Source organism: Pseudochelatococcus sp. (genome assembly GCF_050946405.1).
GTDB lineage: Bacteria > Pseudomonadota > Alphaproteobacteria > Rhizobiales > Beijerinckiaceae > Pseudochelatococcus.
On record NZ_JBMNUS010000009.1, the window covers coordinates 1 to 55,772 of the forward strand.

52 protein-coding genes and 9 pseudogenes (1 of these 61 running past the window's edge) are annotated in these 55,772 nt (G+C 62.0%); 43 read left to right on the forward strand and 18 right to left on the reverse strand.

Translation table 11 applies throughout. From position 1 onward, the window contains the following. Positions 1-363, reverse strand: a pseudogene (locus ACOYJQ_RS13700) (DDE-type integrase/transposase/recombinase); the annotation flags it as partial. 56 nt (positions 364-419) lie between these two features. Here ACOYJQ_RS13700 and ACOYJQ_RS13705 point away from each other — a divergent pair. From ACOYJQ_RS13705 to ACOYJQ_RS13740, 8 genes are all read left to right on the forward strand, one after another. Next, on the forward strand, positions 420-2,540 hold the full coding sequence (locus ACOYJQ_RS13705) for a S8 family peptidase (protein ID WP_433459153.1): 2,121 nt from the start codon (positions 420-422) through the stop codon (positions 2,538-2,540). Between the two features lie 23 nt (positions 2,541-2,563). Further along, positions 2,564-2,782, forward strand: a complete 219-nt coding sequence (locus ACOYJQ_RS13710) for a hypothetical protein (protein ID WP_433459155.1) — start codon at positions 2,564-2,566, stop codon at positions 2,780-2,782. Positions 2,783-2,888: 106 nt separating this feature from the next. Next, a protein-coding gene (locus ACOYJQ_RS13715) for an IS3 family transposase (protein WP_433459156.1) occupies positions 2,889-4,057 on the forward strand; the annotation gives its coding sequence in 2 pieces (ribosomal slippage) (positions 2,889-3,153 and positions 3,153-4,057; 1,170 coding nt in all). Positions 4,058-4,656: 599 nt separating this feature from the next. Then, a complete protein-coding gene (locus ACOYJQ_RS13720) occupies positions 4,657-5,340 on the forward strand; it encodes an ABC transporter ATP-binding protein (protein ID WP_433459157.1) in 684 nt (227 codons plus the stop codon). Then, positions 5,337-7,640 (forward strand): FtsX-like permease family protein, encoded by a 2,304-nt coding sequence (locus tag ACOYJQ_RS13725; RefSeq protein WP_433459159.1) that lies wholly within the window; start codon positions 5,337-5,339, stop codon positions 7,638-7,640. Before ACOYJQ_RS13720 ends, ACOYJQ_RS13725 begins: the two co-directional genes overlap by 4 nt. Positions 7,641-7,644: 4 nt before the next feature. Next, a complete protein-coding gene (locus ACOYJQ_RS13730; RefSeq protein ID WP_433459367.1) occupies positions 7,645-8,694 on the forward strand; it encodes a lipocalin-like domain-containing protein in 1,050 nt (349 codons plus the stop codon). 198 nt (positions 8,695-8,892) lie between these two features. After that, positions 8,893-9,531 carry a DUF433 domain-containing protein gene (locus tag ACOYJQ_RS13735; protein WP_433459161.1) on the forward strand — a complete coding sequence of 213 codons (639 nt, stop codon included), beginning with the start codon at positions 8,893-8,895 and terminating at the stop codon, positions 9,529-9,531. A gap of 156 nt (positions 9,532-9,687) precedes the next feature. Beyond that, positions 9,688-9,957, forward strand: a complete 270-nt coding sequence (locus ACOYJQ_RS13740; RefSeq protein ID WP_433459163.1) for a hypothetical protein — start codon at positions 9,688-9,690, stop codon at positions 9,955-9,957. Between the two features lie 920 nt (positions 9,958-10,877). On the opposite strand, the gene ACOYJQ_RS13745 is transcribed toward ACOYJQ_RS13740, so the two are convergent. Beyond that, on the reverse strand, positions 10,878-11,816 hold the full coding sequence (locus tag ACOYJQ_RS13745; RefSeq protein WP_433459368.1) for an AraC family transcriptional regulator N-terminal domain-containing protein: 939 nt from the start codon (positions 11,814-11,816) through the stop codon (positions 10,878-10,880). A gap of 143 nt (positions 11,817-11,959) precedes the next feature. On the opposite strand from ACOYJQ_RS13745, the gene ACOYJQ_RS13750 reads away from it, so the two are divergent. Together ACOYJQ_RS13750 and ACOYJQ_RS13755 are read left to right on the forward strand one after the other, a co-directional pair. Further along, positions 11,960-12,715, forward strand: coding sequence for an SDR family NAD(P)-dependent oxidoreductase (locus ACOYJQ_RS13750; RefSeq protein WP_433459164.1), 756 nt, complete (start codon positions 11,960-11,962; stop codon positions 12,713-12,715). A 38-nt stretch (positions 12,716-12,753) separates the two neighbouring features. Next, positions 12,754-12,957 (forward strand): annotated as a pseudogene (locus ACOYJQ_RS13755) (Rid family hydrolase); the annotation flags it as partial. A gap of 14 nt (positions 12,958-12,971) precedes the next feature. Here ACOYJQ_RS13755 and ACOYJQ_RS13760 read toward each other — a convergent pair. Beyond that, positions 12,972-13,886, reverse strand: coding sequence for a LysR substrate-binding domain-containing protein (locus ACOYJQ_RS13760; protein WP_433459166.1), 915 nt, complete (start codon positions 13,884-13,886; stop codon positions 12,972-12,974). A gap of 91 nt (positions 13,887-13,977) precedes the next feature. On the opposite strand from ACOYJQ_RS13760, the gene ACOYJQ_RS13765 reads away from it, so the two are divergent. Then, positions 13,978-14,979 (forward strand): aldo/keto reductase, encoded by a 1,002-nt coding sequence (locus tag ACOYJQ_RS13765; protein WP_433459168.1) that lies wholly within the window; start codon positions 13,978-13,980, stop codon positions 14,977-14,979. 82 nt (positions 14,980-15,061) lie between these two features. Next, positions 15,062-15,478 carry a nuclear transport factor 2 family protein gene (locus ACOYJQ_RS13770; protein ID WP_433459170.1) on the forward strand — a complete coding sequence of 139 codons (417 nt, stop codon included), beginning with the start codon at positions 15,062-15,064 and terminating at the stop codon, positions 15,476-15,478. A gap of 206 nt (positions 15,479-15,684) precedes the next feature. Here the strand turns inward: ACOYJQ_RS13770 and ACOYJQ_RS13775 are convergent, their stop codons facing one another. Together ACOYJQ_RS13775 and ACOYJQ_RS13780 are read right to left on the reverse strand one after the other, a co-directional pair. Continuing rightward, positions 15,685-16,041, reverse strand: coding sequence for an SDR family oxidoreductase (locus ACOYJQ_RS13775; RefSeq protein WP_433459171.1), 357 nt, complete (start codon positions 16,039-16,041; stop codon positions 15,685-15,687). Positions 16,042-16,227: 186 nt separating this feature from the next. Continuing rightward, on the reverse strand, positions 16,228-16,785 hold the full coding sequence (locus ACOYJQ_RS13780) for a TetR family transcriptional regulator (RefSeq protein WP_433459172.1): 558 nt from the start codon (positions 16,783-16,785) through the stop codon (positions 16,228-16,230). 73 nt (positions 16,786-16,858) lie between these two features. Between ACOYJQ_RS13780 and ACOYJQ_RS13785 the strand changes: the two genes are divergently transcribed. From ACOYJQ_RS13785 to ACOYJQ_RS13795, 3 genes and pseudogenes are all read left to right on the forward strand, one after another. Further along, the gene (locus tag ACOYJQ_RS13785) at positions 16,859-17,002 is read left to right on the forward strand and encodes a hypothetical protein (protein ID WP_433459174.1); all 144 of its coding nucleotides are present in this window, start codon (positions 16,859-16,861) and stop codon (positions 17,000-17,002) included. 243 nt (positions 17,003-17,245) lie between these two features. After that, a complete protein-coding gene (locus tag ACOYJQ_RS13790; RefSeq protein ID WP_433459175.1) occupies positions 17,246-17,644 on the forward strand; it encodes a VOC family protein in 399 nt (132 codons plus the stop codon). 10 nt (positions 17,645-17,654) lie between these two features. Next, positions 17,655-17,915: pseudogene (locus tag ACOYJQ_RS13795) on the forward strand (FMN reductase); the annotation flags it as partial. A gap of 169 nt (positions 17,916-18,084) precedes the next feature. On the opposite strand, the gene ACOYJQ_RS13800 reads toward ACOYJQ_RS13795, so the two are convergent. The 5 genes from ACOYJQ_RS13800 to ACOYJQ_RS13820 all read right to left on the reverse strand — a co-directional run bounded on the left by ACOYJQ_RS13800 (position 18,085) and on the right by ACOYJQ_RS13820 (position 22,113). Beyond that, positions 18,085-18,459 carry a YciI family protein gene (locus ACOYJQ_RS13800; protein ID WP_433459177.1) on the reverse strand — a complete coding sequence of 125 codons (375 nt, stop codon included), beginning with the start codon at positions 18,457-18,459 and terminating at the stop codon, positions 18,085-18,087. 48 nt (positions 18,460-18,507) lie between these two features. Next, entirely contained in the window at positions 18,508-19,383 is an 876-nt protein-coding gene (locus ACOYJQ_RS13805) for an SDR family oxidoreductase (protein WP_433459179.1), read from the reverse strand. Between the two features lie 148 nt (positions 19,384-19,531). After that, positions 19,532-20,368: a dienelactone hydrolase family protein gene (locus tag ACOYJQ_RS13810; RefSeq protein WP_433459180.1), complete on the reverse strand. Its 837-nt coding sequence runs from the start codon at positions 20,366-20,368 to the stop codon at positions 19,532-19,534. Positions 20,369-20,441: 73 nt separating this feature from the next. Then, on the reverse strand, positions 20,442-21,431 hold the full coding sequence (locus ACOYJQ_RS13815) for a LysR family transcriptional regulator (protein ID WP_433459182.1): 990 nt from the start codon (positions 21,429-21,431) through the stop codon (positions 20,442-20,444). After that, on the reverse strand, positions 21,391-22,113 hold the full coding sequence (locus ACOYJQ_RS13820) for a TetR family transcriptional regulator (RefSeq protein ID WP_433459183.1): 723 nt from the start codon (positions 22,111-22,113) through the stop codon (positions 21,391-21,393). Before ACOYJQ_RS13820 ends, ACOYJQ_RS13815 begins: the two co-directional genes overlap by 41 nt. Here ACOYJQ_RS13820 and ACOYJQ_RS13825 point away from each other — a divergent pair. From ACOYJQ_RS13825 to ACOYJQ_RS13840, 4 genes and pseudogenes are all read left to right on the forward strand, one after another. Further along, positions 22,107-22,274, forward strand: a complete 168-nt coding sequence (locus ACOYJQ_RS13825) for a zinc-binding dehydrogenase (protein WP_433459369.1) — start codon at positions 22,107-22,109, stop codon at positions 22,272-22,274. The two genes, ACOYJQ_RS13820 and ACOYJQ_RS13825, sit on opposite strands and share 7 nt — an antisense overlap. Before the next feature lie 43 nt (positions 22,275-22,317). After that, a pseudogene (locus tag ACOYJQ_RS13830) lies at positions 22,318-22,428 on the forward strand (oxidoreductase); the annotation flags it as partial. 154 nt (positions 22,429-22,582) lie between these two features. Beyond that, the gene (locus ACOYJQ_RS13835; protein WP_433459185.1) at positions 22,583-23,470 is read left to right on the forward strand and encodes an MBL fold metallo-hydrolase; all 888 of its coding nucleotides are present in this window, start codon (positions 22,583-22,585) and stop codon (positions 23,468-23,470) included. Then, positions 23,467-24,435: an alpha/beta hydrolase gene (locus ACOYJQ_RS13840; protein ID WP_433459186.1), complete on the forward strand. Its 969-nt coding sequence runs from the start codon at positions 23,467-23,469 to the stop codon at positions 24,433-24,435. Before ACOYJQ_RS13835 ends, ACOYJQ_RS13840 begins: the two co-directional genes overlap by 4 nt. Before the next feature lie 195 nt (positions 24,436-24,630). On the opposite strand, the gene ACOYJQ_RS13845 is transcribed toward ACOYJQ_RS13840, so the two are convergent. After that, positions 24,631-25,227: a TetR/AcrR family transcriptional regulator gene (locus tag ACOYJQ_RS13845; RefSeq protein WP_433459187.1), complete on the reverse strand. Its 597-nt coding sequence runs from the start codon at positions 25,225-25,227 to the stop codon at positions 24,631-24,633. Between the two features lie 188 nt (positions 25,228-25,415). Between ACOYJQ_RS13845 and ACOYJQ_RS13850 the strand changes: the two genes are divergently transcribed. The 11 genes and pseudogenes from ACOYJQ_RS13850 (at position 25,416) to ACOYJQ_RS13900 (ending at position 36,961) form a co-directional block, all read left to right on the forward strand. Further along, complete coding sequence (locus tag ACOYJQ_RS13850) at positions 25,416-26,858, forward strand: amidase (protein WP_433459189.1); 1,443 nt, start codon at positions 25,416-25,418, stop codon at positions 26,856-26,858. A 195-nt stretch (positions 26,859-27,053) separates the two neighbouring features. Continuing rightward, entirely contained in the window at positions 27,054-28,184 is a 1,131-nt protein-coding gene (locus tag ACOYJQ_RS13855; protein WP_433459190.1) for a transporter substrate-binding domain-containing protein, read from the forward strand. A 3-nt stretch (positions 28,185-28,187) separates the two neighbouring features. Then, entirely contained in the window at positions 28,188-28,793 is a 606-nt protein-coding gene (locus ACOYJQ_RS13860) for an ANTAR domain-containing response regulator (RefSeq protein ID WP_433459192.1), read from the forward strand. Positions 28,794-28,928: 135 nt separating this feature from the next. Beyond that, a pseudogene (locus ACOYJQ_RS13865) lies at positions 28,929-29,972 on the forward strand (transporter substrate-binding protein); the annotation flags it as partial. Further along, positions 29,971-30,666, forward strand: a pseudogene (locus ACOYJQ_RS13870) (ABC transporter ATP-binding protein); the annotation flags it as partial. The pseudogenes ACOYJQ_RS13865 and ACOYJQ_RS13870, both read left to right, overlap by 2 nt. After that, positions 30,666-31,361, forward strand: coding sequence for an ATP-binding cassette domain-containing protein (locus ACOYJQ_RS13875; protein ID WP_433459194.1), 696 nt, complete (start codon positions 30,666-30,668; stop codon positions 31,359-31,361). The pseudogene ACOYJQ_RS13870 and the gene ACOYJQ_RS13875, both read left to right, overlap by 1 nt. A gap of 40 nt (positions 31,362-31,401) precedes the next feature. Then, a complete protein-coding gene (locus ACOYJQ_RS13880; RefSeq protein WP_433459195.1) occupies positions 31,402-32,439 on the forward strand; it encodes an aliphatic amidase in 1,038 nt (345 codons plus the stop codon). A 54-nt stretch (positions 32,440-32,493) separates the two neighbouring features. After that, entirely contained in the window at positions 32,494-33,300 is an 807-nt protein-coding gene (locus ACOYJQ_RS13885) for a CbbQ/NirQ/NorQ/GpvN family protein (RefSeq protein ID WP_433459196.1), read from the forward strand. A gap of 2 nt (positions 33,301-33,302) precedes the next feature. Next, on the forward strand, positions 33,303-34,874 hold the full coding sequence (locus ACOYJQ_RS13890) for a hypothetical protein (RefSeq protein WP_433459197.1): 1,572 nt from the start codon (positions 33,303-33,305) through the stop codon (positions 34,872-34,874). Positions 34,875-34,907: 33 nt separating this feature from the next. After that, positions 34,908-36,122: a CaiB/BaiF CoA transferase family protein gene (locus ACOYJQ_RS13895; RefSeq protein ID WP_433459198.1), complete on the forward strand. Its 1,215-nt coding sequence runs from the start codon at positions 34,908-34,910 to the stop codon at positions 36,120-36,122. Positions 36,123-36,124: 2 nt separating this feature from the next. Beyond that, positions 36,125-36,961: an enoyl-CoA hydratase-related protein gene (locus ACOYJQ_RS13900; protein WP_433459370.1), complete on the forward strand. Its 837-nt coding sequence runs from the start codon at positions 36,125-36,127 to the stop codon at positions 36,959-36,961. A 251-nt stretch (positions 36,962-37,212) separates the two neighbouring features. On the opposite strand, the gene ACOYJQ_RS13905 is transcribed toward ACOYJQ_RS13900, so the two are convergent. Then, positions 37,213-38,433: a multidrug effflux MFS transporter gene (locus ACOYJQ_RS13905; RefSeq protein ID WP_433459199.1), complete on the reverse strand. Its 1,221-nt coding sequence runs from the start codon at positions 38,431-38,433 to the stop codon at positions 37,213-37,215. A 140-nt stretch (positions 38,434-38,573) separates the two neighbouring features. Here ACOYJQ_RS13905 and ACOYJQ_RS13910 point away from each other — a divergent pair, with 140 nt between their 5' ends. Both ACOYJQ_RS13910 and ACOYJQ_RS13915 read left to right on the forward strand, forming a co-directional pair. Next, positions 38,574-39,131 (forward strand): TetR/AcrR family transcriptional regulator, encoded by a 558-nt coding sequence (locus ACOYJQ_RS13910; RefSeq protein WP_433459200.1) that lies wholly within the window; start codon positions 38,574-38,576, stop codon positions 39,129-39,131. 345 nt (positions 39,132-39,476) lie between these two features. Continuing rightward, positions 39,477-40,052: a TetR/AcrR family transcriptional regulator gene (locus ACOYJQ_RS13915; RefSeq protein WP_433459371.1), complete on the forward strand. Its 576-nt coding sequence runs from the start codon at positions 39,477-39,479 to the stop codon at positions 40,050-40,052. A 633-nt stretch (positions 40,053-40,685) separates the two neighbouring features. Here the strand turns inward: ACOYJQ_RS13915 and ACOYJQ_RS13920 are convergent. The 4 genes and pseudogenes from ACOYJQ_RS13920 to gstA form a co-directional block, all read right to left on the reverse strand. After that, positions 40,686-40,841, reverse strand: a pseudogene (locus ACOYJQ_RS13920) (TonB-dependent receptor plug domain-containing protein); the annotation flags it as partial. A 59-nt stretch (positions 40,842-40,900) separates the two neighbouring features. Then, positions 40,901-41,566, reverse strand: coding sequence for a TetR/AcrR family transcriptional regulator (locus tag ACOYJQ_RS13925; RefSeq protein ID WP_433459201.1), 666 nt, complete (start codon positions 41,564-41,566; stop codon positions 40,901-40,903). 288 nt (positions 41,567-41,854) lie between these two features. Then, a complete protein-coding gene (locus tag ACOYJQ_RS13930; RefSeq protein ID WP_433459202.1) occupies positions 41,855-42,448 on the reverse strand; it encodes an NAD(P)H-dependent oxidoreductase in 594 nt (197 codons plus the stop codon). 49 nt (positions 42,449-42,497) lie between these two features. Beyond that, positions 42,498-43,106 (reverse strand): glutathione transferase GstA, encoded by a 609-nt coding sequence (gstA, locus tag ACOYJQ_RS13935; RefSeq protein ID WP_433459203.1) that lies wholly within the window; start codon positions 43,104-43,106, stop codon positions 42,498-42,500. A 290-nt stretch (positions 43,107-43,396) separates the two neighbouring features. On the opposite strand from gstA, the gene ACOYJQ_RS13940 reads away from it, so the two are divergent. The 7 genes and pseudogenes from ACOYJQ_RS13940 to ACOYJQ_RS13970 all read left to right on the forward strand — a co-directional run. Beyond that, on the forward strand, positions 43,397-44,125 hold the full coding sequence (locus tag ACOYJQ_RS13940) for a GntR family transcriptional regulator (RefSeq protein WP_433459205.1): 729 nt from the start codon (positions 43,397-43,399) through the stop codon (positions 44,123-44,125). Positions 44,126-44,231: 106 nt separating this feature from the next. Further along, entirely contained in the window at positions 44,232-45,542 is a 1,311-nt protein-coding gene (locus ACOYJQ_RS13945; RefSeq protein ID WP_433459206.1) for an NAD(P)/FAD-dependent oxidoreductase, read from the forward strand. 114 nt (positions 45,543-45,656) lie between these two features. Further along, positions 45,657-46,994 (forward strand): MFS transporter, encoded by a 1,338-nt coding sequence (locus tag ACOYJQ_RS13950; RefSeq protein ID WP_433459208.1) that lies wholly within the window; start codon positions 45,657-45,659, stop codon positions 46,992-46,994. A gap of 77 nt (positions 46,995-47,071) precedes the next feature. Then, on the forward strand, positions 47,072-47,980 hold the full coding sequence (locus ACOYJQ_RS13955) for a dihydrodipicolinate synthase family protein (protein WP_433459209.1): 909 nt from the start codon (positions 47,072-47,074) through the stop codon (positions 47,978-47,980). Next, on the forward strand, positions 47,980-49,488 hold the full coding sequence (locus ACOYJQ_RS13960; protein ID WP_433459210.1) for an aldehyde dehydrogenase: 1,509 nt from the start codon (positions 47,980-47,982) through the stop codon (positions 49,486-49,488). The genes ACOYJQ_RS13955 and ACOYJQ_RS13960 overlap by 1 nt, the downstream gene beginning before the upstream one ends. Before the next feature lie 189 nt (positions 49,489-49,677). Beyond that, positions 49,678-50,583, forward strand: coding sequence for an aromatic amino acid DMT transporter YddG (gene yddG, locus ACOYJQ_RS13965; protein WP_433459211.1), 906 nt, complete (start codon positions 49,678-49,680; stop codon positions 50,581-50,583). Between the two features lie 43 nt (positions 50,584-50,626). Further along, a pseudogene (locus ACOYJQ_RS13970) lies at positions 50,627-50,740 on the forward strand (IS5 family transposase); the annotation flags it as partial. 13 nt (positions 50,741-50,753) lie between these two features. Here the strand turns inward: ACOYJQ_RS13970 and ACOYJQ_RS13975 are convergent. Together ACOYJQ_RS13975 and ACOYJQ_RS13980 are read right to left on the reverse strand one after the other, a co-directional pair. Further along, entirely contained in the window at positions 50,754-51,458 is a 705-nt protein-coding gene (locus tag ACOYJQ_RS13975) for an SDR family oxidoreductase (RefSeq protein ID WP_433459212.1), read from the reverse strand. A 315-nt stretch (positions 51,459-51,773) separates the two neighbouring features. Continuing rightward, positions 51,774-52,466, reverse strand: a pseudogene (locus ACOYJQ_RS13980) (GntR family transcriptional regulator); the annotation flags it as partial. A 202-nt stretch (positions 52,467-52,668) separates the two neighbouring features. On the opposite strand from ACOYJQ_RS13980, the gene ACOYJQ_RS13985 reads away from it, so the two are divergent. The 4 genes from ACOYJQ_RS13985 to ACOYJQ_RS14000 all read left to right on the forward strand — a co-directional run. Then, positions 52,669-53,502, forward strand: a complete 834-nt coding sequence (locus ACOYJQ_RS13985) for a substrate-binding periplasmic protein (RefSeq protein ID WP_433459373.1) — start codon at positions 52,669-52,671, stop codon at positions 53,500-53,502. A gap of 166 nt (positions 53,503-53,668) precedes the next feature. Beyond that, the gene (locus tag ACOYJQ_RS13990; RefSeq protein ID WP_433459214.1) at positions 53,669-54,469 is read left to right on the forward strand and encodes an amino acid ABC transporter ATP-binding protein; all 801 of its coding nucleotides are present in this window, start codon (positions 53,669-53,671) and stop codon (positions 54,467-54,469) included. 11 nt (positions 54,470-54,480) lie between these two features. After that, positions 54,481-55,143, forward strand: a complete 663-nt coding sequence (locus ACOYJQ_RS13995) for an amino acid ABC transporter permease (protein WP_433459216.1) — start codon at positions 54,481-54,483, stop codon at positions 55,141-55,143. Between the two features lie 11 nt (positions 55,144-55,154). Then, positions 55,155-55,772, forward strand: the 5' portion of a protein-coding gene (locus ACOYJQ_RS14000; protein ID WP_433459218.1) for an amino acid ABC transporter permease. Its footprint extends 48 nt past the window's final position; only the first 618 of its 666 coding nucleotides appear in the window; the start codon lies at positions 55,155-55,157; its stop codon lies off the right edge, out of view.

The window sequence follows — 55,772 nt, forward strand, 5'->3', positions numbered from 1 at the left end:
GGCAATGAACTCCGGGCTGTTGTCGGAACGAACATGGCCAGGAACCCCGCGCAGAATGAACAGGTCCGACAGGACGTCGATGACGTCGGTGGAGTTGAGCTTGCGGTCGATCCTGATCGCCAGGCACTCTCGGGTGAACTCGTCGATGATGTTGAGCATGCGGAACTTCCGGCCATTGTGGGTCCTGCCTTCGACGAAGTCATAGGACCAGACATGGTTTGGGTGCTCGGGCCGAAGCCGGATGCACGATCCGTCGTTCAGCCAGAGACGCCCTTTCTTCGGTTGCTTCTGGGGAACTTTCAGCCCCTCCCGCCGCCAGATGCGCTCGACACGTTTGGCGTTCACCGTCCACCCCTCCGACCGCATCCTCGCTTGCAAGAGTCAAGGAGGAGATCGCGAAAGCGGAAACCCTCACGCGCATGAAGTTTGATGAAAACAGGGGTAAGGAAGTCCCCAACCCTTCCGCTCAAAAAAGCGAAGCCGGGGCCATTGAACGGATCGAGCTCTACGGAGCATCCGACAAACGCAAGTTCTCCGCTGAGGAAGCTGTCGCCTGGCTTTCAAACCCCATGACTGGCAGTGGGTATGAGGTCGAGTTGTTCGACGTGGTGCCGCCGCGATCTGAGTGGGATCGTCTTGACAATTCCCATCGCCGTCTCGTCGAATCCTTCGTAAACGGGTTTAACCGCCTTGGTTACAGCATGTCGGTCGAGCGCCTTCCCATCGGACGAGACAAATTGCCGATGCTGGTGGTGCGCCTTGATCAAGCTGGTGACGGTGCAGTTTTGCGCTTGACAGGAACATCGGCCAAAGAGCGCCGTGATCTGGCTCCTTTCGATCCAGATACTCAGCACCACGGCAGGCTGCTGGACTTTCTCGACAAGCATCCGCTGGTGAAGCGCATTGAACTGCCTGGCATTGTTGTGCGTTCGGCCCGCCCCCCGGCACCTGCCCGTGTGCGCCCGGACAATGCCAATATGCCCGTTCGCGACAGTCGGCGCTCCCATCCGAAGCTCGGAATTATTGACGGAGGTCTGAGCCAGGCGTTGGCGGATTGGGTAATCGATCGATGGGATGTTCTTGCCGATGAAGACATTGACCTGTCTCATGGCACGTTTATTGGCGGCCTTGCGGTCGCGGGCTCCAATCTAAATGGTGCCGCCATATGCCCGGAGGCAGATGGGGCGGAACTTGTCGACCTCGCTATTTTTCCCAATGAGCGGAAGGCGGGCGCTTTCGCTTCCTATTATTCGGGCGGACTTCCACATTTCTTCGATGAAATGGATGCTGCTGTCGCAGATGCTCGTGCACGACACGGAGTGCGAGTATTTAATATGAGCTTGAACATTCTTCAGCCGGCTGCGCCCGACAGATATAGTCCGCACGCCGTCCGTCTGGATCGCCTCGCGGAAGAAAACAACGCCGTGGTGTTCGTATCGGCAGGCAACATACAGCCCCAGGATCTCCGAGCGGAATGGCCTGTTGATGCGGCGGCGGCTCTGGCCAACCTAGCGTTGTCCCGTAATGATGGACTTCTGACGCCGGCCGAAAGCGCTCGGAACGTTGCCGTTGCGGCCGTTAATCCACCTGATCATACAGGCTGCCTGCCATTTGCCCCCACGCGCTTTAGTCGAAGAGGGCCTGGCCTTCGCTCTGGCGTCAAGCCTGATCTTGCTCATGTTGGTGGTGCTGGCACGCTCCATCCGACACTGGGGCACGGCTTATTCTCCATTTTGCCAGATGGCACGGTCACTGATGGTTGTGGAACCAGTTATGCCTCGCCGCTGGTGGCGAAAACCGCAGCGGCCCTCGATCACGCGATCGAAGGGGAGGTATCACGAGAGACATTGATCGGTTTGCTCGTTCACCATGCACAGATACCCGAGATCCTGCATTCCAAGGAACTGGGAGCTGTTGCCCGACATTTGGTCGGTTTCGGAATACCGCCCTCTGCGGAGCGAATTTTGGAAACAGGCGATCACTCCATCACCTTGGTGTTCGCATCTCGTATTCAGCACGGCCAACAGATAAATTTCAGATTCCCTTGGCCTGCTTCGCTCGTTGGTCCGGGGGGAAAGTGCCGTGGACGCGCCAAGCTAACGCTCGTCACTACGCCTCCGCTGGATGCAAGATTCGGTTCAGAATTCGTCAGAATCAATATCGATGCAGCCCTTCAACAGGAGCAAGCCAAAGGTTGGAAGGGGCGACTAGATCCATTGTACCTTCCTTCTTCGCGTGGTGCCCATGCTGTCGAGGCTGAGCGTATCGAGCATGATCTCAAATGGAGTCCTGTCAAAGTCTTTGGCAAGACATTCCCGCAGGGCGTGGGGCCATCGTCGAACTGGCGTCTGTTCATTGAATACCTGACGCGATCCGGTGAAGTTATGCCAGATGAAGGCATTCCTTTCACAACAATCTTGACGATTAGTGACCCTGATGCGGAAAAGCCGGTTTTCAACGACATGCGCCAAAGCCTTCAGGCGATTGGTACGCAGATCGCGGACATTCGCACAGCGGCACGTATTACGCCGCGCATCTAGCGACCTATTATGGGAGAAATTACTTGGCTCGTTCGAAGGAGAAGCGAATTGGCTATCTGAATGGAAAAACGTTCGATGGAACTGATGCTGTAATCAGCGTTTCAAAAATTGGTCGCGACTACAGGATTGGATGTGGATCCAAAGATCATCTCTGCCATCCGTCCGTCCGAGATTTAGAAGGCGTCAGGCGCGAGGCACTGCTCGTCTTCGGCGTGCGCGATGCAATTTATCAGTCAATTTGAGTGGACCATAAAGCACATAAATATGATCCGCGAGTTGGCGGTGGTCTGCCCCCTGAAAAGTGGTCCTCATTGAAGTAGGCTATTGAGCCTTTGAGAGGACTTTGGAATGCCCCAGAAGAAGCACAAGCCGGAAGAGATCGTTGCGAAGCTGCGCCAGGTCGACGTTCTGTTGTCACAAGGCCGCTCGGTTGGCGAAGCGGTTCGTTCGATCGGCGTGACCCCGTTCACGTACTATCGGTGGCGCAAGGAGTTCGGCGGCCTGAAGGGTGATCAGGTGAAGCGCCTGAAGGAGCTTGAGAAAGAGAACGACCGGCTACGCAAGGCGGTGTCGGATCTGACGCTGGAGAAGCTGATCCTCAAAGAGGCTGCCTCGGGAAACTTCTGAGCCCTTCCCGCCGCCGTCGCTGCGTCGACCATGTCGTGGCGAAGTTCTCCGTCTCGGAGCGGTTTGCCTGCAAGGTTCTCGGCCAGCACCGTTCGACCCAGCGCAAGCGGCCGAGAGGTCGACCTGATGACGAGCTTCTCACTGCCGACATCATCCGGCTTGCCTCACGCTACGGTCGCTATGGCTATCGCCGGATCACGGCGATGCTGCGGTCGGAGGGGTGGACGGTGAACGCCAAACGTGTCGAGCGCATCTGGCGGCGGGAGGGGCTGAAAGTTCCCCAGAAGCAACCGAAGAAAGGGCGTCTCTGGCTGAACGACGGATCGTGCATCCGGCTTCGGCCCGAGCACCCAAACCATGTCTGGTCCTATGACTTCGTCGAAGGCAGGACCCACAATGGCCGGAAGTTCCGCATGCTCAACATCATCGACGAGTTCATCCGAGAGTGCCTGACGATCAGGATCGACCGCAAGCTCAACTCCACCGACGTCATCGACGTCCTGTCGGACCTGTTCATTCTGCGCGGGGTTCCTGGCCATGTTCGTTCCGACAACAGCCCGGAGTTCATTGCCAAGGCCGTGCGGGACTGGATCGTGGCCGTCGGCGCCATGACCGCGTTCATCGAACCGGGAAGCCCTTGGGAGAACGGCTATTGCGAGAGCTTCAACTCGAAGCTGCGCGATGAACTGCTCAACGGTGAGATCTTCTACAGCCTCGCCGAGGCCAAGGTCATCATCGAGGCATGGCGGTGCTACTACAACACCGAGCGGCCGCACTCATCGCTCGGATATAAACCACCCGCACCAGAGGCCATTGTCTGGCCGCCGTCGCCACCTGGCGCACCTCCATCAGCGGTACAGGCGATGGCCGAAAAGCCGATCATGCATTAAGACTGAAGACGGACCACCTGATGGGAGCAGGCCATCATCGTGGGAGTAAGATGTAAAGACACGTGGAATATTTTGCATGGTGTTATAATCATTTAGTTGATGGTGGTTATCGAGGGCATTCCTTGTCTCGCAGAGACCCGATTGGAAGCCGACAGAATCTTACATACCTCAAATAGCATATATATCGCTGGGTCGCATCGTCGAACGTCTGCGTTGTCCCGCATCATCAACATTCCCGTGCGGATTTCGCTGTAGCAAGCATGAATGACGGATTCCGCACGGCAACCAGCGCTGTCTGAAAGACGGGAATGGGCCGAGTAGTACAGCAAAGCAGGACAACGCTTCTTGCTGGGTTCCCGGTCTCCTCCGCATCCGGCACCGGCGATTCGTTGCTGGCGCCAGCCTTCGAGCGTTGTGCAGCCACTCGCTTGGCTGTATTCCGGCGCCATGGAGGATACAGGCAAGTCCGGTTCGGGCGGCGTATGGCGGCGGTTCCGGCGCAACGCGTCCGCCTGCCGATTTGCCCCGGCCGGCCACTTCCGTTAGAACCATGCAGCGGAAATCGCGTTCCATGGCTATGGTTTGGCGTGTGCCCCGCGATGCCGATCACCTTGCGCCGCAGAGGAGCCGACATGCTGTCGCTGACCGCCATCAGCAAGGGCTATGCCAGTTCTGAGGGCCGGATCACCGTTCTGGACGGCGTCAGCCTCACGTTGGCGGCGGGCGAGACCCTGGCGCTGACCGGCGAGTCCGGCAGCGGGAAGAGCACGCTTCTGTATCTGTGCGCCGGGCTGGACGCGCCCGATGCCGGCCGGATCGAGATCAATGGGCGCCCCATGGGCCGCGGCGATGCCGAGCGGGCTGCGTTGCGGCGCGGCACGGTGGGGTTGGTGTTTCAGCAGTTCAACCTCATCCCCTCGTTCGACGTGGCGGCGAACCTCGCCTTCCAGGCGCGGCTGGCCGGGCGGCACGATCCGCGCTGGCAGGCGGAACTCGCTGCCGCGCTCGATCTCGGTCCGCTCCTGTCGCGCTATCCCGAAGAGCTGTCCGGTGGGCAACAGCAGCGCGTCGCCATCGGCCGTACCCTCGCGGCGCGGCCCTCGCTCGTGCTGGCGGACGAGCCGACCGGAAACCTCGACGAGGCCTCTGGCGACAGGGTGATGGCGCTGATGCTGCGGCTGGTGGCCGAGACCGGCGCGGCGCTGCTGATGGTGACGCATTCGCCGCGCCTTGCCGCCCGGCTCGACCGGCGCCTGCACCTGCGTGGCGGGCGGCTGACATGACGGGGCAGATGACGGGACTTGCCGCGCTGCTGTCGCACTGGACGCGGCACAAGGTGCAGGCGGCGATGCTGCTCCTGGGGCTGGCGCTGGCGACGGCGCTCTGGACCGGCGTGCAGGCGATTAATGCCGAGGCGCGGGCCAGCTACGATTTCGCCGCCTCGTCCATGGCGCAGGACCGGCTGCCGCGGCTCGTCGCGGACCGGATCACGTTGGCGGACTACGTCGCGCTGCGCCGCGCCGGCTGGCCGGTTTCCCCGGTGATCGAGGGCGAGACGGTGATCGGCGGCCACACACTGCGCCTCATCGGCATCGAGCCGCTGACCCTGCCGCCCGGAGAGCGCCTCGACGTCGGCATAGCCGATTTCCTGGCCGGCAGCGGGGTGATCCTGTCGGCCGCGCCGCTGGACGACGCCCGCGCGCGCCGCGCCGAACTGCCGCCGGGCATCGCCGTGACCGACATCGGCGTCGCGGCGCAGATGCTCGGTCTGGACATCTCCTATCTGCTGCTGACCCAGGACGACCCCATGCAGGACCGCCCCGCGCCGGCGGGTTATGCGCGGATCCTTCCCCATACCACCGATCTGTCGCAGTTGACCGAGAGCTTCCACCTGAACCTCGCCGCCTTCGGTTATCTGGCCTTCGGCGTCGGGCTGTTCATCGTGCATTCCGCCATCGGCCTCGCCTTCGAGCAACGCCGCGCCATATTCTGCACCTTGCGGGCGCTCGGCCTCTCGGCGCGGGCGCTGACCGGGCTGCTGCTGGCGGAACTTCTGGCCTTCGCGCTGGTGGCGGGTGTGGCGGGCGTCGCTCTCGGCTGGCTGATCGCGGGGGCGTTGCTGCCCGACGTGGCCTCGACGCTGCGCGGGCTCTATGGGGCCGAGGTCGGCGCGGAACTGACGCTGCGGCCGGTCTGGTGGCTGTCGGGGCTCGGGATCGCCGTGATGGGAATGCTGGCTTCGGCCGGGCAAAGCCTCTGGCGGCTGTGGCGGATGCCGCCGCTCGCGCCGGCCCGGCCGCGGGCATGGGCACGAGAATCGGCGCGGGCGATGCGCTGGCAGGCACTCGCGGGGGCCTTGCTGCTCGGCCTTGCCGCGGGGGCTCTGGCCGCGGGGCTGCCGGCCGTGCCGGGGCTCTGGGCGGGCTTCGGCGTGCTGGCGGGGCTGCTCGTCGGCAGCGCGCTGATCCTGCCGATGCTGCTGGCGTTCCTCACGCGGGCCGGGCAGCGGCTGTCGCGCGAGGCGGTGACACAATGGTTCTGGGCCGATACGCGCCAGCAGCTGCCGGGCCTGTCGCTGGCGCTGATGGCGCTGCTGCTGGCGCTGGCGGCCAATATCGGCGTCGGCACGATGGTGGGCAGCTTCCGCACGACCTTCACCGCCTGGATCGACCAGCGCCTCGCCGCCGACCTTTACGTCGAGGCGGCGGACGAGGCCGACAGCGCGCGCTTGCTGGACTGGCTGGGCGCGCGTGCCGTTGCGCTCCCGATGATCTGGACCACGGATGGCGGCATCGAGGTGGTGGGGATGGTGGACCATCCGCTGTTCCGTCGCGCCTGGCCGCTGCTGCGCGCGCTGCCCGACCCGTGGGCGCGGCTTGACGCGGGCGACGTCTTCGTCAACGAACAGCTCGCCCTGCGCCGTCACCTCTCGCCGGGCGACCGGGTGGAGCAGGGCGTGATCGCCGGTATCTACCCCGACTACGGCAACCCGATGCCGCAGGTCATCCTGTCCTACGACCGGCACCGCGCGCGCTACCCCCTGCCGGTCCTGCGCCATGCGCTGATCACCGACATCCCGGCTGCCGCGATCCGCGCCGCTTTCCCGCGCATGGTCGTGCAGGACTGTGCCGCGATCCGCGAAGCCTCGGTCGCGGTGTTCGAGCGGACCTTTGCCGTGACCGCCGCGCTGAACGTGCTGACGCTGGGCGTCGCCGCGCTGGCGATCTTCGCGAGCCTTTTGACGCTGTCCTCGTTGCGCCTGCCGCAGGTCGCGCCGGTGTGGGCGATGGGGCTGAGGCGCGGCCGGCTCGCGTGGCTCGAATTGCTGCGTACGCTGGCGCTGGCCGGCCTGGTCTGGGTGCTGGCGCTGCCGGTCGGGCTGGCGCTGGCCTGGGTTCTGCTGGCGGTCGTCAATGTCGAGGCCTTCGGCTGGCGGCTGCCGATGCAACTGTTCCCCGGCGAGTGGCTGCGTCTGGGCGGGCTGTCGCTGCTCGCGGCGGGACTGGCGGCGGCGTTGCCAGTCTACCGGCTGGCACGCATCGCGCCGGCGGAACTGCTCAAGGTCTTCGCCCATGAACGTTAAGATAATGAACGTCAAGGCGATCACGCTGGTTCTTGTGGTCGGCCTCACTGCCGGCCCCGCATCGGGGCAGGGCTCTGCGGGGCAAGGCTTCGCCGGGCTTGGGGCCGAGGTGGAGGGGTTCGACATGCCCCGGCCGGGTCCCTTCGACTTTCCCGCCGATCACGGCCCGCACCCCGCCTTCCGCATCGAATGGTGGTACGTGACCGCGAACCTCACGGCGGCGGACGGCACGGAATACGGCGCGCAGTGGACGCTGTTCCGCAGCGCTTTTGCGCCTTACGAAGCCGAGGGCTGGGCGAGCCCGCAGGTCTGGCTCGGCCATGCGGCGCTGACCTCGGGCACGCGCCATCTCGCGGCGGAAAAGCTGGCGCGCGGCGGTATCGGACAGGCGGGCGTCACCGCTGTCCCGTTCGAGGCGTGGATCGACGACTGGCGGCTTGGCGAGCGCATGGTGGCGCGGGGCGAGGGCTTCGCCTACGATCTGGCGCTGCGCGCCACCGGGCCGATCGTTGCACAGGGCGACGGCGGTTACTCGGTCAAGTCAGCCGCCGGGCAGGCCAGCCGCTATTATTCGCAGCCCTTCTACGCCGCCTCGGGCGAGATCGTTCTGGACGGGGAGCGCATCCCGGTGACCGGCACCGCGTGGATGGACCGCGAATGGTCCTCGCAGCCATTGGCGGCCGATCAGACGGGTTGGGACTGGTTCAGCCTGTCGTTCGACGACGGCGCGCGGCTGATGGGCTTTCGCCTGCGCGGGGCTGAGGATTTCGTCAGCGCCACGTGGATTAAACCCGACGGCCGTCCCGAGCCGCAACCGCCCGGCGCGCTGCGCCTGACGCCGCTGCGCAGAGCCACCGTCGCCGGCCGCGCGGTGCCGGTGGAATGGCGCCTCGAACTCCCCGCCAAGGGGCTCGACATCACCACGCGCGCGCTGAACGATCAGGCATGGAACGCGCTGTCGGTGCCCTATTGGGAAGGCCCGATCCGGGCCGAGGGCAGCCATCCGGGGCACGGCTATCTGGAGATGACGGGCTACGGCGGGGGGATACGGTAGAAGGCGGTGCCATGGGTGCAGAGCGTGCGCGCTTCCGAACGAAACCGTTCGACGACGCAATCAACAAAGCTCCTAAGCTTCGGCGACATCCGCAGAGACATTCTCCCTATCGCAGGTCATTCAGGGGGGCCTTCTTCGCGGCCTTGCCCCACGATCAATTCATCCCTATACTGGGATGAATTGCGAATGGAGTGGAAAATGTCCCAGGTCCATCATTTCACGTTGAGCGAGGCAGGGTACGTCCTGGGCCGCTCCCCGGCAGTGCTCAACAAGGCGGTTGACACAGGTGTCATTCAGGCGAGGCAAAGGAAAGTCGGCAACGCGGTGCAGAGGCTCCTCGGCTCAGCGGAACTGCGCTTTCTGAGACTTGCCGATGAGCTCGATAAGGATCTGACGCCGGCGGGACGACGCCGGCTCTACGGTGCGTTGCGCAAATTGCCCAGCGATGCCCACAAGCTCCGGCTCGGAAGTCTCGAACTGGATCTCGCGCGCATCGACGCCGATCTCGAAGACCGGATGGCGCGGCTTGAAGCGATCAGGGGCAGGATCGAACGCAAGGGCGATCAGGGCGAGGCGTTCATTCGCGGAACGACGATCGCGGCGCACCTGATCGCAGCTCTGGCACGCGGCCAGGGTGTCGATGCCGTCCTCGCGGACTTCCCCTCGTTGACACGGGATCACGTCGAAGCGGCAGTCGAATACGCCAAGGCCTACCCGAAACGGGGCCGCCCCTATCCGGCGCAGAGCCTGGAATCGACTCTGGCCGCTCTGGCCGACGCCGGTGCGTTCGATGACGACGGCGATCCTGGCGACGTCGAACCAAGGGCCGTTCCGTGACGCTCTATCAGCTCGACGAAAATGTTCTCCGCGAGCTGAAGCCCGGCGGCCATGAGAATGTGCATCGGTGGATTGCGACAGTCGACGATACGGACCTGCGGCTGAGCGTGGCCACGTTGTTCGAGAAACGCCGGGGAGCCGAGGCGTTGATGAAGCGTGAGCCGGAACGCGCGCGGGATCCTCGACGGCATCGAGGCGCTCGAGAAATCGTTCTCCGATCGCATCATCCCGATTGACGGACCCGTCGTTGCAGAATGGACACGCTTGCTCGGCAACAAGAACAAGGACCGATGGGATGTCGCTTTGGCCGCGACCGCACGCATCCGCGGTCTCGTGGTCGTGACGCGAAATACGTCCGATTTCGCAGGGCGCGGGGTTCGTGTCCTCAACCCGTTCAAATCGCCGCCGGAGATTTTGGACATTTAGGTGATGGCGAAGCCACGCAGGCCGCACCTGTAGCAATCGAACCAGTATCGCTGGCGTTTGAGCGTCTGCACCCGATTGGCCCGCAAGCTCGAAAAACGGCAGCTACGCTATGTTTCTGACCACTCCGAATAGGATTTGCCGCGGCAGACACGATTACCGCTGGCCGAGATAGCGCGGGAGAATCTCGTCTCGCGTTAGAGGGGCGAGTTCGACTCCGTCGAGAAACCCATCACCAATCCACAACATCTCTTCAATCTCGGCCGCGGGTGTCGGCCGACCCGCAGCCAAAGACACCTCGAACACATCCGCCTCAGCCGCAAGCGGCGGCGTTGTGGTCGGGCGAGCTGAAAGAGTTGGAGTAGGGGTGGGGTTTTCGCGGCGGGTTCAGGGCCGGGAGAGAGTCTTCCGGCGCCCGTTCCGGAGACGGACCCATGACCCAGGCGGCGTTGCAGGCGACTGCACGCGCCCTCGCGTCGCGTAGCGACGTCCGGAAATCGTCGCTCGGCAGCTTGAGGTGATCCGAGGGCACGTCATCGGCATCATCATCGTGCCGATCATTCTGGCGGCGCTCTGTTTCTGGCTGCTGACCGGCGGTCTCGCGGTCAACATGGTGCTGTCGCTCCGTCGCTGAGCCCCCGCAATCCCCACCGACAATCCAGCCGTGCACCACTGTGCGCGGCTGCGTGGAGTCACGTCCATATGGCGATCGTTTTGTTGTCCCCTACATCGACCGGGGCGGCGATCTTGACGATGACGGCGAACATCTCGTCATCGGCTATGGCAACATCTCATCCGGAAACACCACAGGTGTGGCGGAGAGCTCGTGGTATTGTCCGCGCTGCGACAGCGAGGGTACGTCAACCACTATGAGCATGTCGGCCTTGCGTTACCGTATGAATCTGCGGTTACTGATAAGATCCTCATTGGGGCGAGCATAAAGAATGGTGTCGCGTTCCGCTGATAGATTCGGCGGCGGGGTTCATCCGCGTTTTCGCGGCCTTGATGTCACGAGAGGGCGGCAGACCGAACATCCGGCCATATTCACGGGTGAATTGTGAAATGCTTTCGTAGCCCACGGCGTAAGCGGCGTTACTGATCATCTCGCCTTCCGCGAGCATCAGCCGACGAGCCTCGATCAACCGGAGCTGCTTCTGGAATTGCAGCGGCGACAGCGAGGTGATCGTCCGAAAGTGCTCGTGGAAGGATGACAAACTCATCCTGGCTACCTCTGCCAGATGTTCGACTCTCAAGGGTTTGGCGAAGTGCTCGCGGATGAGCGCGACGGAGCGAGTGATGCGCTGTGCGTGGCTGTCGATGACCCCAAGGGTGCGGATGGCGCCTCCATGCTGACCCGAGAGCAGCCAGTAGTGCAGTTCACGGATCAATTGCGACTGAAGAATGGGTACAGATGCCGGTCGGTCGAGGAGTCGCATCAGCCGCAAGGCCGCATCGGTCACTTCCGTTTCGGTCGGGCCCACGCGGATGGGGGTATCGGCGACGAACGGCGAGAAACCGATCTCCACCACGAGGCCCTCGATCAGGGCGAGATCGAGGTCGATGATGAGCGCCAGATAGGGCGCGTTGAGGCTGGCTTTGGTGATCTGGCTGACGGTCGGAACGTCGGCCGTGATCAGCAACGATTCTCCAGCACCGAAGTCGAACGTCCTGTTTCCCATCGTGACGCGCTTGCCGCCCTGAAGCACAAGGGCGACAAGCGGCTTGTTGATCGCATACTGCAGTGCGGTCGGTGCTGTTTCGCGGATGATCGTCAGACAAGGAATTGGCATTCGGGCAACGCCAGTTCCGCTGGCGTGTGCCTCCGCGTATCGGCGTACAGTTTCGAGCAAGAGCTGGATCATATGCAAACTGTAAAACATGCCGCTCAGGGCTTCAATCCACTGCGGAGAATTAGGCAAGAATGACCGACGATCCGGCAACAAAGGAGGAGGTCGCTCGACGATAGTGGGGTTCCTGCGACGCTCAGTTCCAAAGGAGTTAACGGATGTCCACTATCTCTATCGTCACCGGCGGCAGCCGCGGCCTCGGTCGCAATACCGCAGTCAGCATCGCCCGACGTGGCGGCGATGTAATTCTCACCTATCGCAATGGTGCCGACGCCGCCAAGGCGGTGGTCGCGGAGATCGAGGGGCTCGGCCGCAAGGCGATCGCGCTGCCGCTTGATGTCAGCAACATCTCCACCTTCCCCGCATTCGCCGAGAGCGTTCGCTCGGTGCTGCAATCAACCTGGGGCCGAAACGATTTCGACCATCTTGTCAACAACGCCGGCCACGGTGAAATGGCTGGGATCGCGGAAACCACTGAGGAGCAGTTCGACGGTCTGTTCAACGTCCACGTCAAGGGTGTGTTCTTCCTGACCCAGGCGCTGCTGCCGTTGCTCGTGGACGGTGGGCGCATCGTGAACTTCTCGTCGGGCCTGACCCGCGTCTCGAATCCGGGCTTCTCGGCTTATTCGGCCGCCAAGGGCGCGGTCGAGATCCTGACGCTCTACATGGCGAAAGAATTCGCCGGGCGCGGCATCACCGCAAACACGATTGCGCCGGGTGCGATTGAGACCGACTTCCTGGGAGGCGCGGTGCGTGACACGCCGGCCTATAACGAGGCCTTCGCCGGCATGACGGCCCTTGGCCGTGTGGGGCTGCCCGATGATATCGGCCCGGCGGTCGCGAGCCTGCTCGGTCCGGATAATCGCTGGATCACTGCGCAGCGGATCGAAGTGTCCGGCGGACAGAACATCTGATCGTTGAAGACGGCAAGCCTGATCATGGGGCAAAAGCGGCGGGAGGGGGCAGATTCGATGACATCGTTGATGTCACCACCTTCCGCACCGATCCCGAAAACCAGTTCGAGACCATCATGGCGGTGAAAAACGAGATATTCCCGCAGCCGCCCTATCCGGACCGGACCGCGGTCGGGGTCAACTGGCTTGCCGGCTTCGATTTCGAGATCAAAGTCGTCGCCCGCATCCCCGACGAGGTTTGACCACCCTTGGGCGCTTATCCGGCGGAGCTGTCGCGGTTCCCATGCCTTGTGTGCTTGACGAAATCCACGAACGCGCGAAGCGCGGTGGGCATCAACCGCCTTTCCGGATAGTAGAGATAGGGACCGTCGAACGGCTGGCACCAATCTTCCAGAACCGCTTCCAGCGTCCCGGCCTTCAGATCGGGCTCGCAATGCTCGATGAACAGCAGGGCTAGTCCGAGGCCGTTGCGGGCCGCGCTGAGTTGGGTGTGTGGCTCCGTTGTGAAGATGGGGCCACTCGGTGTAATTTCGATCTCTTCGCCATTTCGCTCGAACGGCCAATGCAGGCGGTTTCCGCGTGGGAAGATCTGTCCGAAGCAGGGCCTGTCAATGAGTTCCTTCGGGTGGCCGGGCCGGCCATGTTTTTTGAAGTAGTTCGGTGAGCCCACGACGCAGAACCTCTGCGAGCCGCCCAGAGGCACGGCGATCATGTCTTTGGCAAGCGCCTCGCCATAACGAACCCCGGCGTCGAAACCGGCGCCGATGACGTCGATGAAACCCTCGTCCGCGATGAGTTCCACCCGGATGCCGGGATATTGTCGGGAGAAGTCGATGATCAGGGGTGTCACCCGAAAATCCAGCGCCGGGCGCGGCCCGTTAATGCGCAGCGTGCCCGTTTGCGCCTGCGTGCCCGGACCGAAGCCGGCGAGCGTCTCGCCGATGGTCGCCAACGGCGGATCAATCGCGACCAGAAGCTGGCTGCCGGCGTCAGTCAAGGCAACGCTCCGCGTTGTGCGGTTGAAGAGCCGCGCCCCGAGTTCGCTTTCCAGGTTGCGGATATGCTCGCTAAGGGTAGCAGCGGTGATGCCCAGCTCCAGCGCCGCCCGGCTAAAGTTCCTGTGTTTCGCGACGATCGAGAACATGCGCAGCCGATTGAGGTCGATCGCCATTCTTCGGAATCTCCTAATAGCTGATTAGGTATTTACCTGATTATTTTTGATTTGTTTAGCGTCTAGGTTCTCCTGAGCAACAAGGAGAGCATTGATGACAAAAAAACTCGGAAAATCGGGACCAACCACCTCCGGCATCGGCCTCGGCGCCATGGGGATGTCGGATCTTTACGGCCCTGCCGACCGCACTGAGAGCATCGCGACCATTCGCGCCGCGCTCGATCACGGCGTCTCACTCATCGATACCGGCGATTTCTACGGTTGGGGCCACAATGAGTTGCTGATCGCCGAGGCGATCGCTGGCCGCAAGCGCGAGGACATCCGGATCAGCGTCAAGTTCGGGGCGCTACGCGATCCGGCCGGCGGCTGGAGCGGCACGGACAACAGCCCGGCGCATGTGAGGAACTACCTCGCCCAGAGCCTCGTGCGGCTGCACACGGATTATATCGACATCTACCGTCCGGCCCGCCTCGATCCCCGCGTTCCGATCGAGGAGACGGTGGGCGCGCTGGCCGAGATGGTGAAGGCCGGCTACATCCGCCACATCGGGTTGTCCGAGGTCTCGGCCGAGACGCTGCGGCGCGCGCATGCGGTGCATCCGATTTCGGACCTGCAAATCGAATATTCGCTCATCTCGCGTGGCATCGAGGCGGAGATTCTGCCGACCGCCCGTGAACTGGGCATCGGCATCACCGCCTATGGCGTTCTTTCCCGCGGCCTCATTTCGGGCCACTGGAACAGGGCGCGGGCCGGCGAATACGACTTCCGCAACATCAACCCGCGCTTCCAGGGCGAAAACCTCGACCGCAATCTCGAACTGGTCGAGAAAATTCGGGCGTTTGCTTCCTCCAAGGGTATGACGGTCGCGCAGCTTGCCATCGCCTGGGTTCTCGCTCAGGGCGACGACATCGTTCCGCTCGTCGGCGCCCGCAAGCGTGATCGCCTGGAAGAAGCGCTGGGTGCGCTCACCAGGACACTTTCGTCCGAGGATCTCGCTGTGATCGAACAGGTCGTACCGATGAACGCAGCGGCCGGCGCCCGCTACAACGATTACCTTATGGGCGATCTCGACAGCGAAAAGACGTCTGCGTGATCTGAACAGGTGGAAAGGAAGGGCATCGCCATTGATGCGGCATCACCCGGCAGAGGAAACGCAAGCAAAGCGAGGAGTCGAGATGAAGCGGCTTCCAAGGACGGCAGCCGGCGCGATGCTCGTTTTTCCGAGCGCGGCTCCGATCATCGCTCAGGATAAGGAAAATGATATGCAAGATCTATCCATACCCGCTCCTCTTGATGCGCTCGTTTCTGTCATCAACGGTGGTGACACCGAAGGGTATCTCGCGCTTCTGACTGAGGACAGTGTTGTCGACGACAACGGAGATCGATACGTCGGCAAGGTCGAGATCAAAACCTGGTCCGACCGCGAGCTGATCGGAGCCAAAGGCGTCATGACCGTTCAAAGTGTCGAAACGCACGGAACGGAAATCCACCTCATCAGCGATTGGAAGAGCAATTTCTACACCGGGCCAGGCAGATTCATCTTCTCGATCCGGGATGGAAAAATCTCCGAGTGGAGAATCCGCGTCCTTTAAGCCGCAACGGGCTGCTTGTCTTATGAACATGTACGCCAAGGCATGTTCCGCCACCTTGGTGCATTTTTCATTTTATATACAAGAATAGATGTGAGATTAGCGTTAAAATTTATGTATTTCTCGCGAATTATTCAATGCGCCGCGAGAACTTAATTAATGACCGCAGATCGAATAATTACCACAGAACGCCTGCTCAGCATAAGTCCTCAGATCTGCACTCCGCCGCCGACATCAACGATGCCGCCAGTGACGTAGCTCGCATTCGGTCCTGCGAGGAAGCAGACAGTCGCGGCCACCTCTTCAAGCATTGCGATGCGACGGATGGCGTGCAGATCCATAATCGCATCGGGAAGATTTCCTGCAACGCCGGCGGCGATGTCCGTGGGCATGATGCCGGGCTGAATGACGTTCACGGTGATGTTGCGCTGTCCCAGATCACGAGCCACGCCTCTGGCGTAGCCGAGCATCGCCGATTTGGTGCCGGCATAGTCCGCGACACCGGGGAAAGGAACACGGGTGCCGAGGGTCGAGCTGAACACGAGCGCCGGCTCCCAATGCAGCATACTGCACGAAGGATCGCTTTTCAGGGGGCAAACCAACGGATGGACGTCGTTCCTGACTAACCTGCATCAAAGACTTTCGGGACGGTCGGGCGTCTACCGACTATGAGGCAGACTATCGCCGCCTTCTGTAGGGAAGGCGCCCGTTTTGCCGGTCCAGACAGACGAAGAGCTGTCAGCCGCCCGCCGTCATATCGCGAGCGCGACCAAGTCCTCCAACGACGCGCGGACATGGGTTCCGAAATCCGCCGAGGAACCGCTCGAGCACCAGCGGTCGATCGCAATTCGCCATATCAGGACGCCGACCTCGGCGGCCATGACTGCGCGATGGGCCGGAACGGACCGCTCCTCCAGGGTCGCTGCGATCGCGGCAGCGAGCGAGCGCATCTTCATCAGTTCGCGCTCGTGGAACTCGGCGTGGGCTGCGACGACGGCCTGCCGGGCGATAACATCGGCTCGGTTTGCATCGAAGAAAACGCCGGCCGTCTCCAGGGCGCCGACGACCACCTCAAGCGGGCGTGCTTCTTCGGCCTCACGGACGGCCCCGACGATCTCCGCCTCCAGCTCGTCCGCCCGCCAGAAAAGAACCTCCGGCTTGTCAGCGAAATACCGGAAGAAGGTCCGCTCCGTCAGACCGGCAGCAGCCGCAATATCGGCAACGGTCGTCTCCGCATAGCCGCGTTCGCGGAAAATCTCGATCGCCGCCCGTCCGAAGCGCTCCCGCGCATTTTCGATCTTCTGAATCATTATTCGTTGATAGCACCATTGTCAGCTTCTGCCAATTGCTCTATGTTGGCAGAGACTGACAATGATGTTGCTTATGAAGGCGTTCATCACAGGTGCCGGCGAAGCGGGGATTGAGATGCGCTCCATCGCCGAGGCGATCGGCGCGCTGCAATGGCGACCCTCCGGTCCTGACCTGGTTAACGACCTCGAACAGGCAACCGCTGCATCCATTCCTTGAACAACCCGGACTTCAGTAGACAGGAAAACAACATGGCCGACCTTACACGGCCTTCGAGACAGGAATCTCACAGAACCAGTCCGCATGGCATGAACTGACCGCCCAGGCGGCGGGCCGCTATTCAAGCCTCTTTCAGGCTGAACGTTTCTTCTGAGGCCGCATTTGCCTTCGGCAAATCACACAAGAAGCTTCCGCGATCACCATACGGGTGGCGCGAGCTATCGATGATATGGAGTTCAACCGATGAAACTGGCATCCACACGCCTGATCGTTTCCGATCTCAAGGCGGTCGTCTCCTTTTACGAAACCGTGACGGGCATAAGCGCGGTCTGGCTTGCACCCGTTTTCGCGGAGATCGTCACCCCATCCGCCGCTTTGGCGATCGGCGGGGTTCAGACCGTTCCCCTGTTCAGCGAAGGCAGCGCGGAACCTGCGGCCAACCGAACCGCGATTCTCGAATTCATGGTCGACGACGTGGACGCGGAATACGAACGGTTGAAGCCTCTGGTCGAGGTCGTTCAGGAGCCCAAGACCATGCCCTGGGGCAATCGAGCGGCTCAATTCCGCGATCCGGAAGGGACGCTCGTAAGCCTTTTCACGCCTTTGACGGACGAAGCGAAGCTCCGGTTTTCCAGAAGGTAAGATAAATAATACTGCCATCGGGTATGGCGGTGTCGGCGGGGCGCGCGCCGTCGAGCATCTGCGAACGATCGGCATCGAATTGCAGATGGTCTCTACGCGTGCGGCAGTCCACATTGGCGGGGGCAACTTCGTCGCCGTCATGCCGCAAGGTGGCAACAGGCCGATCGAGGATATCGAGGCAAACCTTCTGCCAGCCGCCAGATCGGCGCTTGACGAACTCGTCTGGTGGGCGAATGCGACCATGGCCGCCAAGATTTCATCGCTGTCGTAACAAACAAATCCCGACCGGGCGGCAGCCTGAGGGGCGGGCTGCTGGCAGATAATAATCTGCCAGCTTTTTGTTAGCTCTTATTGGGCGCCTATTTGCTGAGCGCGGAGATTGCGCGCTATTACGGGTGCGCCGCACCAGCCGCATAACAGCAGGAGTTTCAACGGCTGGTTCAGTCGAGAGCAAAGCTTCGGTCGGAAAAATCGACCGAGAGGATCAGCCGACCTTCGTTGACGGTCCATCGTTTGAGCTCGAAGGTGACGCCGCCGCTCGTCACCAGCGGATCGTCGGCAGCCATTGCCTCGGCGTCTTCATGGCTGGCTGCCCGGAAGACGGTCATGCCGCCAGCCGGCTCGCCCTCGCGTCCCGACAGAGGGCCGGACGCAAAGATCCTGCCCTCCTTCTCCAGCGCGATGATCCAGCGGTGATGATCGTGCATGGCGGGCGCGATGCGCGCCGCATCGACCGTGGTGCGAAACATGACGAAGAACGTCTTGTGCAACATCATTGAAACGAGACGCGCATCCTCATCGATGGCGTGGCTCATGCGTTGGGTTCCTTCTCTTCCTGCATCGTCTGTTCGGGGGCGGCGGGATCAGCCGATCTTCTCCAGATCATCGAGAAGGCCCGGACCAGTCGGATGCCAACCCGTCTTTCGTACCGTCGCCTTCGATGAAGCCGGCATGTCCTGGCCGGCGAAGAGAGCGAAAGGCCCGAAATGGCTTTCGGCTTCCTCCGCGTTGAGCGATCTCGTCGGAAGACCGAGCGCCGTGCCGATCGTCGTGGCTATGGCATGCAGTTCGATCCCGTCTTCGGCAACGGCGTGATATTTTGCACCGGTTTCAGGAGCCTCCAACACCAGTCTGAAGAGTCGGGCCACGTCCGAGACATGGGCCGCCGGCCATCGATTGCCGCCGTCACCAACATAGGCGGAGACGCCGGTTGCTCGTGCGATCTGGATCAGGCTGGTCACGAGGCCCTGCCTGCTGGTGTCATGGACTTGCGACAGGCGGACGACCGATGCCGCGACGCCCTGAGAGGCGAGACGCAGAGCGGTCTGTTCCGATGCGCGCGGAAACCTGTAGTCCGCCGGAATGCCATCATCTTCCGTCACGATCCGTCCGGGTGCCAGGCCAGCCAACCCGTTCGGGACGAGAAAAGGCTTCCCGGTGTCGACGAGAGCTGCGCCAACGGCCTCGATGGCGCCCCGATCGAGTTCGCACGCTTCCTGGAAATTCGCGTAGTCGGGATTGAATGCCAGATGGATCACGCCGTCGGCTCTCGCCGCGCCCGCGCTCAGACTGTCATGATCTGAGAGCGAGCCGCGTTGAATCTCGGCGCCCGCCGCCCGAAGCGCACGCTCTGCTTCCTCGGACCGCGCCAGCCCCAGCACCTGATGGCCCGCGGACAGGAGTTCGGAGACAACCGCGGAGCCAATGAATCCGTTTGCGCCGGTGATGAAAACCCGCATGATCGATCCTCATTGTCAGTTTCTGACAATGAATACCGCAATTGTCAGGCTCTGACAATACCTCCACGATGCCGACATGGTTCATGAAGTCCCAAATGCGCGTGAGCGTTTTGCCAAGGCGGCTACGATCTAAGACGTCGCGTAGCGTTCATTCGCCCTTTGCCGAAGGCCGCTGGATGCCTTGTTTTTCCAGAAACCGTAAAGTCTCGCGGAATGCGAGATCGGAACATTGCTGGTCGAAATCAGCGCGTCGGTCGGAGTTGAAACCGTGGCCCGCCGGGTAGGTCAGCACCTCCACGGCCGAATGCTGCTCCAGCGCGTCCCTGGTCGGCCGCATCGGGATCTCCCTGTCGTCGCGTCCGAGATGGACGAGTGTCGGGCAAAGCGGTGCCTCGGAGGCAAGCGTCGGGAGCTTGCCGCCATAGTAGCAGACGGCAGCCGAAAGCCCGTCCAGGCGGCCGGCACTCGCCCAGGCGATCGAACCGCCGTAGCAGTATCCGAGCATGAACACGGGGCCGGCATGACGCAGTTCCTCGACACAGGAAGCAGCGTCGGCGATACCCAGCTCGAAGGGATGCGCGCGTACCAACGAAATCGCCTTCTCCAGACCGGCCGCGTCGTAGGAAAGGCGCAGGCTTGGCGCCACGCGGTCGAATATCGCCGGCGCGAGAACCTCATAGCCGCTGGCTGCGAATTTCTCGCACTGCTCCTGTATGTGATCCGTCAGCCCGAAGATTTCCTGTAACAGGACCAGCCCACCGCGTCGGGCCGTCGTCGGTTGCGCGCGATACGCTTCGACCGTCGCTCCGTCGGACATGACGATGGTTGTGAATTGACCCATGGAGGCCTCCCAAATGCGGCGCGGCCTTAAAGCGCCCGCCTTGCTGATTGTCGGCAGAGTTACCAGTGCCGGGCGAGCGGGCGAGCCGTTTCCAGCCCGATCCCCCCTGTTGCCTCCGGTGATGACTGCAACTTTTCTCGTCATGATCTGGCCTCCGATTGCGTTCGGAAGAGATCGCACGACAATAATGATAAGACAAATCGATGCGCTTGATTGGCTAGATCGACATCTCTAATCTGCGCGGCTTTGGAAAGGGGAGGTGGCTGTCGTTTCGCTTTGCGCACGCCGCGATGATCTGATCGCGGAGCCATGTAGAGGCGGGTTCCGAACTCGACCGCTTTGCCCAGATCAGGGAGACGGGCGGCAGGTTCAGTTTGACAGGGGCCTGTTGTGTCCTCAGGTTGAAGAAGGACGCATACCGGCGCGCGATGGGCAGGGGAAGCGTGACGACGAGCGGGCTGCTGACAGCGGCAGCAAGGGCGGTGAGATATTCCGGAACACCGAGAACGATATTGAGCCGATGGCCGGCATCCGTGAGCATGCTGCCGATGCAGCCCTGTATGTCGTCCTGCTGAGAAACGAAAACGTGGCGCGCCGACAGGTAAGCGGCGAGATCGATCCCGTCCGGGGCCTCGATCAGATCGGGACTGTAGCAGCAAGCGAGTTGCTGTTCGAAAAGCTGGACATGCTCGTAGCGCGCCGTTGCGGGAGGATAGCAGCCGACGGCCACATCGAGTTCTCCGTTGTCCAGTTCACCGCCGACCTCCGCGCTCCCGACGCGGCGGGCCATGAAGCGAATCCCTGGCGCTCCGTCCTGCACGCGCTCGGAGAGTTCCGGTAGAATGAGGAGTTCCTCGCAGGAGAAGCCCATCTGGAAGATGCGGTCGGAAGTCGATGGATCGAACGTGTCCTGGGCGAGGATGAGAGCCTGGGCACCGGCAAGAATCTGCGCCACGCCGTCGGCGAGAGCCTCGGCCTTCGCGGTGGGCTGCATATAGTTACCGACCCGGATAAAAAGCTCATCGTCAAGCAGAACACGCAGAGACGACAGATGATGACTGAGTGCCGGTTGCTGGACTTTGAGGCGCCCGGCAGCCTTGGTCACGCTGCGATCCTTCATGAGGGCATCGAATGCGATCAGAAGATTGAGGTCGAAAGACCGCAAGTTAAAATGATTGATGTTTTTCATCATCTCTACCGTCTGCATCGGTCGCGGATTCATATCTCACCCCCGCCTCGAAAGCCCGGGCAAGTGTGGTAACGGATGCGCGCAGCATGTCTTCGACGGGCGCTTCGCCAGATATCAACTGTGCCACCAATGCCGGATGAACGTAAGTGGTCATTGCATCGCGTACCACGCCGGCGGCTCTGGCGATGTCGTCGACCTTCCATTCACCCCTTTCAACCGCCTGCGCGATAAGCTTTTCCACGAGAGTTGTGATGCGCCGGGCGTAGTCGGCGATCATGTCCGGCCGCTCGACCAGGATGCGACGATGCAAATCGTGGATTTCCCGATCCCCGACAAAGCGTTCATGCTTCCGGCGATGGAGGTCGAGAAATAGTTGCAGCAAGCGTTCGGCCGCCGGGCCACTCGCTTCGACATAGGTCGCCGCCGTCGCCGCCTCGTCGGACATCACTTCCTGAACAATCGCGTCCATGAGGGCGCTCTTGGACTTGTAGAAGCGATAGAGCATGGCGTGGTCGACCCCCATGGCCCGCGCAATATCGACCATGTTCGTTTTCGCCTCGCCAAATCGTCGGATCTGGGCCTTGGCGGTGTCAAGGGCCAAGGCGGCGGATATGGATGATCGCGGAATTGAAACCCATCTATTGGCAAGCGACAAGTCACAGGTAACATAAGGCACGCTCGGCCCCGCCGTTCCTGACACAGCCCAGCGGCTCGCAACTCGTCAAGATAGCGGAGCTGATCGACGCCGGCAAGGTCAGGATCATCGTCGCTGAGACATTCCCGATCGAGGATGTCCGCCGGGCGCACGATCGGCTGGAGCAGGGGCGTATTTGCGGCAAGCTCGTGCTGACGCTCGATTGATGAAACCCACGCTGATCGGAGGATCAAACATGCAGACAATCAATACTTCCCGCTCGGCGGTTTCTCGCCGCTGCAATCCTCGACATTGTCCGATGTCGCGCAGCGCTTCGGTGCCACGCCCGTGCAGGTCGCGGAGGCCATCCCGCTGTATCGGCAGCGCGCCGATTACAAAAATCAATTGACTGGATAAGACCCATCGATTTGCAAAATAATATTCCGGCAGTATTCTAAATGCCTTTGATGGATAGGACAAAGGCATGCTCTTCCGAATAGGTAGTATCACAGTAACAAAGATCCCTGAACTGTCATTGGAGGCGGTAAGTCCTTCGGGTTTGCTGCCCAATGCAGATGAACACGAGGTGCGTCAGGCCGTACTGGCCTTGGACACGGTCGCGGTCGACAGCGGGGACGGGACGCTCCGGCAGAGCATCCATAGCTGGCTCATCCAAACGAGCGATCGCGTGATCTTGCTCGATACGGCGACGGGTAACGACAAGGATCGGCCCACAATGCCGATCTTGCACCATCTCCGGGAGCCATTTATCGAACGATTGCGCGGGGTCGGCATCTCTGCTGACCAAATCACAGATGTTCTGATCACCCATATTCATGCAGACCACGTGGGATGGAACACATACCTGCGCGAAGGGAAATGGCTTCCGACCTTTCCGAATGCGAAATACTATTTCTCTGGCCTGGAGGCGGACTATAGCGCCGCACTGGCCGTTGGGGACAAGGCAAAGGTGGATCGCCTGCTCGCCGATGCCGGGCTCGGGATACCTCATCACCCTCCCGCGCCTGGCGTGTACGATGACAGTATCGCCCCGGTCATCAAGGCGGGGCTCGCCAAGCGGATCACGGTTGATGGCCCCGAGCCAATTCCGGGCTTTCGCTATATCGGGACACCTGGTCACAGCATAGACCATGCGTCGATCTTCCTGGAGCACGACGGCAAAAAGGCTCTTTTTTGGGGTGATGTACTTCATCACCCTGTGCAGCTCGCCAATCTGAACTGGAACTCCGTCTTCTGTGAGTTCCCCGGTTCCGCCCAAGTCGCGCGTCGCAAGGCTCTCGACATCGCAGCCGACACCGGCGCGCTCGTCTTCACAACCCATTTTCCGGGCACCTCGGCGGGCCGCGTCAAACGCGATGGACTGAACTATCGGTGGTTGCCTGAAAACGGAGATCCTCAATGAGCAAACAACCTCACACCCTCCCGCCTGACGGTGTCGAGTTGCACGATATCATGATTGCCAGCCACGACCCCGGGATCGAACTTTTCCTTCGGAACAAGCGTATCCCGACAAAGGATCCCCAGCCGGCCATTCTGCTGGTCCACGGCGCGACATATCCTTCCGTGAGCCTGTTCGACGTGGATGTTGGCGGGGCATCCGTCATGGACGCGCTCGCCCTTCAAGGTCTCGACGTGTGGGCTCTGGATGTGCGGGGTTATGGCGGCTCGACACGTCTTCCTGAAATGGCCCAAGAGCCATCCGGCGCAAAGCCGCTCGTTCCGGCAGTCGAAGCCGTCGGCGACGTGGCGGCCGCGGTCGAGCGCATCAAAGCCATCCGCGAGATCGAGCGGATTGCGCTGCTCGGAATGTCCTGGGGCGGCTCCTTGGCCGGTCTGTACGCCAGCCGTCATCAGGAGAGCCTGAGCCGACTGATCCTGGTCGCGCCGCTCTGGTTGTCGGCGCACCCGCTGCGTTTCGATACCGGCGCGCCAATCATGACGCATCGCATGGTGGATGTGAGCGCATACCGGGCGGCGTGGCTCGCGCCCGTACCTGAGACGAAGCGTCAGACGTTGCTTCCTGACGGATGGTTCGAGCGTTGGCGGGAAATCACCGATGAAACCGACAGTGAAGCACCGAAGGGCAAGATCCGCGCGCCAAGCGGCGCGGTGGCCGATGTCCGGAGCCATTGGACGGCGGGGCGACCGTTATACGATCCGGGCCTGATCACCACGCCCGTTCTGATGATCCGTGGTGAATGGGATGTCGACGTCACCCGTGAGATGGCGGCCGACTTATTCGACAGTCTCGTTCAGGCGGAGCAGAAGATTTCGCTCGAAATCGGCAGCGCGACCCACATGTTGCTCATGGAGCCTGTTCGGGAGGCCGCCTTGCAGGCCATCGTTGCCTTCACCAAAGGGGAATGAGGCCAGTAGCATCGGAGGCGTGGACGCCGCGGCGGCCGGGAAACTGGCGAAGATAGAGCGGCCGATCCTCGGACGGAGGCGGGCCGCCGCTCTATCCATTTGTTGACGCATCGCGTTTTTCCGAAAAGTGCACACGCTTTCTGGATTGATGTCGGCGCCGGACAGCGCCGGTTCGCTTGCGCTGATCGGGCACTATCAACGCGGTTTTTCAGTCGTTGCCGTCTCCAGGATGGTTTCGATGATGGACAGGGTGTGATCCGCGATGTTTTCGACGCTGCCGTTCTGCGCCGTGATCTGCGCGCCCTCCAGGACAAAGGTGATGTGCGCAGCCGCGACGGCGGGGCCGGGAATGCCGGCCCGCTCACAGAGCTTTGCCAGGTGTTCGGCCTGCTTTGCCTTGTGCGCCATGATGCGTTTTATCAGCGGGTTCGTGCTGTCGCCGATTTCCGCGATGGTGTTGACGAAAGGACAACCGCGATCGGATATCGCCGGAAGGTTGGCGGCGATGTTCTCGGCGAAGCCTCGCAGCTGCGCGACAGGGTCGTCTGGAAAGCTGTACTCGAGATCGTCAAGCATGCTGCGGTATCGCACGATCGTGTCGACAATCCATGCCTCGACGAGCGCATCCTTGGAGCCGAACTGCCGGTAGACGCCCGCCTTGTTGGTTTCCGCCGCCTCCGCGATGGCGTCGACGGTGACATGTCCTATGCCCATCTCTTCGAACATCGCATAGGCGGCTATCTCGATCCGCTGCTTGAGGGAGGGCCTCCTGCGTTTGGGGACAGCGGGCACGGAAGGCTCCTTGACAAAGATGGCCTAAGGCATCAATGATACTAAACAGTACCAAAAACTTTGCCCGCGATGCTACCATGGTTGCGATGCAGGGGCAACGCGGGCTCGCCACGGCGCAAAAAGGCCCGGCTCGCGCCGCGGGTGGGTGCCGAAACCAGAAACATATAAAAAACAAGGGGAAGTTTGGCATGAAGGCGCATGAATACGTCGGCTATGACGGAATTGGTCTCGCTCAACTGATCGCCAGGGGGCAGGTGCAGGTCTCCGATGTCGCCCGGGCAGCGCGCGCCGCGATCCGGGACACCAACCCCGCGGTCAACGCCGTTGTTGAAGATTGGTACGATGAGGTATCGTCGACGGCGGACAGGGCATCGCCGCTTTATGGCGTTCCGTTCCTGATCAAGGATCTTGCCATCACCATGGCGGGCAGGAAGAACGAACTCGGCAGCAAGCTGGCCGAGGGCATGGTTGCGGAGGCGGACAGCACCCTCATGACGCGTTTCAGGGATGCGGGACTGGTTACGCTCGGCCGCACGACAACGCCCGAATTCGCGATCAGCACCACGACCGAGGCCCGCTCGGTGGGGCCGAGCCGCAATCCCTGGAATACGGACTACAATTGCGGCGGATCGAGCGGGGGAGCGGGCGCGGCGGTGGCTGCCGGTATGGTCCCGCTGGCCCACGCCACGGATGGGGGCGGTTCGATCCGCGTTCCGGCGGCTGTCAACGGTGTGTTCGGCCTGAAGCCTACCCGCGGTCGGGTCTCCAACGGCCCCGCGCTCGATGAGGTCTGGAGCGGGCTGGTCTCGCAGCTTGGCGTCAGCCGCACCGTGCGGGACAGCGCCGCCATGCTCGATATCGCCAGCACCCTCGCAGTCGGTGAGCCCTATTATACGGCACGCCCGCAGGAGGGCTTCCTCGCATCCGCCGGCCGGGACCCCGGGCCGTTGAAGATCGGGCTGATGATCGATCCGCCCAACGGCGCCAGGACCGGGCCGGTCGTTGCCGCAGCCGTCAACGGGACGGCGAAGCTGCTGGAGGGGCTGGGACACGAGGTGGAGCCGGTCGGCTTCGACGCCGGCGTGAGCTGGGAAGCGTTCGTCCACGCCAACGCGCAGTTCTGGACGCTCAACACGGCCGCCTGGGTAGAGTACATTGCCGCGATCACGGGCCGTCCGATCGACGAGGCGTTTCTTGAGAAGGTCACCCTCGCCACCCATAAATACGGCATGGCGGTCAGCGGCATGGACGTGCTGGGCGCGCTGGCGACGCGTAACACCGTTGCCCGTGCGCTCGGCGGTTATTTCCGGAAGTACGATGTGCTGATGACGCCGACCATGCCGGAACTGCCCCTGAAGGTAGGCGAGTACAACACGGTTCAGGACGACGTGGACGGGCTCGGCTGGGTGAGCCACGTCTTCACGCAGTCGCCGTTCACGGCGCTCGCCAACCTCGCCGGTGTGCCGTCGATGTCCGTCCCGTCCGGTTTCGACACGGCGACCGGATTGCCCATCGGTGCGATGTTCAGTGCCCGCTTCGGCAATGACGGCACGCTTTTCAGCCTTGCGGGGCAGATCGAGCGGGCGGCGCCGTGGAGCGGGCGGGTGCCCCCTGTCTGGGCGGGGAAATAGCGCTCGACACAAATGGCATTGTCGCGGCCGTCGGCTGGGGTTATGCTCTCGCGTCGAAAGCCATCCGCACGCCGGCGAACTGGCGAGCTGCGGGGAGGCCTTGTTTCTCGGCCCGAAGTTCACGAAGCGATCCGTGCGCGCTCTCGCGCAGCCGGGATGGCGTGGACGGACTCAACTCACATCTCTGGGGCGTGTATGGCAAATACATCTTCGTCCGAGCCCTGGCGCGTAGGGGTTCTCTTCTCGCGCACGGGCCACCTGTCGAACATCGAGAACACCCAATACATGGGCACGATGGTTGCCATCCGTGAGATCAACGATGCCGGGGGCATCCATGGTCGGGAGCTTGTCGCGCAGAGTTACGATCCGGCTTCCGACAACAATCTGTTCCGCGACTATTCTCGCAGGATGCTCGTCGACGATGGACTGAGCACCATCTTCGGCTGTTATAGCTCTTCAAGCCGGCGGGCGATCCTGCCGATCGTCGAACGGTTCAACGGACTGCTCTGGTATCCGACGCCGCACGAGGGCTTCGAGTGTTCGCCCAACGTGATCTACACGGGCGCCTCGCCGAACCAGAACAGCGTGGCGCTGGCGAACTATCTTTCCGAGAATTACGGCAAACGGGTTTATTTCGTAGGGTCGGATTACGTCTTCCCGCGCGAATCCAACAGGATCATGCGTCACCTGCTGACAGTGCGCGGATGCGAGGTCGTCGGCGAGAGATATGTGCCCACCCGAGCCAAACGCCAGGATTTCCTTCCCGTCTTCAACGACGTCAAGCGGCTGCAGCCGGACGTGATTTTCTCGACCGTCATCGGCGATGCCACGTCGTTATTCTACCAGACCTACGCCCAATATGGCTTCTCGCCCAATCGCATGCCGATCTTCAGTCTGACCACCACCGAGTCGGAGAACAGGGCGATGGGAGCGGACGTGGCCGAAGGCCACTTCACCGTGGCATCCTATTTCCAGACCGTGGAAAGTGCGAGCAACGCGGAGTTCGTCCGGCGCAGCAAGCGCATGTACGGCAGCGATCTGGAAACCAACGTCTGTATGGAGGCGGCCTATTACCAGGTCCATCTCTTCAGGGCGGCGCTGGAACTGGCCGGTACCATGGATGCCGACATCCTGCGGCCGGCCGTGCAGGGCACCGAACTCTCCGCTCCTCAGGGGGTGGTCGGCATCCATTTGCGATGGGGACAGAGCAATGTCTGGTCTCGTGTCGGGCGCGCGTCCCGCAACGGGCAGTTCAAGATCGTCTCCCAGTCGCGCAATGCCGTGGAGACCGATCCTTTTCTGGTCCAGGTCACTCAGGCGTCGTAAATCATGAAGGGCAGCAAAGTACTTGAGCGGCTTTCACGCCTGAACATCCTGCTGGTGTCACAGCCCGACGAGCAGGGGCAGAGCCTGGCACGGGAACTCCAGCACACACGCGCTGCCGTCGAGCGGCGCTGGCCGTGCCCGGAAAAGGTCGGCGTGGATTGCGACATGGTTGTCTGCGACTTCTTCGCGGGTATCGAGCGCAGGTATCCATGGGTTCCCGGCGAAGCCACCGCTGCCATCGTGCTCCTGCTTCCGGTCAACGGAAGCACGGATCCCGACGCGATCCATGCGGCGCTGCCGGATGCGCTGCTGACGCGGCCGGTCATCCCGTCCGCCGTCGTCCCCGCTCTCTCGCTCGCCTGGGATCATTTCAGCTACCACCGCCGGCAAAGCACCCGCATCAATCAGCTCGACGAGAATATCCGCGTGCTGCGGGACGTGGAGCGCGCCAAGACAATTCTGATGGAGGAACGAAAAATAAGTGAAATCAGCGCGTTCGAGTCTCTCCGGAAAGAAGCGATGGAGAAACGGACAAAGATTTCCACAATCGCGAAATGGATCGTTGACAGCAGAGATCGCCGCGTGTGGCGTTACTACCACGTCATATAGTACGCTAGAAAAGCCTGCTCGACGTGCTGGTAAGAATGCCGGCCAAATTTATGGCAAAACCGCCTCACGATAGACCTTGATTGGTCTCGTGGGGTTTTTTCGTTCGCGCTTCTCGAAAATAAGGGGAACGGAGTAATGCGCAGGCGAGACTTTTTGAGGAATGCGGCGGCTGCGGCGGCTGGTTCCGCAAGCGGATTTCCGCATATCTGGAGCAAGGCGGGGGGTGCGTTCGCAGCAGGCGGCGATATCAGCGTAGGCGTTCTGTTTTCTCAGACAGGCGGGCTGTCGATCATCGAAAAGGCGCTCTCGGACGCGACCTTGATGGCGATCAGCGAGATCAACGCCAGCGGCGGCATCGGTGGAAGGCGGCTCAAGGCCATCGTGGAAGACGGGGCTTCCGACCCGAAAACTTACAACGAGAAGGTATCCAAGCTCGTCATTCAGGACCGGGTGCCCACGGTGTTCGGCTCCTACTCGTCGGCAAGCCGGAAAGCCGTGCTGCCCGTCGTAGAGAGGCGGCGCAACCTGTATTTCTACCCGACCTTTTACGAAGGCTATGAGTGCTCCAAAAACGTCGTCTACACCAACGCCGTGCCGAACCAGCAGCTTGCCAATTATATTCCCTGGATCGTGAACACGCTGGGCAGGAAAAAATTCTTCATCGTCGGGTCGAACTACATATATCCAAAAGAAATGGCCAAGGTCTGCAAGATACTCATCGAGCAGAACGGCGCCGAATGGGTGGCCGACGAGTATCTCGAACTCGGGCATTCCGAATGGGGTGCGATGGTCAAGAAGATCAAGGATTCCGGTTGCGACGTCGTGCTCTCGAACGTCGTCGGCGACTCGCTGGTCGCTTTCTACCGCGAGTTCAGGAATCAGGGCCTGACCCATGACAAGCTGCCCATCTGCGCGACGGTGACGTCGGAGATGGAGATCGCCGCCATGGGTGCGGAGTTCGCTGCCGGCAGCTACACCTCCTTTCCCTACTTTCAGGCGATCCAGACGGACGTCAACCAGGCGTTCATCGAGCGTTACCGCAAGTTCGTCAACAATCCCAAGGCAGTGACCCACGCCGCGCTCGCTTCCAGCTATTTCCAGGTCTTCCTGTGGAAGCAGGCGGTCGAGAAGGCGGGCGAGGCGTTGCCGGAGGCCGTTCTGGCGGTGATCGGCGGCCAAGGCAGTCGACGGCGTATCGATGATCATCGGCGACGGCGAACTGCGGATCCTGCTCGGGGCCAACGGCGCCGGCAAGACGACATTGATGGACTTGATCTCCGGCAAGACGAAATCCACCGCGGGACGGGTCTTTCTCTACGATCGGGAAATCACGAACCTTCAGGAATACGAGATCGCAAGGGCCGGCGTCGGCCGCAAGTTCCAGATACCGAGCGTTTTCCGGGACCTGACCGTCCGGGAGAACCTGTCGGTGGCGGCCATGCCCGCCCCCGATGTGAGGCGCAATCTCGGCATCCGGCAGCCTTCCGACCGGCGGCATGTGCTCGAGGAGATCATCGCGTTGACGGCGCTCGAGGACGTGCTCTCCACGCGCGCCGGTGACCTGTCGCATGGCCAGATGCAGTGGCTGGAACTCGGCATGCTGATCGCGCAGGGCGCCAAGATGATCCTGCTCGACGAGCCGACCGCCGGCATGACACAGGGCGAGACGCGCAAGACCTCCCAGATCATCAACCGCCTGAAGGGCCGGCATACCATCCTGGTGGTCGAGCATGACATGGCGTTCGTGCGCGAGATCGCCCAGAAGATCACCGTGATGCATCTGGGAAAGGTCCTGGCAGAAGGATCGATCGCCGAGATCGAGGCGAACCCGGACGTGCGGGCGGCGTATCTCGGCAGCGGGGGGATCCACTGATGCTTTCCCTTCACCGGATCGATAGCTATTACGGGCGCAGCCACACGCTTCACGGCGTCAGCCTCGCCGTCGAGCGGGGCGGCTTCCTCGCGGTGCTGGGCCGCAACAGCGTCGGCAAGACGACGCTCCTGAAATCCATCATGGGCCTGACGGATCGCGTCACGGGTTCGATCAGGATGGACGGCGCGGAGATCGTATCGTTCGAGACCCACCGGCGGGCGCGGGCCGGCATCGGCTACGTGCCGCAGGGGCGCGAGATCATTCCCGATTTCACCGTGCGGGAAAACATCATCATGGGTGGTTTTGCCGGCGCCGCGCCGGGCAATCGCCCCCCGCCGCTCGTGTCGGAACTCTTCCCCTATATCGTCGAGAATCTCGACCGCAAGGGCGTGTTCCTTTCGGGCGGCCAGCAGCAGCAGCTTGCGATTTCGCGGGCGCTCGCGGCCAATCCCCGTCTGTTGCTGCTCGACGAGCCCACGGAGGGCATCCAGCCCAATATCGTCGAGCAGATCGAAAACGCCATCATCACGCTCAATCGGAAGTTCGGCATCACGACCGTTCTCGTGGACCAGAACATCCAGTTCGCGCGCCGTGCGGCCAGGACCTTCGCCATCCTGGAAAAGGGGCAGGTCGTCGCGCAGGGCCCGATCCACCAGCTCACGGACGAGCTCGTCCACCGGCACATGGCCATTTGACGAGCCGTCAGCGGAGACCCGCGTTCATAAGGAGGAGAACATGATTCACGGGGATATCACCAGCAACAAGGACACGGTCGGCACCGCTGTCATCAACTATCCCATGCCGCGCCTGCATGACCGGGCCGGCGTCCTGAAGAACTGCCGGAAGATCGCGGACATCGTCCGCAACACCAAGCAGGGGTTGCCCGGCCTCGACCTCATCATCTTCCCGGAATATTCGACGCACGGGATCATGTACGACCAGAAGGAGATGATGGAGACGGCTTCCGTCATCCCCGGCGAGGAAACGGAAATCTTCGCCCAGGCCTGCCGGGACGCGGGCGTATGGGGCGTGTTCTCGTTGACCGGCGAGCGGCACGAGCAGCATCCCGACAAGGCTCCCTACAACACGCTCATCCTGATGAACGATAAAGGAGAGATCGTCCAGAAGTACCGCAAGATCATGCCGTGGGTGCCGATCGAAGGCTGGTATCCGGGCAACTGCACCTACGTCGCGGACGGGCCGAAGGGGCTCAAGATCTCGCTCATCATCTGCAATGACGGGGACTTCCCGGAAATCTGGCGCGATTGCGCCATGCGGGGCGCCGAGCTGATCATCCGCTGTCAGGGTTATATGTATCCGGCGCAGGAGCAGACGGTGCGCATGTCGGAGGCGATGGCCTGGGCCAACAACGCCTATGTCGCCGTCGCCAACGCCGCCGGCTATGATGGCGTCTACACCTACTTCGGCAATTCCGCGCTGATAGGGTTCGACGGCCGGACCCTCGGTCGCTACGGAGCAGAGGAGATGGGCATGCAGTTTGCCGCCCTGTCGGTCTCGCAGATCCGGAATGCGCGCCGCACCGCGACGTCCAGCAACCATCTCTACAAGCTCCTGCATCGCGGCTACACCGGGATGATCAATTCCGGCGACGGCGAGGAAGGGACGAACTACCTGCCCTTCGACTTCTATCGCAAGTGGGCCACCGATCCCGAAGGGACGAAGGAGATGGTGGAGGCGATCACGCGCCCCACGCCGGGCACCCAGGAAAACCCGATGGCCGGTATCCCGGACGAGCGCAGCGCTCACCGCTAGGCATGCATGGGGCGGCCGCGGCCGCCCCACCGTTCTCTTCGAAGCAGGTCGGACATGAGCAACGAACTCGACAACTATCGCATCGGCGATGAACCGTACTATCGCGCCTCCGGCAACGAGGTGCAGCTCTTCGAGGCCGCCTATGCGCTGCGCATGCCGGTCATGCTGAAAGGGCCGACGGGCAGCGGAAAGACACGTTTCGTAGAGCATATGGCCTGGCGGCTCGGAAAGCCTCTGGTCACCGTCGCCTGTCATGAGGACATGACCGCTTCCGATCTGGTCGGGCGCTTCCTGCTGGACGGTCAAGGCACGGTCTGGGAGGACGGACCGCTGACGCGCGCCGTGCGGTACGGCGGCATCTGTTATCTCGACGAGATCGTCGAGGCGCGTCAGGACACGACCGTGGTCATCCACCCCCTGACCGACAACCGGCGCATCCTGCCGCTCGAGAAGAAAAACGAACTCGTCCGCGCGCATGCGGACTTCCAGCTCGTGATTTCCTACAACCCCGGCTACCAGAGCGTGATCAAGGACCTGAAGGAGTCGACCAAGCAGCGCTTCGCCGCGTTGGATTTCGACTATCCCGATCAGGCGGTCGAGGCCGAAATCCTTTTTCATGAAGCCGGCGTGGACGGCGGCGTGGCGAGCCAGTTGGTGAACATCGGCCGGAAGTCGCGGAATCTCCGTGGCCATGGCCTGGACGAGGGTGCCTCCACGCGGATGCTCGTGCAAGCGGGACGTCTGCATGCACGGGGCATTCCGCTCGCTGACGCCTGCGACATGGCGCTCACCATGCCGCTGACGGACGACCGCGACATACGCGACGCCCTGACCGCAACGATTGCAGCGGTGACGGGGTGATCATGCGCATCGTTCAGCCAGACTCCTTGGATGCAGCCGATTTTGCGCCGGGCCGTTCCGAAGAGGTGGTCGAGGATGTCGTCGACCGCCCGCGCCGCCTCTTGCGCGACACCGATTTTGCATCCTGGCGCCGACAGGTCACGGATATCGCGCCGCTGGGCGAGGTGGCCCTGCTGGATCTGGCGGATGCGTCGATGAGCTGTCTGGGCAAATTCGATGCCTCCGCCATGCTCAAGCTCGGGGAAACCTGCCTGCATGTCGGCGAACTGGCGGATGACGACATGGCAAGGACGATGCTGCGCGTGGCGAGGAGCGCCGTTCACCACGCGCCGTCCGGCGCCGTCTACGCGGAGTATCTCGACGCGCTGGTGACCGTCGCGCGGCAGATGCCGCTGGCCCTGCCAAGCCTTTTCGATCGGCAGGCGGACATCCTGCCGGTGCTCGACGCCCGGAAGCTGAAGCACTGGATCGGCGCGCGCCTTGCTATCTCGGCCTGGGACAAGGATGGCGGGCGGGCCTACTTCAGGCTCGAGTCCGGGGAGGCGAAGCGCCTTCTGTCCCAGATGAGCGGCAATGTCGCGTTCGATGACGTCGCGGTGAGCGTCGGAGCCTTTCTGAGGGCTTTGTGGGGCTTCCATCCCGTGATCGTTTCGGTCTCCGGGGAGACCATACCCCAAGGCGCACGCACTTCTTTTTCCGGATCGTTCGTCCGCGTCCCGGAGTTTTATCCCGGTACGAACGGCGAGGTTGCCGCGCGGCAGTTCCGCGGGGCGCTGGCGCACATCGCCGCGCACATGGTCCATGGCCGCGGCCCGGAGGTCGTGGGCAAGCTCAAGCCCGTGCAGGTGGCGCTGATCTCGCTGATCGAGGATGCGCGGGTGGAGAACCTCGCCGCCGAGGAACTGCCCGGACTCGGGAAGTTGTGGGCTGGTCTTCACACGGCCTTGCCGGGGGCGGCCGTCACGGTGGACAAGCTGTTGGCGCGGCTGTCGCGCGCCCTTGCCGATCCAGATTACATCGATGGCAATCCCTGGGTCGAAAAGGGGAGGCGGTTGTTTTTCGAGCAGCGCGGGAGTTGGGGGGAGGAGGGCTTCAGCCGTGCGCTCGGGGGCGCCCTGGGACACGACCTCGGCCAGATGCGCATTCCGTTCAATGCCAAGACCTATGTCGTGCAGCCCGGCTACCGCGACGACAATTCCGGCTTGTGGGAGCGCCGGCCCGAAGACGATTCCGGAGACTTGAGGGGCATGCTGTCGACCCGGCTGGGAGCGGCGCTGCGCCATTCCGGCGCGCGGCTGGCGCGCCAGCGCTCGGAGCGGCGCCTTGTGCTGGTCGTGACGGATGGCGAGCCGTCGGACATCGACGTCGCCGACGAGCGCTACCTCGTCGAGGATGCCCGCCAGGCGGTGCATGAGCTGAACCACGGCGGCATTGATGTCTTCGCGGCGGCGCTGGGGTCGCACGGCCGGTCCAGCCTGCCGCGCATGTTCTCGCGGCGCGGGTACATGGCGATCGACAGCATCGAGCAACTGCCGCTGCACCTGACCAAGATCTATCACCGACTCGCGGGCTGACCGTCGCTGAGCCACAGCTTGAAGAGGGAAGGAATGGCCACTCAACAGGAACTCAAGAAGGGTCCTCTGGACGGTATCACCGTTCTGGACTTCTCCCGCGTGCTCGCGGGGCCTTATTGCACGATGCTGCTTGCCGATCTCGGCGCACGCGTCATCAAGATCGAGAAGATCGGCACCGGCGACGACACCCGCGCCTTCGGCCCGTTCATGAACGGAGAGTCCGTGTATTTCTCCTGCTTCAACCGCGGCAAGGAGAGTATCGTTCTCGACATCAAGTCGCCGCGCGATCGCGACTTGCTGGAGAAGCTTCTCGACAAGTCGGATGTGCTTGTCGAGAACTTCCGGCCGGGCGTGATGGAGCGGCTGGGATACGGGCCGGCCCGACTTGCGCAAACCCATCCGCATCTGATCTACGCGTCGATTTCCGGATTCGGACATTCCGGGCCTTACAGCGACCTCCCGGGCTACGACATGGTCGTGCAGGCGATGGGGGGCATCATGAGCCTCACGGGCTGGCCCGACGGGCGTCCCGCGCGCGTGGGCACGAGCTTCGGCGATCTCGGCGCGGCGCTGTTCGCGACGGTGGGCATTCTTGCCGCCCTTTACCGCAGGACGCATGATGCGCAGGGTCGGCGCATCGACATCGGCATGCTCGACTGCCAGGCGGCCCTGATGGAAACGGCACTCGCCCGTTGCGACGTGGAGGGACGGGTGCCGACGCGCACCGGCGACAGCCACCCCTCGCTAGCGCCCTTCGAGAGCTTCGAGGCGCAGGACGGGCGGGTCGTGATCGCGGCCGGGAACGACGCCCTCTTCCTTCTGATGGCAGACGCCCTTTCCGTGCCGCAACTTGCCGCCGACGCCCGGTTCCTGAACAATGACCTGCGCTGTCGCAACCGGCCCGACATGATCGCGGCCGTCGAGGCGGTGACGAAGACGGCGCCGGTGGAACATTGGCTGGGCAGGCTCAACGAGGCCGGCGTGCCCTGCGCGCCGATCAACACGATCGACAGGCTGTTCGATCACCCGCAGCTTCTCGCCCGCAATATGATCGTCAACGTGAAGGGCGGCGGCAAGACGTTCCGCACCGCCGGAAATCCGATCAAGCTGGCGGGCCACATCGATTTCGAGCCGGCTAGGCCGCTTTCGGCACCGGCGCTGAACCAGCACCGTAGCGCCATTCTGAGGGAATTGCTGCCGGAAGGCGCTTCGACCGTCAACGACAGTGAATTTATGGGAGAGGAATGATCATGAGCGCAACAGCGGAAACGAAGGGCAAGGTACCGGCCGTGAGGAAGGCGAGCGAGCCGGCGCAGCCCGCAGGCGTCCTGATCGTCGAACAGCGCGAGAACGTCGCGCTCCTGACGCTGAACCGTCCTCGTCAACTCAATGCCCTGAACCGGGAGCTGGCGGCCGCGGTTCTGGAGGCGCTGCTGGCGTGCGACGCCAACCCGGACATCGGCGCGATCGTGATCACCGGCAACGCGCGCGCCTTTGCGGCCGGTGCCGACATCGAGGAGATGGCGGAGGAAACGTTCAGTCGCTTCTACCAGGACGACTTCCTCTCGCCATGGGATCGGGTCGCCGAAATCTCCAAGCCGATCATCGCCGCAGTCGCCGGCCATGCCCTCGGTGGCGGCTGCGAGCTTGCGCTGCTGTGCGATTTCATCATCGCTTCCGAGGACGCGCAGTTCGGTCAGCCGGAGATCAAGCTCGGGATCCTGCCCGGCATCGGCGGGACGCAGCGGCTGACCCGCAGCGTGGGCAAGGCGCTGGCCATGGATCTGGTGCTGACCGGCCGGACGATCCCGGCGGACGAGGCGCTGCGAGCCGGCCTGGTGTCGCGCGTCGTGCCGAAGGACCAGCTGTTGCAGACCGCGCTCGAGGCCGCTCACACCATCGCCGGTTTCAATCGTCCGGCCGTGAAGATGGCGAAGGCCGCCGTCAATCTGGCGCTGGAGACGTCGCTGGGCGCCGGTCTGCGTCATGAACGCCTTTTCTTCCAGGCCGCATTCGCGACCGAGGGGCAGAAGGAAGGCATGAACGCATTCGTGTCGAAGCGCGCGCCGGTGTTTCGCCACCGTTAGAGCGCTTTCCGATCTGATGGAATCATTTGATCGACAAGAATTCGCTTAAAATAGTTAAATCATTTCTCCGATTCAACGAAACGGAGAAATGATCTAAAAATGGAAGTATTCCAGACGCGACATATCAGCCTCCAAGGGTGAGATCAGGTAATCACAAAACGTCCACCTCGGGAATCCATTTTATGGGTACGTCATCTAATCCAACGCGGGGGAAAATATCAGTGGCAGGTCGCATCGGGCTCGCCTCTCGATCATTCGGCCGGAAAGGTCAGAGGTGAGGGGCGGAGGCGCGAGGCGATCCACCATGCCGCGATGGCGCCGGCTGCGCAGATCAGCATGACGACGGCGGGCGGGATCAGCGTTCCGTCATGGGCAAGCCCGAGGATCGCCCCGACAGCGCCCGCGAACACGTATTGCAGCACGCCGAACAGCGATGAGGCCGAGCCGCTGTCGCCCGGTGCGCTTTCCATCACCAGCGCCGTCACGTTGCCGAAGATCAGGCTCAGGCTGACGAGGGACAGGAAGAGCAGCGGACCGACGACATGAAGCCCGGTGAAGCCGGCCAGCAACGCACCTACGAGCAGCGCCACGCACAGGCCATGGAGCAACAGGCCGACCGGCAGGATTTCGTGTTCTCTCCAGCGGTTCAGCAGCCGGATGTTCACGAAGCCCGCCGTGATCTCACCCAGCGCGATACCGGCGAAGACGAGGCTGTAAGCGGTCGGCGACAGCCCGTAATGATCGACGAAGATGAAGGCGGATGCGCCGATATAGACGAACAGCCCGGCCATGGTGAAGGAGCCGGAAAGGGCATAGGCCGAAAAGCGGCTCCGGCGGAACAGGCCGGCATAGGTGGCGAGCGCCGACAGCACGCCGCTTTTCCTGCGCGCCGCCGGGGCAAGCGATTCCGGCACGATGCGCAGCGTCGCGATCACCGCCAGCATGCCGATGACGGCAAGCGCCCAGAAGATCGATCGCCAGCCCAGGATGGCAAGCAGCAGGCCGCCGATGGGCGGGGCCGCGACCGGCGCGACCATCATCACCTGCATGAGCAACGAGAATACCTTGGCGCCGTCGCGCCGCTCATAGAGATCGGCCACGATGGCGCGCGGGATCACGAGACCGGCCGCGCCGCCAAGCCCCTGCAAGGCGCGCGCGATCATGAACGTCGAGATGTCCTGCGCCAGCGCGGCGAGGACGGAAGCGGCGATGAACAGCAGAATGCCGGCGATGAGCGGTGCGCGCCGGCCGAACCGGTCCGTCAGCGGTCCGTAGAATATCTGCCCGACGGCGAGCCCGCCGAGGAATATCGACAGCGATGTCTGGATCGCTCCGGCATCGGCGTCGAGGGCGCGGCCAATCTCGGAGAACGCCGGCAGATACAGGTCGATCGCCATGGCGTCGAAGGCGGTCACGATGCCGAGAACGAGGATGAGCGGCAACGATCCGGCGAGACGCAGTTTCGGTTCCATGCGCATGCACCTCAAGAAGGGCGACGGCTCCGATCCCGCAGGCTGGATCGGAGCCTTGTGGAAAGGAGAGCCAGAAAATAAGACTGCTCAGTCGGAAATTCATATACGACTGAGCAGTCGGAAATGGAAGAGGAATCATCGTGGCGCGCAGAAAAGAGATTGATCGGGATCGTATCCTGGACGCTGCGGAGGCGGTGATTCTCGCCTCGGGGGGGCGGCAATTCACGCTCGATGCGGTGGCGGAGCGCGCGGGCATCAGCAAAGGGGGCCTCGTGTACACCTTCGCCACCAAGGACGCGCTGATCGCGGCTGCGCTGGAGCGGGAGATGGCGCGGTTTCAGGCGGCCGTGGATGAGCGTATCGAGGAGGACGAAGCCGCTCCCGACCGGCGGCTTCTCGCTCACGTAGATGAGGCGCTGACCGAAGACGACGCGCTCACGCGCATGGCTGCCTTTCTCATGACGGCGCTGGTTCACGCGCCGGACATGTTTGCCCCGGCGCGGCGCTTCTATCATGCCCTGTTCGCCCTGTTCGATCCCGATACGGAACAGGGCCGCGATGTCCGGCAGGCCGTGCTGGCCGTGGAAGGTCTTTTCCTTCTGCGCGGTCTGGGCCTCGTCGATGTCCCGGTTGAGGAGTGGAAGTCGGTTCTTCTTCATGCCCGCAACACGATCCTGCCGGAAAGCAGGCCCGAATGAGATCCGTCTCCTGCGGGCTTCTACATGGATCGCCGGGTATTTCGCTCTGAAGTCTTTCTGCGCGCCCGGGCGCAAATAACAGGATCGCTGCTAGATAATTCATTGCATTTGAATGAAAATTTGAAAATAATAAAATTATAATAAATGTACAAATATCAAAATAAAGTACAGATGATTGTGTTTGGATCCAAATAAATTATGAAGGTGTCATCTGCTCTCTTGCGGATGGGGATATTCCGGCGGGCGGGATTGGCAGGAGATTGCGGATCGAAGCAGCCATTGCGCATGGTATTCGTCGCGCGTCGTGGTTCCGCATTGCTGCTTCGGCTTTTGACGGGGTGGGACATGGGGCGCAAACGGATCATTGGGCGAGACGCGATTCTGGATGCCGCCGAACAGGTCATCCACAGGCACGGCGGCCATCAGTTGTCGCTCCAACTGGTTGCCGAGGCTGCGAATATCAGCAAGGGGGCCATCGCTTATAATTTCAGGACGAAGGACGAATTGCTGATGGCCGTCTTCGCGCGCGAGTCGGCCCGTTTCCAGCATGAGGCTTCCAGGGATGTCGCTGCGCGGAAGATCGCGCGGAAAGATGAGGCCGCGGCGCGGGATGGCGATGCGGCCGCCCTTCCGCGCGATGCCCGGCCGGTCGACCGTGTCGCGGGCTGGATAGCCGCCACGCGGCGGGAGAACGAGGAAATGATCGTGAAGGCCGCCGGCTTGTTCACGAACATGTTGCAGTCCGAGACACGCCGCCATGCCGTTACCGTCCCGCATCGTTTCGTCGTCCATCCACTCGCCGCGGAACTCGGCGCCGGCGGTCAGCGTCTGGGGCACGACGATGGTCAGCGGGAAGTTCCACTCGCTCTTCGCGGTCAGATTGTCGAGCGTGATGTCCTTGCGGTCCCGGGCGTAGCGTGAACTGATCTGGCCTTCCACGCGGCCGACGTTCCCTTCGCCGAGGCGTCTGTTGACGGAATTTTCCCACTGGATGTAGGTGTTCGACGTGCCGAAGTCCCACTTGCCGCGATGGGTGGCGGAAAGGGTGGTGCGCGTCACGCGGTTGGTCTCGCGGTCGCCGCGCGTCAGTTCCTGATTCAGGTCGGAGACGGACACGTCGCTGAACAGCATGTCGCCGGCGTAGATGTTGCGTTGTTGGCTCCAGGCGGCCTCGAAGTCCACCACGTGGCGCTCGTCGAGCTTCCATGAGAGCAGGCCGCGGAAGTCGGTATTGACCACGCCTTCCTTGCCGGCGGCAACGGCGTCCCGCTGCATCTGGGGCTGTCCGTCCGGCCCCAGCACGGGGTTGCCGTACCAGTCGGTGACGGGAATGAAGGGAGTCGCGGCCTCGTTGATGTCGATGTCGTCGGCGTCGGTGCGGTTGTAGTTGGCCGTAATGCGGTAGGAGAACCGCTCGTCGATCGGTCCGCCGGCGACGATCGTGGAGCGGTAGGTGCGGCCTTCCTTGTCGCTCTCCGGGATGTTGGCGAAGCTCGTCGCGCTGAAGGTGAACTTCTCCGGGCGCCTGGTGATGATGTTGACCACGCCGCCCGAGGCGCCGGAGCCGTAGCGCGCGGCGGCGGGGCCGCGCAGCACCTCGATACGCTCGACGGCTTCCGCCGGCACCCAGTTCGAGTCGCCGCGCGTGTCGCGCTCGCCGCCGCGGCGCATGCGCACAGGTATCTGCCGTTCGAAGCCAACGCCGATCATCCCGAGCCGGTCGGCAGGTGAGCCGAAGCCAAACCGAAAGCCGGAATTTGCTTGATAGATCAGTTTCCCATATCGCTCTCTGTTTCGCTCATGGTTGATGCAGTGCGTATTTCGTGTCCCTTGATCATGGCCCGCATGAACCTGCAAAGCTCGCTGTAAGCATCTTCTTCGCTGATTTCCCTGGCAATGACGGCGGCGGAGAGCGCGTCGGCCGCCCCGAGCAAGGCCCACAGGGCCGCTTTCGGGATGTCCCCCGATCCTGAAAACGGCGACAGAATCTGCCGGCATTTTTCGATATAGGTCTGCTGGCATTGCTTTTTCATCGCCGCCAGCTCCGGGGAGCCGCTTAATGCGGCTGCGACCTCGGGCAGTTCGCGACCTTCAGCCAGGGCACATCCGATATAGCTCGACGCGAAGACCCGGACCTTTTCCTCCAGTGTCTGCCCGCTGGCCGCGATGGCGGCGTCGATGATCGCGGTCTGGCGGGTGTCGAAGTCCCGGTAGAGGACGGCGAGCAGACCGTGGCGCGTTCCGAAGTGATCATAGACGACCGGCTTGGTCACGCCGGCCGCCTCGGCAAGCCGGCCCAAAGTGAGCGCATCGGTTCCCCCTTCACGAACGAGCTGCCATGCCACGTCCATCAACTGCGCCAGGCGCTCTTCCTTCGACAGACGTCTACGGGGCGGCTGGGCGGCGGAAGGGCTGGCGGCATGGGAATCCGGCATGTTTCTCCCCGCTGTTCTCGGCAAACGTTCCGGGCAACTTATCGGGACCTATACACCATTGCCGCCGCGCGGTAATCCCGATCCGAAGCGGTATTCGGCGGGATATCCTCCGATCGTAAGGCCGGCAGCCCATCGGCCAGGGCATGGACCCGCCGGTTGTCGGCCCCGGAATAGTTGCCGCCCCCGGCTTTCAGTGCGTCCTCGACCGAGAGCGGGACGACCTGCGTGAGGCCGAGCGCCTCTTCCCGGCATTGCCGAAGCCGGCGTACGAGACGCTCCTTCGGGCGCTCAAGGTGACGCGAAAAGCTTGCGGCCGATCCGGCGTGCCGTTTCGAGGTGGCCTGCGGGAAAGCCCGGTTCCGATGTCGGAAGCACTTCCGAAGTGACGACCGTTGCGCCGCAATAGTCGAAGATCCCGTGGTCGATCTGGGTTTTCATGGCGCCCCAATAACCGTGCCGGGCATAGGTGCGGATGTCGGAGTCGCCGACGCCGACGAGATGAAACCGGAATCGCCCGAGTCGCTTGACCGGCTTGCCGTCGTTTCCGCTTCCGTAGGCCCAATCCAGCGTGAACACGCGGTCGATCCAGCCCTTGAGCAGGGCAGGGAAGGACCACCAGTAGATCGGATAAACCAGAACGACCGCATCGGCGCGCTCGAGCCGCTCCTGTTCCGCGATGACGTCCGCCGGCAGTTCGGCCTCGCCCTTCAGATAGGCGTGATCCTGCGCGCTGAAAGAGGGATTGAACCCTTCCGCGGCCAGATCGGCGATCTCGACCGTGTGCGTCTGGCCCGCATCCGCAACGCCCTGCGCCACCTCGGTCGCGAGGGCGTGAGTAAAAGAGTCTTTCCGGGGGTGGGAGATCACGATGAGTGCATGCATGAGGTGCCTCGTTTCAAATCCTTGCGTCATCCGGCTGGTGCGCTTCAACTCAGTTCTTTTTCTGCTCGCGCTCGAGTGCGGCGGCGACTGCCGGGCGATCGGCCAGGCGGTTCAGGTAGTCATGCAGGTGCCGGAAGCCCGACAGGTCCAGATTCACCAGTTTCGCCCAACCGGTCACGGTAAACAGATAAGCATCCGCGATGGTGAACTCGTTACCGTAGAAGAAGGGCTGTTCCGACAAGATGCCGTCGATCCAGGCGTAATGTTGCTTCAATGCCCTGACGGCTGCCTGCTTCACCTCGTCGTTCGCGACCGACGAAAACAGCAGATCGTAGTTCTTTACAAGGTCGGTGGCGATGAAGTTCAGCCGGCCCTGCAACTCGTAACGTTCGAATGTTTCATTGGCGGGTGCGAGGTTCTTTTCGGGCGCCCGGTCCGCAATGTACTGGATGATCGCGACGCCCTCGCCGAGGCGGCGGCCGTCGTCAAGCTCCAGCAGCGGCACAAAACCGAACGGGCTGATGGTGCGATAGTCCGTGCCGTCATCCAGGGTCTTCGTCTTGAGATTGACGTCGACGACCTCGTGTGGCGCCCCGGATTCCAGCAGGGCGATGAGGGGCGAGAGCGCGCAAGTGACTGAACTGTAATAGAGCTTCATGATGTCCTCGCGATGGGTAAAGTCGCCCGCTTCCCGGAGCGAGGCGATATCTGGCATGCGCCAACGTATGGGCGCTATATACTATCAGTAACCTACTATTGGTATATTGTAAAGAACGAGATGCGTTTTCTCGTTGAGGCCGCTGAAGCCGGCTGTCGGACGAAGCAGCCCGTCGTTTCGCGCCAACCGCACGCCACCGCGAAATTTCAGTTGACACGGCATCTGATCCATAATTTAAGGTTTGTGTCTACAAAGATTAGACACAAAAAAGACCGTATGGAAACAGCGGCTTGAGAATCCAACTGGAGGAAGCGTTGAGCAAGAATGGAGAGGATGCTCCCGTCGATCGGAAGCAACTGCTGAGCGAAGTGCTGCGGCAGCGCATTCTGAGCATGGAGCTGGCGCCGGGCGCCGTTGTCGACGAAGTGGCGCTGAGCGAGGAGTTCGGCCTGTCGCGGCCGCCTGTTCGCGAATTGATGCGGCAGATGGCGGCCGAGGGGTACATCGAGCTTGAGCCCAACCGGCCGGCCCGCGTCTCGCCGATGAGCTATCATTCTCTGCGCAGTTTTTTTCTGGCGGCGCCGCTGCTTTATGTCGCTACGACCCAGTTGGCGGCGATACAGGCAACCGCTGAGGATGTCGATCGGCTTAAAGAGATACAGAAGCACTTTCTCAATGCCATCGCGCAAAGAGACACCGAAGCGCGTGTGCTCTGGAATGACCGCTTTCATCATGAAATCGGGAAGATGGCGCGCAACGTTTATCTGATGCCCAGTTTGCGCCGCGTACTCATTGATCACGCCCGGCTTGGAAAGACTTTCTACCGTTCGTCAACCACCGGCGACATGCAGCGGGATCTGGAAAAGGCTGCCGCGCAGCATGATCAGATCATCGCGGCGATTGCCTGCGGCGACGCGGACAAGGCCGGCGAGATCGTGCGCGAGCATATGGAAATCTCGCGCCGCCGCATGACCGAATATGTCGTGCCGGAAGGAATGGACGTTCCGCTTCAGTTTTGACGGATAAGGCGCTGTCGATGCCGGCGTCAACGCCCGGCGCGTTTCAGGCAAACGGCAAGACTATCGATAACGATGTCATGACATTGTGGGGAGAAAAATGCAGAAGGTGACGTCACTTCCTGCCGACGATGCGGCATGCGGCTGGTATCGCACCAGCCGGTCCCGCCAGCCCCGTCCGGGACATGCGGGTGAAACGAAGACCCGTTGGGCGGTGGTTGGAGCGGGCTTTACCGGGCTCGCGGCGGCCCGGCAACTGGCTCTGAATTTCCCGAACGACGAAATCGTGCTGGTCGAGGCGCAGGAGGTGGGTTTCGGCACGTCCGGCCGGAATGCGGGGTTCGCCATCGACCTGCCTCATGACATCGGCGCGGACGACTACATCGGCGATGTCGCCACCGCCAGAATGGCCCTGAAGCTCAATCGCACCGGCCAATCCATTTTGCGCTCGATCGTTGAAGAGAACGGGATCGAGTGCCACTTGCGCGCCTCCGGCAAATATCAGGCCGCGATCGAGGACCGCGGCGTCGCCGTGCTCGACGCCTACCGGCGGGGGCTCGACAAGCTCGGCGAGGAAGCAACGATCATCGACGGCAAGGATCTGCCCGACCATATCGGCACGTCCTTTTACCGCAAGGCCCTGTATACGCCGGGCACGCTCCTGCTTCAGCCCTCGGCGCTGGTCAAGGGGCTTGCCGACACCCTTCCGCCGAATGTGACGCTGTATGAAAACACGCCCGTCACGGATGTCGAATACGGCGACAAGACCATTCTGGGGCACCGTCAGGGTCGCATCGTCGCCGACAAGTTGATCCTCGCCAACAATGCTTTCGGCATGCGTTTCGGATTTTTGCAGGGCAGGATGCTGCCGATCTTCCTCTATGCCAGCCTGACCCGGCCGTTGACCGGGGAAGAGCAGGCCCGGCTCGGCGGGAAGTCTTTCTGGGGCGTGATCCCGGCCGACACCTTCGGCACCACGGTGCGCCGCACGCATGACAACCGCATCCTGATCAGAAACAGCTTCAGCTTCAATCCTGATGGTCGCCCGAGACAACAATATCTGGATCGCTTCATCAAGAACCATCGGATCTCGTTCGAACGCCGGTTCCCGATGCTGGACGAGATCGATTTCGAGTACACGTGGAGCGGTTCGCTGGCCATGTCCCGCAATCATGAAGGCTTCTTCGGGCAACTCGCACCCAACGTCTACGGCGCCCTGTGCTGCAACGGCCTGGGCATCACCCGCGGCACTGTCACCGGCACGCTTCTCGCGGACTGGCTTGACGGCCGGCGCAACGACCTCATCGACATGCTGCTGGCATCACCGGGACCGAACCGGAATCCGCCCGAGCCGTTCCTGTCGATCGGCGTCAACGCGAACCTGCTGTGGGGTCAATACCGCGCCGGTCTCGAAAGCTGAATACTGGAAAGGATAGTATATCGGAAAAAATCAGCTTAATCATAAATATAAATAATAACATACATCGAATTTGGAAATGAATTGAGAATATTCAACGACTCATGGGAGGGATAAATGAGTCATGCAACGCAAGCAATTTCCATCGAAGACGTTCAACTCAACGGGTTTCACCAGCTCCTGACTATCCGCTCGGGCGGAGGCTGGGTGATGGACGGCTATATCCTCAGCATCATCGGTGTCGCCCTGATACAGCTGTCGGCCGACCTGCAACTGACGAATTTCTGGCAGGGCATGGTTGCGGCATCGGCACTGATCGGCATCTTCTTCGGCGGCTTTCTGGGCGGCTGGCTGACCGATCGCCTCGGGCGCCGGAAGCTCTATTTCGTGGCTCCCGCGCTGTTTCTCGTATGTTCGCTTGCCCAGTTCTGGGTGGAGTCGGGAATTGCCCTGTTTCTCCTGCGGTTCATGATCGGGATCGGGGTCGGTATCGAGTATCCGGTTGCGGGCTCCCTGCTGGTGGAGTTCCTGCCGCGAAAAGAGCGCGGGCCGCGGCTGGCGGCGCTTACCATCTTGTGGTTCGCGGGCGCCGCGCTGGCCTACATCGTGGGCAATCTCATTCTGGCCTATGGTGGCGATGACGCGTGGCGATGGGTGCTGGCCAGTCCAGCGGTGATCGGGGTCTTCCTGTTGCTGGTCCGCATCGGCACACCGGAATCGCCGCGCTGGCTGCTGAGCAAGGGACGCACGGCCGAGGCCGAAAGGGTCATCAAGAAAGTATACGGCCCGTCCTTCTCGCTGCGTAATTTGCCGGAAGAGCCGGCGGAGCAAAGCATGTCCTTCAAGACGCTGCTTCATTCCGGCTACGGCAAACGCATGTTCTTCGTCGCCGTGTTCTGGAGCTGCTCCGTTATTCCGGTTTTCGCGGTTTATGCTTTTGCGCCAAAGGTATTGCAGGCCCTGAATCTGACCGGAGAATGGGCCTCCTACGGATCGGTGGCCATCACGCTGCTGTTCGTGGTGGGTTGCATCATCGCCACGCAACTGATCAACGTCATCGGCCGGCGCAGTCTGGTGATCCATAGCTTTCTGTGGTCGGGATTGTCCCTGCTGGCGCTGGGATACTTCTCCAGCGGCGGAGAATGGCTGGTGCTGATCCTGTTCGGCGCCTACGCCGTGTTCATCGGCGGCGCCCAGGTCCTGCAACTCGTCTACCCGAACGAAATCTTCCCGACCGAGATCCGCGCCTTCGCGGTCGGCATGGGCGCTTCATTGTCCCGCATCGGAGCGGCCATCGGCACATGGCTGGTTCCGATCTCGCTCGATGCCATCGGTATCGGCAATACCATGTACGCCGCCGCCGCGGTCTCGTTCGTGGGCCTGGCGGTGTCGGCCGCGTTGGCGCCCGAAACCCGTTCGCTAAGTCTGCAAGAGGCAGCTTCTCTTTCGCACTGATCTTGCGTGCCGCCGTGGGGGCACGGCGGCACCGTCCATCGCACTTGGGATCTGGTCTCCCTTCTGGAGGAAGCATCATGAACTTTGACGGTATCTTCACCCCGGCGATCACGCCCCTGACGACAGCAGGCGAGATCGACAAGACGGCATTCACCGAGGTGCTGGAGTATCTGATCGATGCCAAGGTGCATGGCATTGTCATCGGCGGCTCCACCGGCGAATACTACGCACATACCGCGCAGGAGCGTTTCGACCTCGCTGCATTGGCGAGGGATGTGATCGGCACCCGCGTGCCGCTGGTCGTGGGCACCGGCGCCATCCGCACCGAAGACTCGGTCGCCTATGCCGCGGCCGCCAGGGAGATCAAGGCCGACGCGCTCCTGGTCGGCTCGCCGCCCTATGCGTTGCCGACGGAGCAGGAGAACGCGGCCCACGCACTGGCGGTTGATCGCGCCGCCGGGCTGCCCATCATCCTCTACAACTATCCCGCGCGCATGGGTGTGCTGATGGGGCGCGAATTCTTCCGTACCGTTACCGCGGTGTCGAAGAACTTCGTGGCGATCAAGGAAAGCTCGGGTCTGGCTTCGCAACTGCATTTGCTGGCGCGCGAATTCCCGAATATCCAGCTTTCGTGCGGTTGGGACGATCAGGCGCTCGAATTCTTCGCCTGGGGCGCGCGCAGTTGGGTCTGCGCAGGTTCGAACTTCGTCCCGCGCGAGCACGTCGCGCTTTACGAAGCCACCGTTCTGGAGAAGGATTTCGACAAGGGCCGCCGCATCATGTCGGCCCTGCTGCCGCTGCTGGATTTTCTGGAAGGCGGCAAATTCGTCCAGTCGATCAAGTCCGGGGCGAAGCTGGCAGGACTGCGCGCCGGCGGCGTGCGCGCGCCCCTTCAGCCGCTGGATGAGGCCGAAGAGCATGCGCTGAAGACGATCGTCGAGGAACTCAAGCGCGAAGTTGCCGCTGTCACGGGAGCGAACGCCTGATGTCCGGCCTTTTGTCAGCATCCGACTATGCGGCGATCGCCGGGAAGATCGTGTTCCCGAAAGAGGCTTTTATCGACGGTGTTTTCCGTCCATCGCTGTCGGGCAAGACCTTTCCGACGACCAACCCGGCGACCGGCGCGGTCCTGACCGAGGTTGCCGCATGCAACGCGGAGGACGTCGATCTGGCCGTGAAGGCGGCCAAGACCGCTTTCGAGGACGGGCGCTGGCGGCGGCGCTCCCCTTCCGAGCGCAAGGCCGTGCTGCTGCGGCTTGCGGATCTGCTCGAACGGAACGCGCATGAACTGGCGGTGATGGAAAGCCTCGACAGCGGCAAGCCCGTGCGCGAGTGCCAGAACACCGACGTGCCCGAGACGATCCACACGATCCGCTGGCATGCCGAACTGATCGACAAGATCTATGACCATACCGCGCCGGTGGGATCGGACACGGTCGCGCTGGTGGTGCGCGAGCCTATCGGCGTGGTGGGTCTGGTCCTGCCGTGGAATTTCCCGCTGCTGATGCTGGCGTGGAAAATCGGGCCGTCGCTGGCGGCCGGCTGTTCGGTCGTGGTGAAGCCGGCCAAGGAAACCAGCCTCACGGCATTGCGTCTTGCCGAACTGGCTCATCAGGCCGGCATTCCCGCAGGCGTGCTCAACGTCCTTCCCGGTGGCGGCAGGGATGTGGGCGAGCCGATCGGCCGGCACCCGGATGTCGCGATGGTCAGCTTCACCGGTTCGACCGACACCGGCAGGCTGTTCCTCAAGTATGCGGCTGAATCGAACCTGAAGCAGGTGGTGCTGGAATGCGGCGGCAAGAATCCCGCCGTCGTCATGGACGACGTTGAGGATGTCGATGCCGTCGCCCGGCATATTGTCAACGGCGCTTTCTGGAACATGGGCCAGAATTGTTCGGCGTCATCGCGCCTGATCGTTCACGCCGATATCAAGGATGCGCTGCTGGAGCGGGTCGGCCTTCATCTGCGCGAGTGGAAAATGGGGGATCCTCTCGATCCCGAGAACTTTCTCGGTTCGCTCTCCAGCGACGCTCATTTCGAGAAGGTGTACTCGTATATCGAGCAGGCGAAAGCGGAGAATATTCCGGTCGTCTTCGGCGGCGGGGCCCGGCACGGAATTTTCGTCGAGCCGACCATCGTCGATGACGCCGGCCCGGAAAGCAAACTGTTCCGGGAAGAAATTTTCGGGCCGATCCTGTCCGTGACGACTTTCACGACGATCGATGAAGCGATTGCGCTCGCCAACGACACCGTCTATGGCTTGGCGGCGGCGGTCTATACGAGCAGGCTGAACCGTGCGTTGCGCCTGGCGCGTGAAATACGTGCGGGCGTCGTGACGGTGAACTGCTTCGGCGAGGGCGACGTCACCACGCCTTTCGGCGGCTTCAAGGAATCCGGCTTCGGCGGGCGTGACAAATCCATATGGGCGCATGATCAGTACACGGAAATAAAGACGATCTGGATCGACGCTTCGACGTCGGAAAAATATAACTAGATCGGCGTGCATTCAAGTGGAATCGCCACGCCGCTCTCAATTCTATATTTTACCGCAACTTGCATTCAATTCGATGGATCGATTTGAACGCAAACTGCTCTAAACCTGTTGCAGGACAATCATTCTCGTCCGGGTCTCCCGGCCCGGACGTGGCTTGTCATGCGTGTCTCATCGGGGCTCAGGAACGATATGGCGCAATTGGTCGGTACTCAAAGGACGCGCAAGGCGACGCTGGTCGGGTTGACTTCGATCCTCCTCTGGGGCTCGATCGTCGGCCTCATCCGCAGTGTCAGCGAAAGTTTCGGCCCCATCGGCGGCGCGGCGCTGATCTACACGGTGGCAGCGGTCGTATTGTTGTTGACTGTCGGATTTCCGAAGCTCGGCGAGTTTCCCCGGCGCTACCTCTTTTGGGGGAGCGTCCTTTTCATTTCATATGAACTGTGCCTTGCCTTGTCTATCGGTTACGCAAATACAGGACGGCAGGCCATCGAGGTCGGGATGGTCAATTACCTTTGGCCGACATTCACGATGGTCGCGGCAATCCTGTTCAATAATCAAAAAGCAAATATCCTTATATTCCCCGGGGTCGTCATTTCGATGGTCGGCATTGTCTGGGTTCTCGGCGGCGATAGCGGGATCAATTTTGCGGTCATGTTATCCAACATTCAGGATAACCCCCTGAGCTACGGTCTGGCGTTTGCCGGCGCCGTGATCTGGGCGGCGTACTCGATCACCACGGCGAAATTTGCCGACGGGAAAAACGGCGTCACCCTGTTCTTCATGCTGGTCGCCGCCGTTCTCTGGATCAAGTATCCGTTTACGGATGGCAGCGCGATGGATTTCAACCTCGAGTCCATTATCGTGCTGGCGTTGGCGGCTTCGGCGATGGGCTTCGGCTATGCCGCGTGGAACGTCGGCATTCTGCACGGCAACGTCACCATTCTGGCCGGAGCCTCCTACTTTACCCCGATTTTTTCCGCGGTTATCGCAGCGCTGCTTTTACGCACGCCGCTTTCGTTCTCGTTCTGGCAGGGAACGGCCATGGTTTGCGGGGGATCGATCCTGTGCTGGCTGGCGACACGCAGACGGCGCTGATTTCTTGCGCGAGAACAGCCGGGCGCCTGCCCCTCCGATTCGGATATCCGACTTGCCCCCCGTGCGCGTCCATGTCTCGGCAGCAGGGGCAAAGGGGGGGCGGAAGGGGCGGGCGCCCGGTCGCTCGCGCGGCGGATTCTTCACCAAGATCCACCTGAAGACCGACTTCGTCAGACTGAACGCATCAATCCACCGTCAACACGGATATTCTGGCCGGTGATGTAGGCCGCACCTTCCGAGGCCAGGAACGAGATGGTGGCGGCAATCTCCTCAGCCTTGCCGTAGCGTCCGAGCGGCACGCTCTCCCGGCGCTCTCCGGTTTCGGGAAGGCTGTCGATCCAGCCGGGCAGGACGTTGTTGATCCGAATGTTGTCGGCGGCATAGGTGTCCGCGACGATCTTGGTGAAGGATGCAAGCCCGGCGCGGAATACCGCCGAGGTCGGAAAAAGACTGCTCGGCTCGAAGGCCCATGCGCTCGATATATTGACGATGACACCCGATTTCTGCGTCTGCATGATCGGCGCGACAAGCCGGATCGGGCGGACGGCGTTGAGAAAATAGGTGTCGAGACCCGTATGCCAGTCTTCGTCGCCGATCTCCAGGATCGGGGCGCGCGGGCCGTGGCCGGCGCTGTTGACCAGCACGTCGATGCGGCCCCAGCGCTCCACCGTTCCATCAACCAGCCGCTTGAGATCGTCGTTCGACCGATTCGAGCCGGTCACGCCGAATCCGCCAAGTTCATCGGCCAGCGCCTCTCCCTTGCCGGATGACGACAGGATCGCAACCTTGAAGCCATCCCCGGCGAGTCGTCTGGCGGCGGCTGCGCCCATGCCGCTGCCACCGGCGGTGATGATGGCAACTTTTTCGACACTCATGTTCGTCTCCTGAAATCCGGAAGCAAGCAACCTTCGGCCATCGCCTCTGCCGGTCGAAGTCCTGAGCCTGCCCGCTTCCTGTGTCCGTGATGTTGATTTCTATATCGGGTCGAGCCGATCAGCTTGATATGCGCGAGAATAGACGGATTCTCGCGGACGGATTTGATGTCATTCGGTGAGATTGCCCACGCGATTGAGACGAGCGTTATCGGCCGATGAACTGCGGCGCCTGCGCTCCTGGCGGTCGGAAACCGCCTTGGCCGGTTCCGGGCGGGCGTTTCCGATTGCCTGCGGTTTCGTATCGGGCAAGGAAAAGGATACGTTGTTCGTATAGTTCTCGCGCATGAAGTTGATGAAGTTGTCCTGGAATTGTCGCGTGTGGGCGTGAGCCAATTCGTCGGCCAGATCGACGTCCTTCGCCCTGATCGCTTCCAGCATCAGGTTATGCTCGTCCGTCAGGAGATAGCCCTCGTTTGTCCGTTCGAGATACTCAAAATGCAGATGCAACATTCGCTGTCCCTGATTGAGCAGCCGCTCGTAAAATGATGCCATGTAGGCATTTTTACCGGCCCTGGCGATAGCAAGATGAAACTGCTTGTTGGCTTCCGACATCTTCAAATGGTCGTTTGTCTGAACGGCGGCCTCGAATGCTTTCTGACGGCTGGCGATGCTCTTCAGGTCGGCGGCCGTGCGCAAAGCCGCCGCCAGACGGGTATTGACCCGCTGGGCGATATCCAGCGCCTCGACATATTTCGAAAACGTCCCCACCTCGATCGGCGCGACGATCGTGCTGCGATTTGACAGCGTCACGACGAGTTCTTCCCCCGCGAGCCGGATCAGCGCCTCGCGCACGGGTGAGCGCGACATCTCGAAACGCTCGGCGAGGGTGCTTTCGTCCAGCAATTCGCCCGGCGCCAGCGTCAGGGTCAATATCTCGCTCCGCAGCGTCTCGTAGACGTTCTTCCAGCCGGTGCCCCTGACCCGCTTCGTTTCTGTTTCGCCTGACACTTTTCTCTCTCGCTCCGTTGCAAGGCCCATTAGGGACAGAAAACCGCGCCGATCACAACGCAAATTTTTCCGCTTGATTTGTCGACGCGCAGCCGACATAAATAATCTTGTCGACACGTAGACGACCAAAAATACCGGAAACGGCGCGACGCCGACGACCGGAGAACACGTGCCGGATGCACGTCATGGAGAGGAAAAAATGATGTTTTCCAGAATGATCACGTCCGCCTTGCGGACGCTGCCCGGGCTCGCATTGGCGATGGGGCTTTCGGCAACTGCGGTTTCGGCGCAATCGGGCGGGGGCTATTGGCAGGGTGTCCAGAAAGCCGGCGCATTGCGTTGCGGCGCCGCGGTCGCCCCGCCCTATGTCATGCGCGATCCGGCGACCGGCGAATATTCGGGGTTCTTCGCCGATCTGTGCCGCGAGTTCGCCGAAGTCCTGAAGGTCAAGCCCGTGTTCGTGGATACGACGTGGGACAACCTGATCGCCGGCTTGCAGGCTGGCCGGTGGGACGTCTCGCTGGCGCTCAACCGCACGCCGGTCCGCGCCTTGGCGGTGCAATTCTCTATTCCCGCCATGGAGTATCAGATCTCGCTCGCCTACAACAAGAACAATCCCAAGATTCCGGCGGAGGCGACCTCCGTCGCGGATATCGACAAGCCGGGCGTGACGCTCGCCGTCATGTCCGGCACGGCCCAGGACAAGGCGATTTCCGCCGCGGTGAAGAGCGCCACCGTCCTGCGCCTGCCCAGCAACGATGAAACCCGCCTCGCGCTGGTTTCTCGCCGCGCCGACATCCTCGTCGATGCCTCCGACACCAACCTGTTGTTCACACAGTCCAATCCGGATTGGGCAGTGGCTCTCAACCCGAAGCCCGCGCTGGCGAAACAGGGCGTGTCGTTCGGATTGCCCCACCAGATTTCGCCTGCCGATATCGAGGTCGTCAACATTTTCCTCGAGGAGAAAGTGGCGACCGGTTACGTCGACACCCTGATCCGCAACGCGGTCGACAAGGTGCTCAAGGGCGCGCGGTGACGAGGGGAGGGCGGATCGAAGAACGCTTTCGCATCCGCCGTTCCATTTCCCTCATACGCGCCGGATCTTCCTGAAGGCGGCAGCCATTCGCCGTGCCGGGGCGCGGCCCGGCATTGCCGAGGTTCGCCCCGTCCTCCCGTATTCAATCACAACTGCGAGACCTGCCATGACCTTAAGTCATTCTCCGGGCAGTCAAGCCTCAAATACGCCTCTTGTCCGTATCCGGTCGCTCCACAAGAGCTACACGCCTGCCGTGAAAGTGCTCAGAGGGCTTGACATCGAGATGAAACCCGGCGAGCGGGTGGTCGTCATCGGGCCGAGCGGCGGCGGCAAGAGCACGCTGCTGCGCGTGATGATGGGGCTCGAAAAGATCGACAGCGGTTCGATCACCTTCGGCGGAAAACCCTATATATCGGCCGACGGCGGCTACGGGAAAACCGTCATCGACACAAGCGTCCGCCGCTCGATCGGCATGGTGTTTCAGCACTATACGCTGTTCCCGCATCTGAGCGTCATCGAGAACCTGACGCTCGCCCCCTGCAAGGTGCGGGGCGAGAAGAAGTCCGCCGCCGCCGGGCGTGCGACGGCGCTGCTGGAGCGCTTCGGTCTCGGCGCGAAGGCGGACGCCTTTCCGGCGCAGCTTTCCGGCGGGCAGAAGCAGCGGGTGGCCATTGCCCGCGCCCTGATGCTCGACCCGAAGCTGATGCTGTTCGACGAAGTGACCTCGGCGCTCGACCCCGAACTGGTGGCGGAGGTCGAGCAGGTCATCCTGCAACTTGCCGCGCAGAACATGCCGATGATGATCGTGACCCATGACATGTGGTTCGCGAAGAACATCGCTTCCCGGGTTATCTTCTGCGCGGGTGGCGTGGTCGTCGAAGACGGCCCGCCCGAGCAGGTGCTGGGGGCTCCGAAAGAGGAGCGCACCCGGGAATTCATCGACCGCGTCTTCCATATCCGGCAGTAAAGGGAAGGCGCATGAACTATTCACTCGATTTCGGGGCCGTTTCCTTCCCGCCGCTCCTCGACGGGCTCGTCGTGACGCTTCAGCTCACGGCCGTCGCCAATCTGATCGGTATCTTCTTCGGGTTTCCGCTGGCGCTCCTCATCATGAGCCGTTTCGCGGCCGTCCGCTTGCCGGCGATGCTGTTCGTGGAGTTCTTCCGCTGCACGCCGGCGATCGTCCAGATCGTCTGGTTCTTTTACTGCGTGCCGATGCTGTTCGATGTCTTTCTCGGGTCCATCACCATGGGCATCCTGGCGCTCGGCTTCAACCTGATGGCGTTCAACGCCGAAGCCTATCGCGCCGCCATTCAGGCCGTGCCGCGCGAGCAGCTCGACGCGGGTATCGCGCTGGGTCTCAACCCGCTCCAGCGCGTGCTCTACATCGTATTTCCGACTGCGCTGCGTGCGTCGATACCCGTCCTGCTGACGAACGGCATCGTCATATTCCAGCAGAGCGCGCTGGTGGCGATCGTGGCGGTGCAGGATCTCATGTATGAGGCCAAGACGCTGGCGACGGAAACCTATCGGCCGATCGAGATCTTTACCGTCGCCGCGCTCATCTACTTCGCCATTTCGTTCCCCGTTTCGCAGATCGTCAGTTACCTCGAACGTCGCCGTCAACTGGTGACGAGCTGAGGAGAAGATTCATGACTTTCGATTTCTCCGTCGTGCTGCGCTTCACCGATGCTCTGGCGCTCGGCCTGTGGATGACGATCAAGTTGACGCTCATGTCGGTCATCCTTGGTTGTACGCTGGGCTTTCTCGTCGGGCTTGCCCGCACCTCGACGTCCGCGCTGCTGCGCATCGTCTCCAACGTCTACGTCGAATTCTTCCGCGGCACGCCCGTGCTCATCCAGTTGTTCTGGATCTTCTTCTGCCTGCCGCTGGTTCTGGGCGTCGAGCTGTCGAACCTCGCGTCGGGCGTGATCGCACTCACGCTCTACATGGGGGCGATTTCCAGCGAGACGTTCCGCGCCTCCCTCAAGTCGGTCGGGCGTGAACAGCTCGACGCCTGCGTCGCGCTCGGACTGCCCCGGCGCGTGCAGATCACGAACGTCGTGCTGCCCCAGGCGGTGTTGCGCGCCATTCCGACGCTGTTGTCGAACTGCGTCAGCCTGTTCAAGGAGAGCGCTCTCGTTTCCGCCGTGGGCATGGCCGATCTCATGTTCGTCGGCGGGAACATTTCCAACAACACGGCGCGCCCCGTCGAGGTGCTGACGGTCGTCGCCCTCATCTACTTCGCCATCGCCTTTCCGCTCACCCGG

What these genes read in the sequence shown, in the direction of transcription:
- ACOYJQ_RS13705 (WP_433459153.1), top strand. Translation starts at nt 420, where the DNA reads ATGAAGTTTGATGAAAACAGGGGTAAGGAAGTCCCCAACCCTTCCGCT.
- ACOYJQ_RS13720 (WP_433459157.1), top strand. Translation starts at nt 4,657, where the DNA reads ATGCCGATCACCTTGCGCCGCAGAGGAGCCGACATGCTGTCGCTGACC.
- ACOYJQ_RS13725 (WP_433459159.1), top strand. Translation starts at nt 5,337, where the DNA reads ATGACGGGGCAGATGACGGGACTTGCCGCGCTGCTGTCGCACTGGACG.
- ACOYJQ_RS13730 (WP_433459367.1), top strand. Translation starts at nt 7,645, where the DNA reads ATGAACGTCAAGGCGATCACGCTGGTTCTTGTGGTCGGCCTCACTGCC.
- ACOYJQ_RS13735 (WP_433459161.1), top strand. Translation starts at nt 8,893, where the DNA reads ATGTCCCAGGTCCATCATTTCACGTTGAGCGAGGCAGGGTACGTCCTG.
- ACOYJQ_RS13745 (WP_433459368.1), bottom strand. Translation starts at nt 11,816, where the DNA reads ATGATCCAGCTCTTGCTCGAAACTGTACGCCGATACGCGGAGGCACAC.
- ACOYJQ_RS13750 (WP_433459164.1), top strand. Translation starts at nt 11,960, where the DNA reads ATGTCCACTATCTCTATCGTCACCGGCGGCAGCCGCGGCCTCGGTCGC.
- ACOYJQ_RS13760 (WP_433459166.1), bottom strand. Translation starts at nt 13,886, where the DNA reads ATGGCGATCGACCTCAATCGGCTGCGCATGTTCTCGATCGTCGCGAAA.
- ACOYJQ_RS13770 (WP_433459170.1), top strand. Translation starts at nt 15,062, where the DNA reads ATGAAGCGGCTTCCAAGGACGGCAGCCGGCGCGATGCTCGTTTTTCCG.
- ACOYJQ_RS13775 (WP_433459171.1), bottom strand. Translation starts at nt 16,041, where the DNA reads ATGCTGCATTGGGAGCCGGCGCTCGTGTTCAGCTCGACCCTCGGCACC.
- ACOYJQ_RS13780 (WP_433459172.1), bottom strand. Translation starts at nt 16,785, where the DNA reads ATGATTCAGAAGATCGAAAATGCGCGGGAGCGCTTCGGACGGGCGGCG.
- ACOYJQ_RS13785 (WP_433459174.1), top strand. Translation starts at nt 16,859, where the DNA reads ATGAAGGCGTTCATCACAGGTGCCGGCGAAGCGGGGATTGAGATGCGC.
- ACOYJQ_RS13790 (WP_433459175.1), top strand. Translation starts at nt 17,246, where the DNA reads ATGAAACTGGCATCCACACGCCTGATCGTTTCCGATCTCAAGGCGGTC.
- ACOYJQ_RS13800 (WP_433459177.1), bottom strand. Translation starts at nt 18,459, where the DNA reads ATGAGCCACGCCATCGATGAGGATGCGCGTCTCGTTTCAATGATGTTG.
- ACOYJQ_RS13805 (WP_433459179.1), bottom strand. Translation starts at nt 19,383, where the DNA reads ATGCGGGTTTTCATCACCGGCGCAAACGGATTCATTGGCTCCGCGGTT.
- ACOYJQ_RS13810 (WP_433459180.1), bottom strand. Translation starts at nt 20,368, where the DNA reads ATGACGAGAAAAGTTGCAGTCATCACCGGAGGCAACAGGGGGGATCGG.
- ACOYJQ_RS13815 (WP_433459182.1), bottom strand. Translation starts at nt 21,431, where the DNA reads ATGCAGACGGTAGAGATGATGAAAAACATCAATCATTTTAACTTGCGG.
- ACOYJQ_RS13840 (WP_433459186.1), top strand. Translation starts at nt 23,467, where the DNA reads ATGAGCAAACAACCTCACACCCTCCCGCCTGACGGTGTCGAGTTGCAC.
- ACOYJQ_RS13850 (WP_433459189.1), top strand. Translation starts at nt 25,416, where the DNA reads ATGAAGGCGCATGAATACGTCGGCTATGACGGAATTGGTCTCGCTCAA.
- ACOYJQ_RS13855 (WP_433459190.1), top strand. Translation starts at nt 27,054, where the DNA reads ATGGCAAATACATCTTCGTCCGAGCCCTGGCGCGTAGGGGTTCTCTTC.
- ACOYJQ_RS13860 (WP_433459192.1), top strand. Translation starts at nt 28,188, where the DNA reads ATGAAGGGCAGCAAAGTACTTGAGCGGCTTTCACGCCTGAACATCCTG.
- ACOYJQ_RS13875 (WP_433459194.1), top strand. Translation starts at nt 30,666, where the DNA reads ATGCTTTCCCTTCACCGGATCGATAGCTATTACGGGCGCAGCCACACG.
- ACOYJQ_RS13880 (WP_433459195.1), top strand. Translation starts at nt 31,402, where the DNA reads ATGATTCACGGGGATATCACCAGCAACAAGGACACGGTCGGCACCGCT.
- ACOYJQ_RS13885 (WP_433459196.1), top strand. Translation starts at nt 32,494, where the DNA reads ATGAGCAACGAACTCGACAACTATCGCATCGGCGATGAACCGTACTAT.
- ACOYJQ_RS13890 (WP_433459197.1), top strand. Translation starts at nt 33,303, where the DNA reads ATGCGCATCGTTCAGCCAGACTCCTTGGATGCAGCCGATTTTGCGCCG.
- ACOYJQ_RS13895 (WP_433459198.1), top strand. Translation starts at nt 34,908, where the DNA reads ATGGCCACTCAACAGGAACTCAAGAAGGGTCCTCTGGACGGTATCACC.
- ACOYJQ_RS13900 (WP_433459370.1), top strand. Translation starts at nt 36,125, where the DNA reads ATGAGCGCAACAGCGGAAACGAAGGGCAAGGTACCGGCCGTGAGGAAG.
- ACOYJQ_RS13905 (WP_433459199.1), bottom strand. Translation starts at nt 38,433, where the DNA reads ATGGAACCGAAACTGCGTCTCGCCGGATCGTTGCCGCTCATCCTCGTT.
- ACOYJQ_RS13915 (WP_433459371.1), top strand. Translation starts at nt 39,477, where the DNA reads ATGGGGCGCAAACGGATCATTGGGCGAGACGCGATTCTGGATGCCGCC.
- ACOYJQ_RS13925 (WP_433459201.1), bottom strand. Translation starts at nt 41,566, where the DNA reads ATGCCGGATTCCCATGCCGCCAGCCCTTCCGCCGCCCAGCCGCCCCGT.
- ACOYJQ_RS13930 (WP_433459202.1), bottom strand. Translation starts at nt 42,448, where the DNA reads ATGCATGCACTCATCGTGATCTCCCACCCCCGGAAAGACTCTTTTACT.
- gstA (WP_433459203.1), bottom strand. Translation starts at nt 43,106, where the DNA reads ATGAAGCTCTATTACAGTTCAGTCACTTGCGCGCTCTCGCCCCTCATC.
- ACOYJQ_RS13950 (WP_433459208.1), top strand. Translation starts at nt 45,657, where the DNA reads ATGAGTCATGCAACGCAAGCAATTTCCATCGAAGACGTTCAACTCAAC.
- ACOYJQ_RS13955 (WP_433459209.1), top strand. Translation starts at nt 47,072, where the DNA reads ATGAACTTTGACGGTATCTTCACCCCGGCGATCACGCCCCTGACGACA.
- ACOYJQ_RS13960 (WP_433459210.1), top strand. Translation starts at nt 47,980, where the DNA reads ATGTCCGGCCTTTTGTCAGCATCCGACTATGCGGCGATCGCCGGGAAG.
- yddG (WP_433459211.1), top strand. Translation starts at nt 49,678, where the DNA reads ATGGCGCAATTGGTCGGTACTCAAAGGACGCGCAAGGCGACGCTGGTC.
- ACOYJQ_RS13975 (WP_433459212.1), bottom strand. Translation starts at nt 51,458, where the DNA reads ATGAGTGTCGAAAAAGTTGCCATCATCACCGCCGGTGGCAGCGGCATG.
- ACOYJQ_RS13985 (WP_433459373.1), top strand. Translation starts at nt 52,669, where the DNA reads ATGTTTTCCAGAATGATCACGTCCGCCTTGCGGACGCTGCCCGGGCTC.
- ACOYJQ_RS13990 (WP_433459214.1), top strand. Translation starts at nt 53,669, where the DNA reads ATGACCTTAAGTCATTCTCCGGGCAGTCAAGCCTCAAATACGCCTCTT.
- ACOYJQ_RS13995 (WP_433459216.1), top strand. Translation starts at nt 54,481, where the DNA reads ATGAACTATTCACTCGATTTCGGGGCCGTTTCCTTCCCGCCGCTCCTC.